The sequence below is a fragment of the Ruegeria sp. BB9 genome (assembly GCF_056539345.1).
In genome coordinates, this window is the sequence record NZ_JBQFUU010000002.1 from 228880 (window position 1) to 284480 (window position 55601).

59 protein-coding genes and 1 riboswitch (1 of these 60 running past the window's edge) are annotated in these 55601 nt (G+C 61.4%); of the genes, 34 read left to right on the forward strand and 25 right to left on the reverse strand.

The features are described 5' to 3' along the window. Positions 1 to 1897, forward strand: the 3' portion of a protein-coding gene (locus ACR0FC_RS08495) for a cyclic nucleotide-binding domain-containing protein (protein WP_170340530.1). 1100 nt of this gene lie to the left of the window's left edge; only the last 1897 of its 2997 coding nucleotides appear in the window; its start codon lies off the left edge, out of view; its stop codon occupies positions 1895 to 1897. 5 nt (positions 1898 to 1902) lie between these two features. Here the strand turns inward: ACR0FC_RS08495 and ACR0FC_RS08500 are convergent, their stop codons facing one another. From ACR0FC_RS08500 to ACR0FC_RS08540, 9 genes are all read right to left on the reverse strand, one after another. After that, complete coding sequence (locus ACR0FC_RS08500) at positions 1903 to 2190, reverse strand: ArsR/SmtB family transcription factor (protein WP_170340532.1); 288 nt, start codon at positions 2188 to 2190, stop codon at positions 1903 to 1905. Positions 2191 to 2305: 115 nt separating this feature from the next. Next, positions 2306 to 3538 carry a mandelate racemase/muconate lactonizing enzyme family protein gene (locus tag ACR0FC_RS08505; protein ID WP_170339844.1) on the reverse strand — a complete coding sequence of 411 codons (1233 nt, stop codon included), beginning with the start codon at positions 3536 to 3538 and terminating at the stop codon, positions 2306 to 2308. Positions 3539 to 3569: 31 nt separating this feature from the next. Beyond that, the gene (locus tag ACR0FC_RS08510) at positions 3570 to 4664 is read right to left on the reverse strand and encodes a Zn-dependent alcohol dehydrogenase (protein WP_170339845.1); all 1095 of its coding nucleotides are present in this window, start codon (positions 4662 to 4664) and stop codon (positions 3570 to 3572) included. An 80-nt stretch (positions 4665 to 4744) separates the two neighbouring features. After that, entirely contained in the window at positions 4745 to 5944 is a 1200-nt protein-coding gene (locus ACR0FC_RS08515) for a TCR/Tet family MFS transporter (protein WP_170339847.1), read from the reverse strand. Positions 5945 to 6068: 124 nt separating this feature from the next. After that, positions 6069 to 6782, reverse strand: coding sequence for an alpha/beta fold hydrolase (locus ACR0FC_RS08520; protein WP_170339849.1), 714 nt, complete (start codon positions 6780 to 6782; stop codon positions 6069 to 6071). An 11-nt stretch (positions 6783 to 6793) separates the two neighbouring features. Further along, entirely contained in the window at positions 6794 to 7582 is a 789-nt protein-coding gene (pcaD, locus tag ACR0FC_RS08525; RefSeq protein ID WP_170339850.1) for a 3-oxoadipate enol-lactonase, read from the reverse strand. A gap of 73 nt (positions 7583 to 7655) precedes the next feature. Beyond that, positions 7656 to 8630 carry a threonine ammonia-lyase gene (locus ACR0FC_RS08530; RefSeq protein WP_170339852.1) on the reverse strand — a complete coding sequence of 325 codons (975 nt, stop codon included), beginning with the start codon at positions 8628 to 8630 and terminating at the stop codon, positions 7656 to 7658. Beyond that, positions 8627 to 9454 (reverse strand): alpha/beta fold hydrolase, encoded by an 828-nt coding sequence (locus ACR0FC_RS08535; RefSeq protein WP_170339854.1) that lies wholly within the window; start codon positions 9452 to 9454, stop codon positions 8627 to 8629. The genes ACR0FC_RS08530 and ACR0FC_RS08535 overlap by 4 nt, the downstream gene beginning before the upstream one ends. After that, positions 9454 to 10140 carry a haloacid dehalogenase type II gene (locus tag ACR0FC_RS08540; protein ID WP_170339856.1) on the reverse strand — a complete coding sequence of 229 codons (687 nt, stop codon included), beginning with the start codon at positions 10138 to 10140 and terminating at the stop codon, positions 9454 to 9456. The genes ACR0FC_RS08535 and ACR0FC_RS08540 overlap by 1 nt, the downstream gene beginning before the upstream one ends. A gap of 127 nt (positions 10141 to 10267) precedes the next feature. On the opposite strand from ACR0FC_RS08540, the gene ACR0FC_RS08545 reads away from it, so the two are divergent. Continuing rightward, a complete protein-coding gene (locus tag ACR0FC_RS08545) occupies positions 10268 to 10696 on the forward strand; it encodes an FKBP-type peptidyl-prolyl cis-trans isomerase (protein WP_170339858.1) in 429 nt (142 codons plus the stop codon). Positions 10697 to 10707: 11 nt separating this feature from the next. Here ACR0FC_RS08545 and ACR0FC_RS08550 read toward each other — a convergent pair whose 3' ends face one another. Genes ACR0FC_RS08550 through fabA form a run of 4 tightly spaced genes read right to left on the reverse strand, consistent with a single transcriptional unit; the run spans position 10708 to position 13533 of the window. After that, entirely contained in the window at positions 10708 to 10890 is a 183-nt protein-coding gene (locus ACR0FC_RS08550; protein ID WP_170339860.1) for a hypothetical protein, read from the reverse strand. 58 nt (positions 10891 to 10948) lie between these two features. Beyond that, on the reverse strand, positions 10949 to 11740 hold the full coding sequence (locus tag ACR0FC_RS08555) for an enoyl-ACP reductase FabI (RefSeq protein ID WP_093965010.1): 792 nt from the start codon (positions 11738 to 11740) through the stop codon (positions 10949 to 10951). Positions 11741 to 11745: 5 nt separating this feature from the next. Beyond that, a complete protein-coding gene (gene fabB, locus ACR0FC_RS08560; protein WP_170339862.1) occupies positions 11746 to 12975 on the reverse strand; it encodes a beta-ketoacyl-ACP synthase I in 1230 nt (409 codons plus the stop codon). A 48-nt stretch (positions 12976 to 13023) separates the two neighbouring features. Next, entirely contained in the window at positions 13024 to 13533 is a 510-nt protein-coding gene (fabA, locus tag ACR0FC_RS08565) for a bifunctional 3-hydroxydecanoyl-ACP dehydratase/trans-2-decenoyl-ACP isomerase (protein ID WP_170339863.1), read from the reverse strand. A gap of 188 nt (positions 13534 to 13721) precedes the next feature. Here fabA and irrA point away from each other — a divergent pair, with 188 nt between their 5' ends. Continuing rightward, the gene (gene irrA, locus ACR0FC_RS08570; protein WP_093964586.1) at positions 13722 to 14141 is read left to right on the forward strand and encodes an iron response transcriptional regulator IrrA; all 420 of its coding nucleotides are present in this window, start codon (positions 13722 to 13724) and stop codon (positions 14139 to 14141) included. Here the strand turns inward: irrA and ACR0FC_RS08575 are convergent, their stop codons facing one another. After that, positions 14142 to 15038, reverse strand: a complete 897-nt coding sequence (locus ACR0FC_RS08575) for a LysR family transcriptional regulator (protein ID WP_170339866.1) — start codon at positions 15036 to 15038, stop codon at positions 14142 to 14144. Between the two features lie 86 nt (positions 15039 to 15124). On the opposite strand from ACR0FC_RS08575, the gene ACR0FC_RS08580 reads away from it, so the two are divergent. After that, complete coding sequence (locus ACR0FC_RS08580) at positions 15125 to 15922, forward strand: phytanoyl-CoA dioxygenase family protein (RefSeq protein WP_170339868.1); 798 nt, start codon at positions 15125 to 15127, stop codon at positions 15920 to 15922. A gap of 15 nt (positions 15923 to 15937) precedes the next feature. Here the strand turns inward: ACR0FC_RS08580 and ACR0FC_RS08585 are convergent, their stop codons facing one another. Next, a complete protein-coding gene (locus ACR0FC_RS08585) occupies positions 15938 to 16801 on the reverse strand; it encodes a glycosyltransferase family 2 protein (protein WP_170339870.1) in 864 nt (287 codons plus the stop codon). 122 nt (positions 16802 to 16923) lie between these two features. On the opposite strand from ACR0FC_RS08585, the gene miaB reads away from it, so the two are divergent. From miaB to ACR0FC_RS08635, 10 genes are all read left to right on the forward strand, one after another. Beyond that, positions 16924 to 18243 carry a tRNA (N6-isopentenyl adenosine(37)-C2)-methylthiotransferase MiaB gene (miaB, locus tag ACR0FC_RS08590; protein ID WP_170339872.1) on the forward strand — a complete coding sequence of 440 codons (1320 nt, stop codon included), beginning with the start codon at positions 16924 to 16926 and terminating at the stop codon, positions 18241 to 18243. A 183-nt stretch (positions 18244 to 18426) separates the two neighbouring features. Then, positions 18427 to 19191 carry an outer membrane protein gene (locus tag ACR0FC_RS08595; protein WP_170339874.1) on the forward strand — a complete coding sequence of 255 codons (765 nt, stop codon included), beginning with the start codon at positions 18427 to 18429 and terminating at the stop codon, positions 19189 to 19191. Between the two features lie 164 nt (positions 19192 to 19355). Then, positions 19356 to 20378 (forward strand): PhoH family protein, encoded by a 1023-nt coding sequence (locus ACR0FC_RS08600; protein WP_093964591.1) that lies wholly within the window; start codon positions 19356 to 19358, stop codon positions 20376 to 20378. A 40-nt stretch (positions 20379 to 20418) separates the two neighbouring features. Next, positions 20419 to 20913 (forward strand): rRNA maturation RNase YbeY, encoded by a 495-nt coding sequence (gene ybeY, locus ACR0FC_RS08605; protein ID WP_170339884.1) that lies wholly within the window; start codon positions 20419 to 20421, stop codon positions 20911 to 20913. A gap of 36 nt (positions 20914 to 20949) precedes the next feature. Next, the gene (locus ACR0FC_RS08610; RefSeq protein ID WP_093964592.1) at positions 20950 to 21834 is read left to right on the forward strand and encodes a hemolysin family protein; all 885 of its coding nucleotides are present in this window, start codon (positions 20950 to 20952) and stop codon (positions 21832 to 21834) included. After that, complete coding sequence (lnt, locus tag ACR0FC_RS08615) at positions 21831 to 23336, forward strand: apolipoprotein N-acyltransferase (RefSeq protein ID WP_170339885.1); 1506 nt, start codon at positions 21831 to 21833, stop codon at positions 23334 to 23336. The genes ACR0FC_RS08610 and lnt overlap by 4 nt, the downstream gene beginning before the upstream one ends. A 42-nt stretch (positions 23337 to 23378) precedes the next feature. After that, positions 23379 to 23427: riboswitch (SAM-SAH riboswitch) on the forward strand. Between the two features lie 5 nt (positions 23428 to 23432). After that, a complete protein-coding gene (gene metK, locus ACR0FC_RS08620; protein ID WP_093964594.1) occupies positions 23433 to 24614 on the forward strand; it encodes a methionine adenosyltransferase in 1182 nt (393 codons plus the stop codon). A 126-nt stretch (positions 24615 to 24740) separates the two neighbouring features. Next, positions 24741 to 25451: a tRNA (guanosine(46)-N7)-methyltransferase TrmB gene (trmB, locus tag ACR0FC_RS08625; RefSeq protein WP_170339887.1), complete on the forward strand. Its 711-nt coding sequence runs from the start codon at positions 24741 to 24743 to the stop codon at positions 25449 to 25451. 68 nt (positions 25452 to 25519) lie between these two features. Further along, positions 25520 to 26866: a 3-phosphoshikimate 1-carboxyvinyltransferase gene (aroA, locus tag ACR0FC_RS08630; protein ID WP_170339889.1), complete on the forward strand. Its 1347-nt coding sequence runs from the start codon at positions 25520 to 25522 to the stop codon at positions 26864 to 26866. Continuing rightward, a complete protein-coding gene (locus ACR0FC_RS08635) occupies positions 26863 to 27480 on the forward strand; it encodes a (d)CMP kinase (RefSeq protein ID WP_170339891.1) in 618 nt (205 codons plus the stop codon). Before aroA ends, ACR0FC_RS08635 begins: the two co-directional genes overlap by 4 nt. Before the next feature lie 30 nt (positions 27481 to 27510). Here the strand turns inward: ACR0FC_RS08635 and ACR0FC_RS08640 are convergent, their stop codons facing one another. After that, the gene (locus ACR0FC_RS08640; RefSeq protein WP_170339893.1) at positions 27511 to 27990 is read right to left on the reverse strand and encodes a YHS domain-containing (seleno)protein; all 480 of its coding nucleotides are present in this window, start codon (positions 27988 to 27990) and stop codon (positions 27511 to 27513) included. A gap of 216 nt (positions 27991 to 28206) precedes the next feature. Between ACR0FC_RS08640 and ACR0FC_RS08645 the strand changes: the two genes are divergently transcribed. From ACR0FC_RS08645 to trpB, 9 genes are all read left to right on the forward strand, one after another. After that, entirely contained in the window at positions 28207 to 28722 is a 516-nt protein-coding gene (locus ACR0FC_RS08645) for a hypothetical protein (RefSeq protein WP_170339895.1), read from the forward strand. A gap of 239 nt (positions 28723 to 28961) precedes the next feature. Further along, positions 28962 to 30647: a tryptophan halogenase family protein gene (locus ACR0FC_RS08650; RefSeq protein ID WP_170339897.1), complete on the forward strand. Its 1686-nt coding sequence runs from the start codon at positions 28962 to 28964 to the stop codon at positions 30645 to 30647. Positions 30648 to 30851: 204 nt separating this feature from the next. Next, positions 30852 to 31109 carry a DUF6525 family protein gene (locus ACR0FC_RS08655; RefSeq protein WP_244952315.1) on the forward strand — a complete coding sequence of 86 codons (258 nt, stop codon included), beginning with the start codon at positions 30852 to 30854 and terminating at the stop codon, positions 31107 to 31109. Positions 31110 to 31380: 271 nt separating this feature from the next. Beyond that, positions 31381 to 33057, forward strand: a complete 1677-nt coding sequence (gene rpsA, locus ACR0FC_RS08660) for a 30S ribosomal protein S1 (RefSeq protein ID WP_093964601.1) — start codon at positions 31381 to 31383, stop codon at positions 33055 to 33057. Positions 33058 to 33329: 272 nt separating this feature from the next. Then, positions 33330 to 33614 (forward strand): integration host factor subunit beta, encoded by a 285-nt coding sequence (ihfB, locus tag ACR0FC_RS08665; protein WP_050603110.1) that lies wholly within the window; start codon positions 33330 to 33332, stop codon positions 33612 to 33614. Between the two features lie 7 nt (positions 33615 to 33621). After that, entirely contained in the window at positions 33622 to 33972 is a 351-nt protein-coding gene (locus ACR0FC_RS08670) for a lipopolysaccharide assembly protein LapA domain-containing protein (protein WP_170340535.1), read from the forward strand. A 6-nt stretch (positions 33973 to 33978) separates the two neighbouring features. After that, complete coding sequence (locus ACR0FC_RS08675) at positions 33979 to 34623, forward strand: phosphoribosylanthranilate isomerase (RefSeq protein WP_170339898.1); 645 nt, start codon at positions 33979 to 33981, stop codon at positions 34621 to 34623. Between the two features lie 48 nt (positions 34624 to 34671). Continuing rightward, complete coding sequence (locus tag ACR0FC_RS08680; protein ID WP_170339900.1) at positions 34672 to 35007, forward strand: hypothetical protein; 336 nt, start codon at positions 34672 to 34674, stop codon at positions 35005 to 35007. Positions 35008 to 35074: 67 nt separating this feature from the next. Beyond that, positions 35075 to 36322: a tryptophan synthase subunit beta gene (gene trpB, locus ACR0FC_RS08685; RefSeq protein WP_170339902.1), complete on the forward strand. Its 1248-nt coding sequence runs from the start codon at positions 35075 to 35077 to the stop codon at positions 36320 to 36322. A 60-nt stretch (positions 36323 to 36382) separates the two neighbouring features. On the opposite strand, the gene ACR0FC_RS08690 is transcribed toward trpB, so the two are convergent. The 7 genes from ACR0FC_RS08690 to ACR0FC_RS08720 all read right to left on the reverse strand — a co-directional run bounded on the left by ACR0FC_RS08690 (position 36383) and on the right by ACR0FC_RS08720 (position 42280). Then, positions 36383 to 36763, reverse strand: a complete 381-nt coding sequence (locus ACR0FC_RS08690; protein WP_093964605.1) for a DUF2237 family protein — start codon at positions 36761 to 36763, stop codon at positions 36383 to 36385. Between the two features lie 9 nt (positions 36764 to 36772). Next, on the reverse strand, positions 36773 to 37936 hold the full coding sequence (locus tag ACR0FC_RS08695; RefSeq protein WP_170339904.1) for a serine hydrolase domain-containing protein: 1164 nt from the start codon (positions 37934 to 37936) through the stop codon (positions 36773 to 36775). Between the two features lie 78 nt (positions 37937 to 38014). Beyond that, entirely contained in the window at positions 38015 to 38701 is a 687-nt protein-coding gene (gene pth / locus ACR0FC_RS08700; RefSeq protein WP_170339906.1) for an aminoacyl-tRNA hydrolase, read from the reverse strand. Positions 38702 to 38833: 132 nt separating this feature from the next. Continuing rightward, positions 38834 to 39490 carry a 50S ribosomal protein L25/general stress protein Ctc gene (locus ACR0FC_RS08705; protein ID WP_093964607.1) on the reverse strand — a complete coding sequence of 219 codons (657 nt, stop codon included), beginning with the start codon at positions 39488 to 39490 and terminating at the stop codon, positions 38834 to 38836. 110 nt (positions 39491 to 39600) lie between these two features. Beyond that, positions 39601 to 40767 (reverse strand): alpha-hydroxy acid oxidase, encoded by a 1167-nt coding sequence (locus tag ACR0FC_RS08710; protein WP_170339907.1) that lies wholly within the window; start codon positions 40765 to 40767, stop codon positions 39601 to 39603. A gap of 157 nt (positions 40768 to 40924) precedes the next feature. Beyond that, positions 40925 to 41716, reverse strand: coding sequence for a tryptophan synthase subunit alpha (gene trpA, locus ACR0FC_RS08715; RefSeq protein WP_170339909.1), 792 nt, complete (start codon positions 41714 to 41716; stop codon positions 40925 to 40927). A gap of 78 nt (positions 41717 to 41794) precedes the next feature. Beyond that, complete coding sequence (locus ACR0FC_RS08720) at positions 41795 to 42280, reverse strand: acyloxyacyl hydrolase (RefSeq protein ID WP_170339911.1); 486 nt, start codon at positions 42278 to 42280, stop codon at positions 41795 to 41797. Positions 42281 to 42476: 196 nt separating this feature from the next. Here ACR0FC_RS08720 and ychF point away from each other — a divergent pair, with 196 nt between their 5' ends. From ychF to ACR0FC_RS08760, 8 genes are all read left to right on the forward strand, one after another. Next, the gene (gene ychF, locus ACR0FC_RS08725; protein ID WP_170339913.1) at positions 42477 to 43574 is read left to right on the forward strand and encodes a redox-regulated ATPase YchF; all 1098 of its coding nucleotides are present in this window, start codon (positions 42477 to 42479) and stop codon (positions 43572 to 43574) included. Between the two features lie 73 nt (positions 43575 to 43647). Continuing rightward, positions 43648 to 44529, forward strand: coding sequence for a LysR family transcriptional regulator (locus ACR0FC_RS08730; protein WP_093964611.1), 882 nt, complete (start codon positions 43648 to 43650; stop codon positions 44527 to 44529). Positions 44530 to 44613: 84 nt separating this feature from the next. Further along, positions 44614 to 46317: an NAD(P)H-dependent oxidoreductase subunit E gene (locus ACR0FC_RS08735; protein ID WP_170339915.1), complete on the forward strand. Its 1704-nt coding sequence runs from the start codon at positions 44614 to 44616 to the stop codon at positions 46315 to 46317. Between the two features lie 11 nt (positions 46318 to 46328). Then, a complete protein-coding gene (gene fdhF, locus ACR0FC_RS08740; RefSeq protein WP_170339916.1) occupies positions 46329 to 49112 on the forward strand; it encodes a formate dehydrogenase subunit alpha in 2784 nt (927 codons plus the stop codon). Between the two features lie 117 nt (positions 49113 to 49229). Further along, positions 49230 to 50018 carry a cyclase family protein gene (locus ACR0FC_RS08745; protein ID WP_170339918.1) on the forward strand — a complete coding sequence of 263 codons (789 nt, stop codon included), beginning with the start codon at positions 49230 to 49232 and terminating at the stop codon, positions 50016 to 50018. Beyond that, positions 50015 to 50536 carry a thioesterase family protein gene (locus ACR0FC_RS08750; RefSeq protein WP_170339919.1) on the forward strand — a complete coding sequence of 174 codons (522 nt, stop codon included), beginning with the start codon at positions 50015 to 50017 and terminating at the stop codon, positions 50534 to 50536. Before ACR0FC_RS08745 ends, ACR0FC_RS08750 begins: the two co-directional genes overlap by 4 nt. Positions 50537 to 50621: 85 nt before the next feature. Beyond that, positions 50622 to 50837 carry a YMGG-like glycine zipper-containing protein gene (locus ACR0FC_RS08755; RefSeq protein ID WP_170339494.1) on the forward strand — a complete coding sequence of 72 codons (216 nt, stop codon included), beginning with the start codon at positions 50622 to 50624 and terminating at the stop codon, positions 50835 to 50837. An 11-nt stretch (positions 50838 to 50848) separates the two neighbouring features. Beyond that, on the forward strand, positions 50849 to 51244 hold the full coding sequence (locus ACR0FC_RS08760) for a hypothetical protein (protein WP_254437790.1): 396 nt from the start codon (positions 50849 to 50851) through the stop codon (positions 51242 to 51244). 9 nt (positions 51245 to 51253) lie between these two features. Here the strand turns inward: ACR0FC_RS08760 and ACR0FC_RS08765 are convergent, their stop codons facing one another. Further along, positions 51254 to 51448 (reverse strand): SlyX family protein, encoded by a 195-nt coding sequence (locus ACR0FC_RS08765; protein WP_093964614.1) that lies wholly within the window; start codon positions 51446 to 51448, stop codon positions 51254 to 51256. A 128-nt stretch (positions 51449 to 51576) separates the two neighbouring features. Here ACR0FC_RS08765 and hisS point away from each other — a divergent pair, with 128 nt between their 5' ends. From hisS to hisG, 3 genes are read left to right on the forward strand one after another with little or no spacing between them, the layout of a single operon-like run. Further along, positions 51577 to 53064 (forward strand): histidine--tRNA ligase, encoded by a 1488-nt coding sequence (gene hisS / locus ACR0FC_RS08770; RefSeq protein WP_170339921.1) that lies wholly within the window; start codon positions 51577 to 51579, stop codon positions 53062 to 53064. A 3-nt stretch (positions 53065 to 53067) separates the two neighbouring features. Then, a complete protein-coding gene (locus ACR0FC_RS08775; protein WP_170339923.1) occupies positions 53068 to 54156 on the forward strand; it encodes an ATP phosphoribosyltransferase regulatory subunit in 1089 nt (362 codons plus the stop codon). After that, positions 54153 to 54842 (forward strand): ATP phosphoribosyltransferase, encoded by a 690-nt coding sequence (gene hisG / locus ACR0FC_RS08780; RefSeq protein WP_093964617.1) that lies wholly within the window; start codon positions 54153 to 54155, stop codon positions 54840 to 54842. Before ACR0FC_RS08775 ends, hisG begins: the two co-directional genes overlap by 4 nt. Positions 54843 to 54844: 2 nt before the next feature. On the opposite strand, the gene ACR0FC_RS08785 is transcribed toward hisG, so the two are convergent. After that, the gene (locus ACR0FC_RS08785) at positions 54845 to 55276 is read right to left on the reverse strand and encodes a DUF1489 family protein (protein WP_170339924.1); all 432 of its coding nucleotides are present in this window, start codon (positions 55274 to 55276) and stop codon (positions 54845 to 54847) included. Positions 55277 to 55601 lie beyond the last annotated feature (325 nt).

Here is a 55601-nt window from a genome sequence, read left to right on the forward strand (position 1 = left end):
CTTCCCCGCCGGTAAGACCATAGGGATCGCCGCCCCCAGCGAAGAGGACCGCCGGGCCTTGGCGGATCTATTGACCCGGGAGATCCTGCCAAGTTCGGGCCGGGTCGAAATTAGGGGTGTTAACCTGTCCTCGCTGCACCAGGCCGTCGTGGCGGCCCGGATCGGTCATGCCACATCGCGACCGGTGATGTTCCAGGGAACCGTTGGCGGCAACGTGATGATGCCGATGCAGCTCAGGCCTCTGACCGCTCCACCGGAGGACGCGGACCACCTTGAAACGCTGCGTGCGGGAAACAGCCCCGATCCCTTCCGGGCCACATGGCTGGACCCTTCACTGGCCGGGTTCGAAACGGCCGAGCAGCTGCGCGATTGGTGGTTGAAGCTGATCGACGGACTGGGCTCCGGGCCCATCTTGTTCCAACGCGGGGCCGAGTTGGGTTTCGATCCTGAAAAGCACCCCGACCTTGCTGCCAAGCTGATCGAGCTGCGGCCCTTGGTGCAGGACGCCGTCAAAAAGGCCGGTCTGGAGTCGCAAGCCCTGATTTTCGACCGCATGACGTACAACGCTGCACTGCCCGTTGCCGAAAACCTGCTGTTTGCTGTGCCACGCGTGCAGGTGACGCAAGAGTTGCTGGCCCGGCAGACCGTTTTCCTCGGGCAGTTGCGCGAGTTGGGTCTGGATGAAACACTGGTCGGCCTGACACGTGACGTGATCGAAATGCTGCGTCAGATCTTTGGTCTGGACGGGACGGATCACCCGTTGTTCCGCAAGCTGGGACTCGAGGCCGCCACCTATGAGGCCGCTGTCGACCTAGTGGAAAAGACCCGGGAAACCGGCGCGTCAGGGTTGGACGATGACCAGTTGGCCAGCCTGCTGGCCGTGCCTTTCGTGATCTCGGCCGAACAGATTGGGCCGGCCTTTTCCGAAGAGCTCAAGAACCGCATCCTCGAACTGCGGCACAGCCATTCCAACAAGTTGATGGAGCGCCTGAACGACGTGTTCGAGCCGCTGGACCCGGCCACCTTTGCGCCCGGATTGACGGTTATGGAGAATGCGCTGTTCGGCAAGGTCAGCCAGATCGGGGGCGCGCGGTCGGACGAGGTTCGGAAAGTGATCGCAGACGTGCTGACCGAAAACGGAGCCCGTCCGCTGGTGGTTGAGCTGATCTACGATGTACCGGTCGCGCTGGGCGGGCAAAACCTGCCGGCCGCGCTGGCCGAGCCTTTGGCCTTTACCCGCGCGACGATCAAGAAGCCGGATATCCTGATACTGGAAAACGCGCTGGCGAGTTATGGCATGGACACGCAGGTGGCTGTGTTCAGAAACCTGCGAGAGCTGCTTCCGGACGCCACGATCATCTACCTGAACGAACAGTTCAAGAACCCCGGCGCTTTCGACATGTTTGTCGAGATCCGACAGGGGCGCGTAGTGTCCGATCAGGTTCCGTCGGATGTTGAAGGTGACAGTGCAGCCTCGGCGGACCTCACGCGAAAGCTGCGTGCTTTGGAACAGACACCGCTGTTTTCGGGGCTGGATCGTCGTCAGCTTCGACTGCTGGCCTTTGGTGCGCGCTGGTACGAGGCAAAGGCCGGCGAAGTCGTGTTCCTCAAGGATGACCAGCCGACCGATGGTGCCTACATGATCATCGACGGTGAAGCTGGCCTGTACCTGCCGCAGCCGCCCGAGGAGGATCGGCTGGTGACCCGCGTCGGCAGCGGTACCTTGGTAGGCGAACTGGGCCTGATCCGCAAAGAGCCCCGTGCGCTCAGCATGGTGGCCGAAACCGATCTGACCTGTCTGCGTATCGGCGAGGAAGAGTTCCTGGCCGTGGTAGAAAACGATGCTGCGACCGCGTTCAAGCTGTTGCAGGTGATCGCTGGCTATGTATCACGCTGACAGGTTCAGGCCTGCGGGCTACAGAACAGGGAATGCATCAACTCGATCACCTGCTTGGCTTTGCCGTCGCGCAGCGAATAGTAGATGGTCTTGCCCTCTCGGCGTGTTGAAACCAGGCCTTCGGTTCGCAGACGCGCCAGCATCTGGCTGACAGCGGCCTGGCGCAACTTGAGCAAGGCTTCAAGCTCGCCCACCGAGCGTTCTCCAGCCGCGAGATGGCACAGGATCATCAAGCGGCCCTGATGCGCCAGCGTCTTGAGGAAAGCCGCAGCTTGCGCGGCGCTTTCCTCCATTTCCGTGGGCAATTCGGATTGTGGGGTCGTCAATTCGGTGTCAGTGAAAGTCACGTGGTACCTTGGGGATGAAAATAAGGGGTGGACGCAGTATGCACCAACTTGTCTGAAATTGTCATCCCTCGGTTGCCGGGGCCCCGCCCTGGAAGGCATTGCCGTTGACATAATCGCAGGGGTCTTCCTGCATCTGCAGGTGCAGACCGTCGCCGGAATAGGGGTGGGCACGGGCCAGTTCCTCGTCGACCTCGATGCCCAGGCCGGGGGCGGAAGGCGGCTCGACAAAGCCGTTCTCGACCCGGATCGAGCCCTTTATCAGCTGGTCATGAAACGGCGTTTCGATGGTCTCGAGCAGCAAAAGGTTCGGGATCGAGGCCGCGAGATGGATGTTCGCGGCCCATTCCACCGGCCCGGCATAGAGATGCGGCGCCATCTGCGCATTGAAGACCTCGGCCATGGCGGCGACCTTTTTCATCTCCCAGATTCCGCCGGCCCGCCCCAATGCGGGCTGCAGGATCTCGGCCGCGCCGGCGCGCAGAACCGCGCCGAATTCGGCCTTGGTGGTCATCCGCTCGCCCGTGGCCACGGGGATGCGGACGTTGCGGGCGACGCGCGCCATGTCCTCGATCATGTCCGGGGGGGTGGGCTCTTCGAACCACAGCGGCGAATAAGGCTCGATTGCCTGCCCAAGACGGATGGCGCCCGCGGTGTTGAACTGGCCATGGGTGCCGAACAGCAGGTCGGCCTTGTCGCCCACGGCGTCACGGATCGCCTTGCAGAAGGCCACCGACATCGAGATGTCGGACATGGCCGGCATATGCCCTCCACGCATCGTGTAGGGGCCGGCGGGGTCGAACTTGACCGCGGTGAAGCCGCGCCGGACCATTTCGGCGGCGCTTTCCCCGGCCTGTTCGGGCGAGGTCCAGAAATCGGTCAAGTTGTGTTGGGGCAGCGGGTAGAGATAGGTGTAGGCGCGGATGCGGTCGTTCATCCGGCCGCCGATCAGAGCGTATACCGGGCGGTCCCGGTCCTTGCCCAGAATATCCCAACACGCGATTTCCAGCCCCGAGAAGGCGCCCATCACAGTCAAGTCGGGGCGCTGGGTGAAGCCGCTGGAATAGGCGCGGCGGAACATCAGCTCGATATTCTCGGGGTTTTCGCCAGCCATGTGGCGGTCGAAAACGTCACGGATGACGTGTTTCATCGCCTCGGGACCCACCGAGGAGGCATAACACTCGCCCCAGCCCGTGATGCCGGTATCGGTGGTGACTTTCACCAGAATCCAATAGCGCCCGCCCCAGCCCGGCGCGGGCGGAGCGGTCACGATGATGTCGAGATCCTGCAGTTTCATCCGGTCTCCTCCCGCCGGTGGTCCGGGGCCGTCAGCCCCGGTCGAATACGATCACGTTGCGCTTGGCCGAACCGGTCTTGGTGTCCTCGATGGCCTCGTTGATCTGTTCCAGCGTCCAGCGACCCGAGATCAGCTCGTCCAGCTTCAGACGTCCCTGTTCATACAGATCGATCATCCACGGAATATCGCGCTGGATCACCACGTCGCCCATCTTCGACCCGACCATGCCCTGACCCAGGGCCGCCAGAATGACCGGCTCATAGCTGGATTGCGCGCCGGAATGCGGCATGCCGATCATCACCGCCTTGCCACCGCGACCCAGATAGCGGGGCGCCTGATCATAGGCGGGGATCGCACCGACGGTGATCAGAACCGCATCGGCCCCGCGACCGCCAAGGGCCTTGTAGGCTGCTCTCCACGGTTCTTTCAGCGTGGCCAGAACCCCATGCGTGGCGCCGAATTCCTTGGCGATTTCCAGCTTTTCCTCGGTCATGTCGACGGCCACGATCCTCCGGGCCCCGGCCAGCCGCGCGCCCTGGATGGCGTTCAGGCCCACCCCGCCGGCGCCGATGACCACGACATCCTGACCCGGGCGCAACTGCGCGGCGTTGACCGCCGCCCCCACGCCGGTGATCACCCCGCAGGACAGCAGGCTGGCCACGTCCTTGGGCATCGCGTCGGGTATCTTGACCATCTGGCGGTGGCTGACCACGACCTTTTCGGCAAAGGCACCACAGGCCATCGCTTGTTCCAGCGGCCCACCGTCCGCCGTGCGCAGCGGACCCTTGACGGTGTCATAGGGCGTTTCGCAGATCACCGGCTTGCCGCTGGCGCAGGACGGGCACGATCCGCAAGCGCGGATCAGGGTCACCACGACCGCATCGCCAACCTTGAACCCTCCGCTGGCTTCTCCGACGGCCGAGACCACACCGGCAGCCTCGTGCCCGTAGACGGCGGGCAGAAACCCGCCCCAAGCGCCGCTGGCATAGGTGATGTCGGAATGGCAGATCGCCACCGCATCCAACGTGACCTCGACCTCGCCCATGCCGGGCGGCGCGATCTGGATGTCTTCGATGACAAGCGGTTCGTTGAAGGCGCGGCATACGGCGGCTTTGATGGTCTGCATGGATCCCTCGTTTGGTTTGGGCCACGGTGACGCGGGAACCTGCGGTCCGCAAGGCTGAAACCGTCATTCCCGTGTCGTTGTTACGTTTCGCTGCGATGTGCGCGCAGAAACAGGACGAATCCGGCCAGCATCAGCAGCAATGCCAACAGGAACGGGGCCCCTGGAAGGTAGAACGCTGCATCAACCCGCGCGAATTGGGCGAAAACGGTGGTCATAACCAACGGGGAGATCACCATCGACAGCGCGTGGAGAGCGGCCAGAACCCCCTGAAGCTCTCCCTGCTGCGAATCCGGCGTTGCGCGTGACATCTGTGCCTGAAGGGCTGGCGTCACGACGGCGCCCAGTGCGGTGATCGGAATCAGCATCAAGGCAATCGTGCCGTTTGTGAGAAAACCCAGAGCCAGAAAGCTGACGATCTCGAAGATCATGCCCCAAACGATCGTGGTCCGCTCTCCCAAGTGGCGGGTGGCGGGGCGGATCAAGCCGCCCTGAACCGCAGCCATTCCCAATCCGTAGACCGCAAGTGACAACCCGATCATCTGCGGCGACCAACCGAAACGCTCGGTCGTGAAGTATGACCAGATGGCGGGATAGACGTAGATCGATACCGAGTACAAAAAGTATACCCACAGCAACGGTCGGATGCCGGGCAGGGCGGCGATGGCACGCAATGCGCTGTCAGGACGCGCGCGGTGCCAGCGGAATCCGCGGCGGTTTTTGTCCGTGACCGTCTCAGGCATGACCGCGAGGCCCAGCAGGAAATTTGCAAATGACAATCCGGCGGCCGCCCAGAACGGGGCGCGGGTTCCGTATTCGCTCAGCAATCCTCCCATCAAAGGGCCGAGGACAAAACCTACACCAAAAGCCGCTCCGATGAGACCGAAATTGGCGGCTTTTTCATGAGGTTTCGAAACGTCCGCCATAAAGGCCGCTGCGGTAGAGTGGGTCGCCGCGGTGATGCCACCCACGATGCGGCCGATCAGCAGCAGCCAGATGCTGCCGGCCATGGCCATGACCACGTAGTCCAAGCTCATGACAAACAGAGAAGCCAGCAAGACCGCGCGGCGTCCGTAAGCATCCGACAGGTTGCCCAGCACCGGACCGAACAGGAATTGCATCGCGGCAAAGGCCGTGCTGAGGATCCCTCCCCAAATGGCTGCCGATGCCAGAGAGCCGCCCTGAACCTCGACGATCAGCTGAGGCATGATCGGCATGACCAGTCCGATGCCCATGGCATCGATCATGACAGTGCCCAGTACGAAAAGAAAAGGAAGACGCATGAAACCGAACGAATGACTTATTTTGCAGGACCTTAGTCGCCCGCCTGTCGTGTTGTAACCCGGTCATTTGTGATCGAGGCGAAATTCTCGACCGACGGTACGTCAGCCTTGACCCGGCCGGATCTCAGACGCGGGTGGCGATTGCGTCCAATTGACGGGCCAGATCCGCGGGATGCGAGAAGAATGGAGAATGGGAGCTGTCGATCGTCAGGCGCAATTCGGGCGGCGCGCAATGGCTCATCTCTTCCTGGTATTCAGTTGGAATCGTCCGGTCATCCATGGTGCGGATATAGGCCTTGGGAATTCCGTCAAAACGCTCGCTCAGATCCAACGGCGTGTCCTGCGGGCGGATCGCCTGCGGGCACAGGCGGGCTAGGGCATAGGTGACAACGTCGGCCGGACAGTCGTGGTAGAAGAGGGATTGCACCCGGTCCGGCAACACGCTGTAGGACAGTCCGTCTGCCGATTTCTCGACCGCATCGCCAATCAGCTGTCTTGGTGCACGCCGGCGCATTTCGATCATCGACAGCCCGGAGACCGGCACGTAGGCGCAGACATAGATCAGGGCCCGCATCCGGTCTGGGGCGAATTCAGCGGCCGCACTGATCGGGTAGCCGCCCCAGGAATGGCCGACAAGGATCGTTTGCGGGGTCGTGGCATTCAAAACCGCATCTCGGCACATCTCGAGCGTGACCTCGGACACTGGGGTCGGGTCAGAACCATGGCTGGGCAGATCGATCGCACGGACCGAATGCCCCAGATTCTCAAGTACCGGTATCAGATCGCGCCAGCACCATGCGCCGTGGCAAGACCCGTGAACAAGAAGAAATTCCGCCACCGTGACCTCCTTCAAATATGTCCGGTTTCTCGCAGAAAAGCGTTCAGCAACTCTGCGTAGACCTCGGGCCGCTCGACGCAGGGCAGGTGCCCGGCCTTGCGGATCAGCTCGAACCGGGAGCCGGGGATCAGGTCGATGGTTTCGCGCACCAGATCGGGAGGGGTCGAGCCATCTTCCGAGCCCGCAATTCCCAACGTCGGCAGTCTGAGCCCGCTGGTTGGCGTATAGAAATCCGTGCCCGAGATGGCGGAGCAGCAGCCCAGATACCCCTGGACCGGTTGGCGTACCATCATATTGCGCCATAGCTCAACATCGGGGGTTTCCCGAAATGCTTTCGAAAACCAGCGCTCCATGGTTGCTTCGGCCAGCGCCTCGATCCCACCTGTACGAACGGCTGCCATCCGATCGGCCCACATAGAGGGCGTCCCTATTTTGGCGGCCGTGTTGGACAGGACCATCGCCCGGATCTGATCCATCCGCTTGACGGCCAGCCCCTGCGCGATCATTCCGCCAATCGACAGGCCGACGAAGATGCAATCCCGTACCTCGAGAAAGTCCAGAAGCCGCTCGGCATCGCGCACCAGACTTCCCATCGAATAGGGGCCATCCGGTTGCGAGGACAGGCCGTGCCCGCGCTTGTCATAACGGATGATGCGCAGACCTTTGGGAAGCAGAGGTAGCACGGGGTCCCACAAGCGCATGTCGGTGCCCAACGAATTGGCAAAGACCAAAGGTGGGCCATCCGGGTCACCGTCCAAGCGATAGTGAATCTGAACATCTCCGAAATCAGCGATGTGCATCTGGTCAGCCTTTTTTGCTGGTATCATTCCGACAGTTTACGCCGCGATTTATTGCATCTGTCCTAACCCGTTGTCAGGTAAGGAATTCCAACGCGCGGGCAAAGACCTGTGGATCGACATTCCCGCCCGATGCCACGACGATAACGGCGTCGCCCTGGATATCGTCCTTGCGGAACAACGCCGACGCCAACGAGACTGCCCCGCCCGGTTCCAGAACGACCTTGAGGCGCAGGAACGCCAAGGCCATGGCGCGGAGAGCCTCGTCTTCGGATACCGCCAATCCCGGTCCGCAGAGGCGACGGAGGATCGGGAAGGTGATATCACCGGGCCGCGGTGTCAGGATCGCGTCGCAGATATTACCTGCGGCTGCGTTGTTGGTCTGAACGGACCCCGAGGCCAGGGATCTTTTGACATCGTCGAATCCTTCGGGTTCGCAGGGGCGCGCCCTGAGACCTGGCGCATGTTTTTCCAGGGCAAGTGCCACGCCTGAGGTCAGTCCACCGCCACCACAGCATACCAGAACATCGGCGTCGGTCACACCGAGATCGCGCGCCTGCCGCGCCACCTCGAGGCCGACGGTGCCCTGACCGGCGATCACCTGCGGTTCGTCATACGGCCGGATCAACGTAAGACCGCGCTCCCGGGACAACGCCTCGCCGATCTCTTCGCGGCTTTCATTGGCGCGATCATAAAGGATGACCTCGGCGCCCAAAGCTCGAGTGTTTTTGATCTTCAGGGCCGGTGCGTCGGACGGCATGATGATGACGGACTGAACACTATGAAGTGTAGCCGCATGCGCCACGCCCTGCGCATGGTTGCCTGATGAATACGCGATGACCCCGCGTTTGCGAGCCTCGGCATCCAGTGCGGAAATCGCAGACCACGCTCCGCGAAACTTGAAGCTTCCGGTATGTTGAAGGCACTCGGGCTTGACCAGAACGCGCCGCCCGGCAAGGTCGTCCAAAAACGGCGATGTGAGGATCGGGGTTTCGCGCGCGTGCCCGTGTAGGCGCACGGCAGCGGCTTCGATCAGGTCAATTGTGCTCATATCAAATCCAGTACTTTGCGAATGACGGTAATGGACTGCGGTTCGTCCAGAAATGGAACATGGCCCCGGTCGGGCACTTCGGCCGAAATCAACCCCGCATGACGCTGCTGCATCGCTGCAAGGGTCTCGGCGCTCAGCAAGTCCGAGTTCGCCCCACGGATCACTCCGGTGGGAAGCGGGTTCAGGGCTTCGAACAATGGCCACAAATCAGCGGGCGGGCCCGCAGCAATCTGTTCTTTCAACGCGGTTCTCAATGCGGGGTCATAGCGCAACCGTAGGCCGGTGCCGGTTTCTTCGTATTGGAATGCGGCCTGCTTTCTCCAGGTTTCAATCGATACGCCCGGAAACTGCGGGTCCATTGCCTGTTTCAGCGCAAAAGCGGCCTGTTCCAGCGTTGTTGCGGCAGGAGCCTTGCCGACATAATCCATAATGCGCCCGATGGCCGACGGTTCGATTTCGGGGCCCACATCATTCAGAATGACGGCACTCAGACGTTCGGGGCGAATTGCGGCGAGGGTCATGGCAATCAACCCGCCACGCGAGGTGCCAAGGATGCTGACCCGATCTAGCTTGAGGTGATCCAGCAACTCGATCACGTCCTGTGCCTCGCGCGGAACGGAATAGTTGCGATAATCCGGATCAAAATCCGAGTCGCCGCGCCCCCGATAGTCCATCGTAATGACACGCAGTCCGTTGGCGTGCGGCGCGAAGAAGGAAAAATCCCGGCTGTTTCTGGTCAGGCCGGCAAGGCACAGCAGTGGCTTGCCGCTGCCTGTTTCTTCGTAGGCCAGGCGCAGACCGTCAGACGTCGTGAATTGCGGCATCAAACGCCCGCCAGTTCCGGAATCGAGGTCAGGTCGGACAAGACATGCGCCGGGGTCCACGGCAATCGGTCCATTGGTTCGCCGGCGCGGTTGACCCAGGCTGTAACGAACCCGTACCCGCTGGCTCCGGCGGCGTCCCAACCATTCGAGCTGACGAACAGAACGTTCGATCGTTCGCACCCGAAACGGTCGCACACAAGATCATAGACCCGTGCATGCGGTTTGAAGACGCCGACGCTTTCGACTGACAGAATGTCGTCCAATACGCCGCCGATACCCGCAGACCTGACCGCGCCTTCCAGCATGGGCGGCGATCCGTTTGACAGGATCGCGGTCTGCATCCCGCCATCCTTGAGCGCCTTCAGCATGGCGGGAACCTCGGGATAGGCCTGCAGTTCCCAATACAGGTCCAGCAGTCTCTGCCGCAGCGCAGGATCCCCCTGCAGGCCCGTCGCCTCGAGCGCCCAGTCCAGGCCATCCTGCGTCACGTCCCAGAAATCGGCATGTGCGTCGGCTACTGCACGCAGCCACGTGTATTGCAGCTGTTTTAACCGCCAGTGGTTGGCCAGTTCAGGCCACTTGTCACGCAGCGCATCCTGGCCCGGTTCGGCGGCCGCCTGACGCGCGGCTGCGGCCACGTCGAAAAGGGTTCCGTACGCATCGAAAACGCAGGTTGTGATCGCCATCTGCCTCTCCCCATCTTCCGGGGCAGGTTGGCACAGGCCATGCGCGGGTTAAAGCGTAAAAGGGTTTACATTGCCGGGTCAGTCACTAGGTTGGACCGCTCATTCCAAACTCAGGTCGGAGACAGTCATGACCGCAATCAAACAAGGCGACACGGTTCGCATTCACTACACTGGAACTTTGCGGGACGGCAACGTTTTCGACAGCTCGGAAGGACGCGATCCGCTTGAGTTCGCCGTGGGGTCCGGCCAGATCATTCCCGGTCTGGACGCCGCACTGCCGGGCATGGAAATTGGCGAGAAGAAACGTGTCGAAGTGGATTGCCAGGACGCTTATGGGCCGATCAACCCCGCGATGCGCCAGGACGTCCCGCGCGAAGGCATCCCGGACGACATCCCGCTGGACCCCGGCACCCAGCTGCAGATGCAAACCCCCGATGGTCAGGCGCTGCCTGTGACGGTGGTGGACGCCAACGAAGAAACCGTGACCCTGGACGCAAACCACCCGCTGGCGGGCCAGGATCTGATCTTCGACATCGAGGTCGTTTCGATCAACTGATCATCGCGCGTTCAGCTGCCCAACAATGACCCAACCGCCTCACGAAGCTGCGGTTGGGTATAGAAGATCCACAATACCAACAATGTCGTCAGGGTCAGCAACAGCGTACGCGCGCGGCTGCTGAGCACTCCGGTCTTGCGACGAGAGTGAGATGCACGCGAATTGGTCGCGATTATCCGGTCTAGTTTGCTCATGTGATATCCCTGCCGCGGAAGTTTGGTAAAATCTTGGCAACGACAGGGAAAGATCGCGTCACATGAAGTCGGGCTGAGGCATTCCGAGGATGTGGAAACCGCCGTCTACGCGAATGATTTCACCGGTGGTGCAGGCCCCCGCGTCCGACGCAAGGTAAACGGCCGTGCCGCCAACCGCTTCGAGCGTAGCATTCGATCGCAGCGGGGCGTTCTGGTCGCAAAACTTGTAGGTCTTGCGAGCCCCCCCGATGGCCGCGCCGGCCAGGGTTTTCATAGGTCCGGGCGAGATGGCGTTGACCCGGATCCCGTCGGGGCCCAGATCATTCGCAAGATAGCGCGTCGCCGATTCCAGAGCAGCTTTTGCAACACCCATGACATTGTAGTTCGGCACGACCTTGTTCGAACCCTGATAGGTCAGCGTGAGCAGCGTCCCGCCGTTTTCCTTCATCATCGGATAGGCGCGACGGGCCACTTCGATGAATGAATAGGCTGAGACATCCAGCGAGTGCTTGAAATTCGCCCGCGTGGTGTTCAGAAACCGCCCGGTCAGCTCGGTCTTGTCCGAGTAGGCGATGGCGTGGACGAGGAAATCAATCGTTGGCCAACGGGCGGCCAGTTCGTCGAAGGCCCGGTCCAGCGATGCGTCATCGGTCACGTCCGCATCGACCATGAAGTCGCTGCCCAGGCTCTGTGCAAGCGGTTCCAGCCGTTTTCCGAAAGCCTCGCCCTGGTAGGTGAATGCCAGTTCAGCGCCTGCCTCGTGCATGGCCTTGGCAATGCCCCAGGCGATCGACCGATCATTCGCGACGCCCATGATCAGACCGCGCTTACCTTTCATAGAATCCGACATCATAATCACCCGTTATACTTGGACAGAATCATGGAACCGTTGGTGCCACCAAAGCCGAAGCTGTTGGTCATGACACTGTCCAAACCTGCGTTTTCAACAACCTCAGTTGCAATTTCGCCGGGCTGGATGCCTTCGGCCAGCGTGTCGACATTGATCGACGGCGCAATGAAATCATGCTGCAGCATCAAGAGGCAGAAAATCGCCTCGAGCGCGCCGGCAGCACCCTGAGCGTGGCCGGTCATCGACTTGGTCGAGGAGATCGGCGGCACATTGCCCTCGCCGAAAATCCGGCGGACGGCTTCGACTTCGCCCACATCCCCGACCGGTGTCGAGGTCCCGTGGGCGTTGATGTAGCCGACCTTGCGGCCTTCGGGCAGGGTGGACAAGGCCAGGCGCATTGCGCGCTCTCCGCCTTCTCCCGAGGGCGCGACCATGTCGTGCCCGTCCGAGGTTGCGGCATAGCCCGTCACCTCGGCATAGATCTTCGCGCCCCGGGCCAGAGCATGTTCCAGCTCTTCCAGAACAACGATGCCGCCGCCGCCCGAGATCACGAACCCGTCGCGGTTCTGATCAAACGCGCGCGAGGCTTTTTCGGGGGTGTCGTTGTATTTCGAGGACATCGCGCCCATCGCATCGAACAGGCAGGACAGGGTCCAGTCCAGTTCTTCGCCGCCACCGGCGAACATCACGTCCTGTTTGCCCAGCATGATCTGCTCGGCCGCGTTTCCGATGCAATGCAGCGACGTCGAACAGGCCGAAGTGATCGAGTAGTTGATGCCCTTGATCTTGAACGCGGTCGCAAGGTTGGCCGAGATCGTCGAGCACATGCATTTCGGAACGGCAAACGGTCCGATGCGCTTGGTTGCGCCGGTTTTCAGAACGGTCTGGTGCGCCGTCAGCATGGCGCTGGTGGAAGGGCCACCGGACCCGGCAACAAGACCCGTACGCGGATTGACGACCTGATCTTCGCTCAGCCCCGCGTCAGCGATTGCCTGGCTCATCGCGATATGGGCATACGCGGCGCCTGGCCCCATGAACCGCAAAGTGCGCTTGTCGACCTGTTCCGACACATCGATCTTGAGCGTCCCTGCAACCTGGCTGCGGAAGCCGTGCTCGACCATCTGCTCGCTGGCCTCGATGCCGGACTTACCCGCCTTGAGCGAGGCCAGAACCTCTTCGGCATTGTTCCCGATGGAAGAGACAACCCCCAAACCGGTGACGACGACGCGACGCATTTGCGTTCTCCTGTGTTCCATTCCCTGTTGACTGTCAGTCAGCTGGGGTCAGCTTTCCGACAATGCAACCTTCATGTCCTTGACCTGATAGATGACTTCGCCATCCGCTTCGACCCGGCCATCCGCCACACCCATAGTCAGGCGGCGGGTCTGGACTGCCTTGGTGAAGTCCACGTAATAGGTCAGCATCTTGCGGTCAGGGCGCACCATGCCTGTCAGTTTCACTTCGCCCACACCCAGCGCATAGCCGCGACCCTGCCAGCCGCGCCAGCCGAGGTTGAAACCGGTCAGCTGCCACAGTCCGTCAAGACCCAGACAACCCGGCATGATCGGGTTTCCGGGAAAGTGGCAATCGAAGAACCAAAGGTCCGATGTGATGTCGAATTCGGCCACGACATGCCCCTTGCCGTGCGCGCCGCCGTCGCCTGAAATGTCGGTGATGCGGTCCATCATCAGCATCGGGGGAGCCGGAAGTTGAGCATTTCCGGGGCCGAAGAGTTCGCCGCGCGCGCATTTCAGCAGGTCGTCCTTGTCAAAGCTGCTTGGGAATTGGGCCATTCTGCCGCGTCTCCTGCCAGGGGTCTGTTTATTCAATCTGGCCTCGTCTATCACCCGTTTGCAAGGTCCTGCAAGACCACCCGAACACATCCGGCCCGCCGGAGCCGTTGGTTGCGAATGAATTTCATTTGAAATTGGTGGTGGTCGGCACTTATATATTGGGGCAGGGGAAATTGGGTAATGGTTTCATGACAGCTCAAAGTCGGGACATCGCTACGAACTGGTTGGTTGACGCTGGGCTGCGCCCGACGCGCCAGCGTGTTGCCTTGGCCGAATTGCTGGTGGGCGATGGCCGCCACCGACATGTCACCGCCGAAAGCCTGTTCGAGTCGGCCAAGACCAAGGGCGACGCCGTTTCCCTTGCAACGGTCTACAACACCCTGCGTGCCTTCTGCGATGCCGGCGTTCTGCAGGAAATCACCGTGGACGGCTCGAAAAGCTATTTCGACACCAACACCCATGACCACCCGCATTTCTTCTGGGAGGACGAGGGCCGCCTGAGCGATGCGCCGTCCGACCAACTGGTTATCCAGCGTCTGCCCGAAGCACCGGCCGGGGTTGAGATCGCGTCGGTGGACGTCGTAATCCGGCTGCGCAAAAAGCGCTGATCACAGTTTCCCAAGCGACCTAACCAGAGCCTGTTCAGCAGCGGAGACTGTCGTGTCCGCAGGACCGGTGCCGTGACGAGCCAGAATCACGGCCTCGGTTGCATCGGGGTCGGTGATCGGCAGGCTCAGCAGCGGCATCCGATCATAGCTGAAGCCGTTTTGCGGGCTGGCATAGCTGATGCCCACCCCTTCACAATGGGCCGCAAGACTGCGTTGGATCTCGAGCGATTCCGCGCGGTAGGACACGCTGGGGTGCAGCCCATGACGCCGGAACAGGCCCAAGACATGCTGCGCTGACAGACCTTCTTTGGACAGGATGAGCGGGTATTGCTCAAGCTCGGCAAGTGAAACGCTGCCTTGCCCGGCCAAAGGGTGCGCGGGACTGACCAGCGCGTTTGGCGTACTGTCCAGCAGCTTGTGGCGTGAGAAACCGGCATCGAGGCCTAGGTCGTAGGTGAGCGCCAGATCGAAACGGGCGTCGGTCAATCCGCCGATCAAGCCTTCGAATGTGTCAACGCCGTGGGTCAGAACGATATCGGGAAGGGTGTCCCTGATCGTCTGCATTGCCCGCGCCAGCAAGAACGGCGCAAGATCCACAAAACAACCCAACTTCAAACGGCTTGTTCCGGCAACCGGGGCTTTCGCCTTTTCGATCCGGGCAGCGCCCATCAGCAAGGCTTCGGCCTTGTCGATGAACTTGCGTCCTTGAGGCGTCAGCGACATTGCCGCGCCGCGTCGGCGCGAGAACAGCGGATGGCCCAGGTGTTCTTCGACCCGGGTCAGCGCGTTTGAAAGGGCAGGTTGCGATACGTTCAGGTGCTGTGCCGCGGCGGACAGGCTTCCGTGTCGCCCAATGGCGCAAACATATTCGTACTGGCGCAAGGTGATATATAACATGGAGTTAATGCTTATTTTGAAAGATATGATTTGAACAGGGGTGCCGGACATGTGCAAATCGGTCTCAGCAAATGACGGAGACCAACATGCCACACCCTCTTGTTTCCCCGGAGATGATCGAAACCTATCGCAATGACGGGGTTGTTCTGGTCAAGGGCCTGTTCGCCGATCACGTTGATGCCTTGCGGGAAGGGGTGGCACGCAACATGGCTGATCCCGGGCCATATGCGTCGGAAAACAAGAAAGAAGGCGAAACCGGCCGTTTCTTTGACGACTACTGTAACTGGTCTCGTATCCCCGAGTTTCGGCAGGTCATTCAAGCCTCTCCGGTTGCCGAGGTCGCTGCCGACCTGATGGAGTCCCGTTCGGTCCAGATGTTCCACGACCACGTTCTGGTCAAGGAGCCCGGCACCTCGATGGCCACGCCCTGGCATCAGGATGGGCCCTATTACTTTGTGGAAGGGCGTCAGACGATAAGCTTCTGGTCGCCGCTCGACCCGGTGACGCAGGCGACTCTGCGTTGCGTGGCGGGGTCTCACCTGTGGGAAAAGGAAGTGTTGCCGACGCGCTGGGTTTCGGAGGAGGGTTTCTTTCCTGACGAGGGCCAGTACATCGCGGTACCAGACCCCGTGGCCGAAGGGATGCGGATCGTTGAGTTCGACATGGAACCCGGCGATGCGGTCGCCTTCAACTTTCGAACCCTGCATGGTGCCCGAGGAAACCAGTCGAACAGCCGGCGCCGCGCCTTCTCGCTGCGGCTGGTCGGGGATGACGCCCGGTATGTCGAGCGTCCGGGCCGGACGTCGCCGCCGTTTCCGGGGCATGACATGCGGGCTGGACAACGATTGCGCGAGGACTGGTTCCCGGTTCTGCTCAATCGCTGAGCCGTTCCGGCCCGCTCAGAACCACTGGCCAGGTTCCATCAGGCCAAGGTCCAGCAACTGGTGCGAGTTCCATTGGAAAGGAACCGAGGACGGGCAGCGGAAACTGGGAATGTCAAAGGTCGATCCCGCGTTGCTTTTCAGCGCTTTGGCGGCGCGGAACGAACAGATTGCGGCCGTCAGGTTGTGATGCCAGGGACAGGCATAGGTGTTGTACTCGGGCTCGTTAAAGGTGTGATCGGGTTGGAGGGTCAGACCCTTGCAGCTTTTGAACAGCGCGATCCGGTCGATCCGGCGCCGTTCATACGGGATGTGATCCTCGAACCGCCAACGCAGGCCACCCGACATATCCAATTGACGCTCCAGCGGTTGTCCCGATCGGTCGTGCCGGGAATGAGCATAATATCCAGTGCTGTCCAGCATCGCATGATCCGGGGCCACGCCGTTGGGATAGGCGGACAGGTCGTCGGCGTAGATGTCGATCACGTGGCAGAGCATCGCGTCGCGCCGCTCCTCGGCGTGAAAGGCCAGCATCTCTGCGACCGTGCGCGTTTCACAGAACGGAAAGAACAGGTATTCCGAGTTGTAGCAGTAGTACAGCCAGATGTTTGGCGCCGCCTGAATGACGCGATTTATGGTGTCGAACACCACGTTTCTGGGCGAGCAGCGCATCGTGACCCGGTGCACCCGGTCCAAGATTTCAGGCAGGATCGAAAACTGGGCCGGTGCAAATACGATCACGGATTTGAACCCCAAGTCCAAGTGATGGCGCAAGGTCCCATCAAGCTCGACATCGTCTTCGGCAAAAACCAATGCGACCGGCCCCTTGGTCAACGCTGCCCGGCCCGATTTCAGAAAGTGGTCGAGGGATTCGTATTTCATTGCCCGCTTGTAGCCTGCCTTGCTGGAAATACCCGTCAAATTCGGGTAATTGCGCCAGCATTGCAAGCGGCGTTCGATGCGTATAGACGACGCCGATCCAGCGAACGCAAAAGGCCCAGCCCATGTCCGAACCGAAAAAGCTGTATATCAAGACCTATGGCTGTCAGATGAACGTCTATGACAGCGAACGCATGTCTGAGGCGTTGGGCGGGCAGGGCTATGTGGAAACGCAGTCGCCCGAAGATGCGGACATGATCCTGCTGAACACCTGCCACATCCGCGAAAAGGCGGCCGAGAAGGTGTATTCCGAACTGGGCCGGTTCAAGGGGTTGAAGGCCGAAAAGCCCGATCTGAAGATCGGCGTGGCCGGTTGTGTGGCGCAGGCCGAGGGCGAAGAGATCATGCGTCGGCAGCCGCTGGTCGATCTGGTCGTCGGCCCGCAAAGCTACCACCGCCTGCCCGAGTTGGAGGCCAAGGCGCGTGCGGGCGAAAAGGCGTTGGATACCGATTTCCCCGAAGAGGACAAGTTCGAGAAACTCAAGAACCGTCCCAAGGCCAAACGCGGCCCGACGGCGTTTCTGACCGTGCAGGAAGGCTGTGACAAGTTTTGCGCCTTCTGCGTCGTACCCTATACTCGTGGGGCCGAGGTCAGCCGCCCCGCCGATCGCATCCTGCGCGAGGCGCAGGACCTGGTTGAGCGCGGCGTGCGCGAGATCACGCTGCTGGGCCAGAACGTCAACGCCTATCACGGGGCCGGCCCCGATGGCGACATGACCTTGGCCGGGTTGATCTGGGAATTGAACAAGATCGACGGGCTGGAACGCATCCGGTTCACCACCTCGCATCCCAACGACATGACCGACGACCTGATCGAGGCGCACGGCACCTGCGAAAAGCTGATGCCCTATCTGCACCTGCCGGTACAGTCCGGCTCGGACAAGATCCTCAAGCGGATGAACCGCAGCCACACCGCCGAAAGCTATCTGCGTCTGATCGAGCGGATCCGCGAGGCGCGCCCCGATATCCTGATGTCGGGCGATTTCATCGTGGGCTTCCCTGAAGAGACCGAAGAGGATTTCCAGGCCACTTTGGATCTGGTCGAGCAGGTCCGCTATGGCTATGCGTATTCGTTCAAGTATTCGACCCGGCCGGGCACGCCTGCGGCCGAGCGTCCGCAGGTCGATCCGCAGGAAGCTGACGACCGTCTGCAACGCTTGCAGGCTCTGATCACCCGGCACCAGCGCGAGATCCAGGATGCGATGGTTGGTCGGACAGTCCGGGTTCTGTTTGAGAAACCCGGGCGTCTGGCCGGACAGATGGTTGGCAAGTCCGAGTATCTGCATGCTGTCCACGTTTCCGGCGCCGATCTTTCGGCGGGAGATCTTCGCAACGTCCGGATCACGGCCTCGGGCGCCAATTCACTGGCCGGCGAGGTGCTGTGACAGGGCCGCGTTTCACCGCTCAAGCAACACTCGTGGCGTTTGTTTCCAAAATTTACCCTTGATTTATCGCTTGGAACTATGGTCGGAGAATAGCCAGATTTCTCGGGGCCGTGTTTCAAGTGGCCTTCGGGCTTTACATCGGCGGGGCTTCGGGTCGCCCGGGCACCGCAATGGAGGGTACGAGTGACACGTCAGGCAGGTATTCGACAAACAGGGGTAGGCTGTGTTCTGGTCGGCCTATTGCTGGCCGCAGGCGCAGGTATTCCCACTCATGCGGGGGATTTGGACGGCGCCGTTTCCGATCCGGTCGTGTTGGGGCCGGAGCGTTACTCCAAAGACGTCAGCGCCTTCTATCTGGGGTTCAGCGCCGGGTATGGATCAGGCGGAACAGACCAGTTCGGGCTGGCCACCAATGCGGGCACCTTTCCCATCGGCAAACTTGACCTGAGCGGTGCTTATGGCGGGATACGGGGCGGTTGGCGCGGTGTGCTGCCTGCGCGTGGCGGGCGCGATTACGTCTACGGGTTTGAGATCGCGTACGATTTCGCTTCGCTGGATGACAGTGCCACGACGCAGATAGGCACCACAACCGTTCAGGGCGGTTCCGAGATATCGGATGTGCTGTCGCTGCGGTTCAAGAACGGACTGACCAACCCCAGCGGTTCGGTTCTGTATTTCGTTACCGTCGGGTTCGTTCAGGGTGAAATCGAAACGACCAACAGCCTGTCCAGCGGCGGCACCACTCAGTCTTTCGCAAGCGATGACCGACGCAACGGATTCGTTGCCAGCATCGGGGCCGAGCATCAGTTGAACGACAATTGGTCCGTCACCGGCGAATTCGAATATGTGCAGTTCCAGTCGAAGGTCGTCGATTTTGGCTCGGGCTTCTCGACCAAGTCCACGCCCAGCTACCAGGGGATTCGCGTCGGGTTGAACTACAAGTTCTGATCCCGCCGGCGGATTCCGGCCTGAGATTTCACCACGCCAGGCCATGAATTCCCTTCCGCCTGACCGATTTGCGATCAGTTGCTCAGATTTTTGATTCTGTGGCTTGCGCCGACCGACTCTTGTTGTCTACGCTTGGGGTGACAACGCCAAGACAGGAGAACGGATTGGCCATCGGTGCCCTTACCCCACCGCAAGATGAAATGCCCGCGAACGAGGCGTTTGTTGAATTCCCCGACAACCGATTGTTGATTGATCTTTGCGGCGAATACGACCGCAACCTGGCCGAGATCGAGCGGAAACTGTCCGTTCAGATCGTGCGCCGCGGCAACCAACTGGTCGTCATGGGCGAAGACGAGCTTCAGAAGCAGGCGATCGAGGTTTTGCAGGCCCTTTACACCCGTCTGGAAGGCGGGCGCGACGTCGAAGCCGCCGACGTTGATCGCGAATTGCGGATGGGCAATTCCGAAGCCGGAACCGGCTCGCGTGATGGCGACCAGCTTGAAATGTTCAAGGGTGGAACTGTCGAAATCAAGACCCGAAAAAAGCTGGTTGAACCCCGCACTGACGCGCAAAAGGCTTATGTGCAGTCGCTGTTCAACAACGAACTCGCCTTTGGCATCGGCCCGGCGGGAACGGGCAAGACCTACCTTGCCGTGGCTGTGGGTGTGTCGATGTTCATCGGCGGGCATGTGGATCGAATCATCCTCAGCCGCCCAGCCGTCGAAGCCGGCGAAAAGCTGGGTTACCTGCCCGGTGATATGAAGGACAAGGTCGATCCGTATATGCAGCCGCTATACGACGCGTTGAATGACTTTCTGCCTGGCAAGCAACTGGCCAAGCTGATTGAGGAAAAGCGGATCGAAATCGCCCCGCTGGCGTTCATGCGCGGGCGGACTCTGGCCAATGCCTTCGTTGTATTGGACGAGGCCCAGAACGCCACGACGATGCAGATGAAGATGTTCCTGACGCGCTTGGGCGAGGGTAGCCGGATGGTGATCACCGGCGACCGGTCGCAGGTGGATCTGCCGCGTGGCGTGGCTTCAGGGCTTGCGGATGCCGAGCGGTTGCTGAAGACGATCCCGAATATCAGCTTCAACTACTTCACATCCAAGGACGTGGTGCGCCATCCGCTTGTCGCAGCGATCATCGAGGCGTATGAGGCCGACTCGGGCCGGGAAACGGGTTGAACCGTCGGACCTGGGCAAATCGGCCTCGGAGCGTCACGAGATGAACTTGGAGATCACGATCGAAGACCCGCGTTGGCAGGGTCTTGAGCCATTGGCGCGCAAGGCCGTGGCCGCGACGCTGGCGCATTGCGGTGTGGATGCCGATTTGTGCGAAGTCAGCGTGCTGGGCTGCGACGACAACCGGATTGCCGAGTTGAATGCTGAATTTCGTGAAAAGCCTTCGCCGACGAATGTGCTGAGCTGGCCAGCTGAGGACCTTGCTGCGGATCAGCCCGGCGGCACACCGCTTGTGCCCCAGCCGGATTTCACGGGTGACATCGCGCTTGGTGACATCGCGATTTCGTATGACACTTGTTGGCGCGAGGCTCAGGAGGCCGGGAAATCCATGGATGACCACGTGACCCATTTGCTGGTTCACGGAGTGTTGCATTTGCTGGGGTATGATCACATTCGTGACCTTGACGCCACTTTGATGGAACGTGCCGAGGTCGAGATACTTGGCAAAATGGGTATTGATGACCCATATAATGGGTAATGTGGGCCTTGGTGCCCGATCTATTGGAACAGGAAAATGGGCGATATTGACGGCAGTTCTGGAGCGGCGCAGAGCGCGCACTCGCAGAGCAGCGATGAAACCAAAGAGAAAAGCGGGCTTTTCTCTCGTATTCTTGATGCTTTTTCTTCCGCCGAGGATGACGCCGAAGTCGTCGTGAACGGGAATGAGGTTGTGACCCCTCAGCCACGCGGCATGATCAATCTGCGGCGCATGCGGGTCGAGGATGTGGCAATCCCTTCCGCTGATATCGTGTCTGTGCCTTCGACCATCACCAAAGAGGAACTGGCCCAGGTCTTCCGGGATAGCGGTCTGTCGCGAGTACCGGTCTATGAGGGTACGCTGGACACGCCGCTGGGCTTTGTCCACCTCAAGGATTTTGCGCTGACGCATGGGTTCAACGGTGGGTCGGCGGAATTTGATCTGATCTCGATGCTCCGCCCGCTGCTGTTCGTCCCACCCTCAATGCCGATCGGTGTTTTGCTGACCAAGATGCAGACCGAGCGCCGCCACATGGCGTTGGTGATCGATGAATATGGCGGCGTCGACGGGCTTGTCACGATCGAAGATCTGATCGAACAGGTCGTCGGAGAAATCGCCGATGAGCATGACGCCGACGAAAATCAGCTGTGGGTGCAAGAAAAGCCCGGGTGCTATATCGTTCAGGCCAAGGCCCCACTTGAAGAATTCGAGGCCGAAATCGGCCGGTCGCTGACCAGTCACGAGGACGTGGACGAGGAAGAGATCGAGACCTTGGGCGGGCTGGTCTTCATGCTGTCGGGGCGGGTTCCAGCTCGCGGTGAGGTGGTTTTGCACCCCGAAGGCCCCGAATTTGAGATTATCGACGCGGATCCGCGGCGCATCAAGCGCCTGCGGGTGATGCTGCCGGATATGGCTGCATGAATCCTGCCTTGCGGTGGCCGCATTGGCTGCACGTGGTACTGGCCGCGATGTTCGGAGCGTTGGCGGCCTTTGGCTTGTCGCCGTTTGGCTATTGGACAATCACCTGCATTGCGCTTGCATCCGTCGCGCCGTTGTTTCTGGCCAGTTCCACGCGCGCTCGCGCGGCGTGGGTGGGCTGGGCTTTCGCAACCGGTTACTTCGCCAATGCCCTGAGCTGGATCATCGAGCCCTTTCAGATCGACGCTGAGCGTTATGCTTGGATGGCCCCTTTTGCGCTGGTGTTCATGGCTGCTGGCTTGGCCCTGTTCTGGGCGTTTGCTTTCTGGTTCGCGCGCGGAACCCGAGAGGTGGGGCCGCGGCAGGCCATCGTTCTGGCCCTGATCCTGTCGCTGGTTGAAATGGCGCGCGGCTATGTTCTGACCGGATTTCCATGGGCGGGAATGGCGCAGATTTGGGTGGACGCCCCGGCCGGGCAACTCCTTGCTTGGGTTGGTCCTTATGGGCTGGGGGCCGCGACCTTTTTGCTGGCCCTGCCCTTGGGCGCTGCTGTCGCCGATCCTCGCAATGGTTCGGCGTTACTTTGGCCCGTCGTGGCAGTTGTCATCTTTGCCGGTTTGGCGCTGGTTCAAGCCAGCAACCGCCCAGAGGTTGCAGAGACCGGTCACATCGTTCGTCTGGTCCAACCCAACGCGCCGCAAGAGCAGAAATGGGACCCGTCTTTTGCCCCGCTGTTTTTTGCTCGACAGATTGAATTCACTGCCGCCGATCCGCGTCCGGACTTGATCGTATGGCCCGAGACGTCGGTTCCGGCTTGGCTGGGCAGTGCGGGTCCCTATCTGGAAGCGATTGCCGAGGCCGCTCGGGGAACGCCCGTCATCCTCGGTATCCAACGCGGAGACGGGCCGCGCATCTACAACTCGATGATCTACCTCGACGAGCAGGGGCGCCAGACCGGCCTGTACGACAAGCATCATTTGGTGCCCTTTGGCGAGTATGTCCCCTTTGGCGATCTGATGGGCAAGTTCGGAATACACGGTATGGCCGCGACCACCGGAAGTGGCTTCAGCGCCGGTCCCGGAGCGGCGATGCTGAACGCCGGCAAGCTGGGTCTGGCGCTGCCGCTGATCTGCTACGAGGCGATCTTTCCGCAGGATGTCTCGGCCGCACCGCAGCGTCCGGATTTCCTTCTGCAGATAACCAATGATGCCTGGTTCGGGACACGTACAGGACCATTCCAGCATCTGGCGCAGGCAAGGATGCGGGCCATCGAACAAGGTCTGCCGCTGGCGCGGTCGGCAAATACCGGTGTTTCGGCGATGGTCGATCCTTATGGCAACGTAGTCGCGTCCCTGCCTTTGGGACAGGCGGGTTTCGTGGATGCTCATCTTCCGGCGCCATTGCCGCCAACACTGTATGCGCGAACCGGCGACGGGCTGACGCTTGGGCTATTGTTGATGCTTCTGCTGCTGTTTCGGCGCAACGTTCGGTTTGGCAGGGCATAATTACCGATTGACCCTCTGTTTCTTCGGGCGTATCCCGTCGAATGCCTGTCACAACGGCTTCCTGGCGTGACGGGGAAATCTTAATGGAGCGCTTTCATGTCCCGACAGAACTACATTTTCACTTCGGAATCCGTTTCCGAAGGGCATCCCGACAAGGTGTGCGACCGAATTTCAGATGCGGTCCTGGATGCCTTTCTGAATGAAGAGCCCGAAGCGCGCGTCGCGTGCGAAACCTTTGCCACCACTGATCGGGTGGTCATCGGCGGCGAGGTCGGTCTGTCGGATCAGGAAAAGCTGCACGACTACATGGGCAAGATCGAAGAGATCGCCCGCGCTTGCATCAAGGACATCGGTTACGAGCAGGACAAGTTCCACCACGAAACGGTCGAGGTGACGAACCTGCTGCACGAGCAGTCGGCGCACATCGCCCAAGGGGTCGATGCGTCTGCTGACAAGGATGAAGGCGCCGGTGACCAGGGCATCATGTTTGGATATGCCACCACCGAAACCCCGGCCCTGATGCCGGCTCCGATCCAATACGCGCACGCCATCCTGCGCCGTCTGGCGGAAGTGCGCAAGAACGGGTCTGAACCCGCTCTGGGTCCCGATGCCAAATCGCAGTTGTCGGTGATCTACCGTGACGGGCGGCCAGTCGGTGTCAGTTCGGTCGTGCTGTCCACCCAGCATCTGGATGAGGCGCTGACCTCGGACGATATTCGCCAGATCGTCGAGCCCTACATCCGCGAGTCTCTGCCCGACGGCTGGCTGAGCGACCAGACGGAATGGCATGTGAACCCAACCGGCAAGTTCGTCATCGGCGGACCTGACGGGGATGCTGGCCTGACCGGGCGCAAGATCATCGTCGATACATATGGCGGCGCGGCTCCGCACGGCGGCGGGGCGTTCTCGGGCAAGGACCCGACCAAGGTCGACCGGTCGGCGGCCTATGCCGCGCGGTATCTGGCCAAGAACGTCGTGGCCGCCGGCATGGCCGAGCGTTGCACGATCCAGCTGAGCTATGCGATTGGCGTTTCCAAGCCGTTGTCGATCTACGCCGACACCCATGGCACAGGACAGGTTGCCGACGCCGAGATCGAGAAGGCGGTCGGACAGGTGATGGACCTGACCCCGCGCGGCATCCGCGAACACCTGCAACTGAACAAGCCGATCTACCAGCGCACCGCGGCCTATGGGCATTTCGGTCGCGAACCGGGTGCGGACGGCGGCTTCAGTTGGGAGCGGACCGATCTGGTTGAGGCCTTGAAAAAGGCTGTCTGAGCCGGCATCGGGAACCAAACACGGCAAGGCGCGTCCGATTTGGCGGGCCTTTTCCGTTTCGAAGGTCGCCTCTCCGACACAGCCCGACCCTTGCAACGCCAACGCCGCCGCAGTAAGGGCACCGGCATGAGCACCCAGTCACCCGAACGCCCCCGCAGAAACTTCTATGGCCGCTTCAAGGGCAAGACCCTGAAGCCCAGCCAAAAGACCTATCTGTCCGAGGACCTGGCCGCCCTGTCGCCCGGCGCGGTGGATTGGGACAGCAACCCCGACCGCACCCCGATCGACCTGAACGCGCTGTTCGACGGCAAGCCGGTATGGCTCGAGGTCGGGTTCGGCGGCGGCGAGCATCTGGTGCATCAGGCGCAGCAGAACCCCGATATCGGTATCATCGGCGCCGAGCCGTTCATCAACGGCGTGGCCATGCTATTGGGCAAGATCCGCCGGGCCGAAGTGACCAACCTGGCGGTGCATCCCGGCGATGTGCGCGACCTGTTCGACGTGCTGCCCGATGCCAGCATCTCGCGCGCGTTTCTGCTCTATCCCGATCCGTGGCCCAAAAAGCGGCACCACCGCCGCCGCTTCGTGACGCCCGAGCACCTGGAACCCTTGGCACGTGTGTTGAAACCCGGCGCGATTTTCCGCGTGGCGACCGACATCCCGGACTACGTCCGCCAGACGCTCGAGGAGGTACCCGGCGCCGGTTTCGAATGGCTGGCCGAGGGGCCCGAAGATTGGCGCAAGCCGTGGGATGACTGGATTTCCACCCGCTACGAGCAGAAGGCCCTGCGTGAAGGCCGCACGCCGCACTACCTGACCTTCCGCCGCAACGGGTGATTGCGGCTGGACGCTGCGGCGCCAATTCGCTAATCGGCAGGGGCACTGATAGCGCAAAAGGAGCCCTCATGTCCGGACACGGCACGCCCATCCCGATGACCTCGCATCCCTGCGGCCCGCTGACCGGCACGGCCGAAGTGCCGGGTGACAAGTCGATTTCGCACCGCTCTCTGATCCTTGGGGCGATGGCCGTGGGCGAGACCCGGATCTCGGGCCTGCTGGAAGGCGAAGACGTTCTGGACACCGCCAAGGCGATGCGCGCCTTCGGGGCCGAGGTGATCTCGCACGGGAATGGCGAATGGACGGTGCATGGCGTCGGCGTGGGCGGTTTTGCCGAGCCGGATCATGTGATCGACTGCGGCAACTCGGGCACGGGCGTGCGCCTGATCATGGGCGCGATGGCGACCAGCCCGATCAGCGCGACCTTCACCGGCGACGCCAGCCTGAACAAACGCCCGATGGCGCGGGTGACCGATCCGTTGGCCCTGTTCGGGGCACAGGCCGTGGGCCGTTCGGGCGGGCGTCTGCCCATGACCATCGTCGGCGCGGCCGATCCGGTGCCGGTCTGGTACGAAGTGCCTGTGCCTTCGGCCCAGGTGAAATCTGCCGTTCTGCTGGCCGGCCTGAACGCGCCCGGCAAGACCGTGGTGATCGAGAAGGAAGCCACCCGTGACCATTCCGAACGAATGCTGGCCGGGTTCGGCGCCGAAATCACCGTCGAGGACACCGACGAAGGCCGGGTCATCACATTGACCGGCCGGCCTGAGTTGAAACCGCAGGTGATCGCCGTGCCGCGCGATCCCTCCAGCGCGGCCTTCCCGGTCTGCGCGGCGCTGATCACGCCGGGATCGGACGTTTTGGTGCCGGGCATCGGCCTGAACCCCACGCGCGCCGGCCTGTTCACCACGCTGCGTGAGATGGGTGCCGATCTGACCTATGAGAACATGCGCGAGGAAGGCGGCGAGCCGGTCGCCGACCTGCGCGCGCGTTACTCGCCCGACATGAAGGGCATCGACGTCCCGCCCGAACGCGCGGCTTCGATGATCGACGAATATCCGGTGCTGTCGGTGGTTGCGGCCAACGCCACCGGTAAGACGATGATGGGCGGCGTCAAGGAACTGCGCGTCAAGGAAAGCGACCGCATCGACGCCATGGCGCGTGGCTTGCGGGCCAACGGCGTCACGGTTGACGAGGGCGATGACTGGTGGTCGGTCGACGGGCTGGGCATCGGCGGCGTTCCCGGCGGCGGCACCTGCGAAAGCTTTCTGGACCATCGCATCGCCATGTCGTTCATGGTGATGGGCATGGGCGCGCAACAGGCGGTCTCGGTCGATGACGGCAGCCCCATCGCGACCTCGTTCCCGATCTTCGAGCCGTTGATGAAGGGCCTGGGTGCCAAGGTCGAGCGCACATGAGCTTTACCGTCGCCATCGACGGCCCGGCCGCTGCGGGCAAGGGCACGATCTCCAAGGCCGTGGCTGCGCATTTCGGTCTGGCGCATCTGGATACGGGGCTTCTCTATCGCGCGGTCGGCCGACGCACGTTGGACGGCACCGACCCGGTCGAGGCGGCGCGGTCCCTCACGGCCGAGGAGTTGGAGCAGGGCGACCTGCGCACCGCCGAAATCGCGCAGGCGGCGTCGAAAGTGGCGGTGATCCCCGAGGTGCGCGCAGCTCTGGTCGATTTCCAGCGCAGCTTTGCCCGGCGGGCCGGCGGCGCGGTGCTGGACGGGCGGGACATCGGCACGGTGATCTGCCCCGAGGCCGAGGTGAAGCTGTTCGTCACCGCCAGCCCCGAAGTGCGCGCCGAGCGACGCTATCTGGAACTGGCAGACAAAAGCGCGGATGTAACCCGCGCGCAGGTTCTGGCCGATGTCCGCGAGCGCGACGCGCGGGACGCCGAGCGCAACACGGCCCCGATGAAACCGGCCTACGATGCCGTAATTCTGGACACTTCGGACCTGAGCATCGAGGCCGCGCTGGAAAAGGCGGTCGCGGTTATTCAAGGAAAGCTGCCCGCGGCAAGGTGAGACCGCGGACAGCGCTTGGCGACAGTCCGATTACAGTTCGCCGACCGCAATCGACTTGATATTCGCCCACTGGTCATCCGCAGTCTTGGCGGTGCCGGACACGTCTTCGAGGAACTTGGCGCGAGTTGCCGCGTTCAGAAACAGGAACAGCTTGCCATCGGCCAGCAGGTACTGATCCGGATCGCCATCGAACTTCTTGCCCACGGAAACACCATACGAGCAGAAGCCGCCGTGCTGCGGCAGGTATGCTTCGGGGTTGGCCTCGAAAGCTTCGCGGTTCTCGGCCGAGGTGAAGTAGTATGACGCGCCGTCATAGGTGGCCGAATGCGTGGCGAACCCTTCGACCGGGTTGCCGTCGGTGACCAGCGCAACCAGATCGACCCCGTGAGCAGCCAGCGGCGCACCGCCGGCCGAGATCCCGTTCGAAACATTGATCTCATCCGCCGCAAAAGCCGGTGCGGCGATCATCGGCAGGACGGCGACAAGGGCGCTGAGTACAACAGATTTCATTGTGTGTTCCTTTCGTGTTCAGTTGTGGCCGGCACGCGCGCCGACCCGTGTTGAACAGATAAATGCGGGCGTGCGGACGCGTAATCGCAGGGCGAACGGAAAACCTTGCAGATCGTTCGCACTTGCCGGGAGTCTGCCAAACCGGCTCACCAAGCTGTGTTTGGCCAGTTGATCAGTCCCCGCTTAGGCTGAACGCGTCTATGGTTGAGAGAACGGATGATCCGATTTGCCCTGATTTGGATTTTGTTGGCCGGCCATGCGTTGGCACAGGAAGCCGAGCCACCGATGACCTACGAGAGACTGGGCAAGATCATCTTTGCCCTCGACCCCGATGCCGAGCCGCAGGGTCCGGGCATTACCATGACGATTTCGGATGTTCCGGTGCTGGTTGTTAGTGATGTGCATGCCGACCGGATGCGGGCAATGGTTGCGATCAGCGGCACCTCAGAGCTTTCGGCCGAAGACTTGCAGCGCATGATGCAGGCCAATTTCGACAGTACGCTGGACGCGCGCTATGCGATCGCCAATGGTACCTTGTGGGCCGTGTTCATCCACCCGCTGTCACGGCTGAACAAGGATCAACTGATCTCGGGCCTGGCGCAGACCGTCAATATCGCCCTGACCTATGGCACTCTCTATTCCGGGGGTGCGGCCGAGTTCGGCGGTGGCGACAGCCATGACCTGCAACGCGAACTGATCGACGATCTTCTGAAGAAAGGCGAGGACATCTGAGGCTGCCTCGGAAGGTTCAACCGTCATCGCTGTCCGTTCAGTGCAAGGGAAGCAGGTCGTGACCATACGTTGCTTTGGCAAAGGCGCCCGTTTGGGCCTACTTGATGCCGCCATTGGCCCTAGCTGGATGCCTGAAAGCTGCTATAGTTTCCCTCAGCGATAAGGGGAGGTCGCCACCGAGGCCCGGAAAAACGGGCAGGCGGCCGCATAATCCTCACAGCCAACAGGGACAGAACAACATGAATAATCGTTTGCAAAAAATCACCATCGTGGGTGGCGGTACGGCCGGCTGGATGACGGCGCTGCTTCTCGAGATGGTGTTTTCGCGCACTTCAGCACCCAAGGATCGTCCGCGGATCTGCCTGATCGAAAGCCCGAACATCGCCACGGTCGGCGTTGGTGAAGCGACCGTGCCACGTATGCCGGTCACGCTCCGTCAGGCTGGAATTTCAGAGCGAGATTTTTTCCGCGAAACCAATGCGTCGTTCAAGCTGGGCGTCAAATTCTGCAACTGGAACAAAGACGCAAAGGGAAAGCGCATCGACTATGTGAACCCATTTGCCCATGGCCAGATGCTGGAAGGACTCGAGGCCGCCGAATACTTCCTTCGGTTTGGCAACGGGGACCGGGATTTCACTCAGTCCATCTCGCCGCATGATGATCTGGCCCGGCTGTGCAAAGGCGCGCGGCTTCTGGGGCAACCCGAATTCGAGCAGCGGTTCGGTTATGCCTATCACTTGGACGCAGTAAAATTCGCAGGCATGTTGACCAGGGTCTGTACACAGCGTGGCGTCGAACATATCCGCGACGAGGTTCAGTCGGTCGAGTTGAATGAACAGGGCAATGTCAGCCACCTGATGCTTGAGCGCGCAGGCCGCCACGATATTGAAATGGTCGTGGACTGCACCGGTTTCCGCGGCCTGATCATCAATCAGGCGCTGGGCGAGCCGTTCATGGATTATTCGGATTATCTGCCGAACGACCGTGCCATGGCGTTGCAGATCGAGCACCCCAATCCCCGGAAGATCGAAAGCGTCACACGATCCACTGCACTTGGCGCTGGTTGGACTTGGCGCGTGCCTCTCTACAACCGAGTGGGCACGGGATACGTGTATTCATCCGCGCACCGGACCGATGATCAGGCGGCGGACGAATATCTGGAGTGGCTGGGTGACAGCGGCAAAGGCGCGACGCCGCGGGTGATCCCTATGCGGATCGGGCGCGTCCGTAACGCGTGGGTCAAGAACTGCGTTGCAATCGGGCTGGCCGGTGGGTTCATCGAGCCGCTGGAAAGCACTGCGATCCATATGGTCGACCATGCCGTACGCTGGTTCGCCGAGCATCTGCCGACCCGCGATATCGAACCCTCGCTTAGGGATAGATACAATCGTCAGATGAACAAGCTCTATGACGAGGTGCTGGATTTCATTTGCCTGCATTACAAGCTGAACAATCGTACCGATGATCAATACTGGATCGACGCGCGGACCGAGATGAAGGTGCCGGACAGGCTGGCTGAAAACCTCGAGCTTTGGAAGAACCGCCTTCCGATGCAGCACGATGTCGAGTTTGCAACGCTGTTTGACCATCGCGTCTATCAGACGGTTCTGCTGGGCAAGCAGGTCTATGATACGGGGTATGGCACTGGAATTCGTGATCGCATTCGACCATTGCGGAAGGACATCTGGTTCCAATGGTGGAAGGGCGCGAAAGTGGACCTTGCGCAGATCCTGAAAGCGATGCCGGATCACAAAACCCTTCTGCGCGACATTCGCGGAGAGCTCAAGCAACCCACCTTTGCGATGGCCAAGGCGGCACAGCCGACCGTTCCGATGCCGGGTGCCGCGCCCGAACCGGTGGTCATCCAGAACATGCCGAACCTGGCCGAGATTCAAAGCGGCAAGAAAGACCTGCAACTGTTCTAGGTCTCTCGGCTTCGGCTGATATTGAGAGCTTCGAAATGGTTGAGGGCAGGGTTGCAGAACCCTGCCTTTTTTGACCTCAATCCGGGGTTGCGCAACAAAAGTATGTTACGTAATAACATACCATATCAGTTGGGACGTTTCCCCAACCCATTCCATCCGGTCCAGTTCCCGCTCTGAAAACTCGCATTGGTACAGTCGATGCCCATGACCAATCAAAGACGCAATCTGCGCAGCCGCCTGAACCGCCGGAGACGGCAACGCCCCGCGATGCAGGCCTATGACACCCTTCCGCCTCAGTTGCGTCAGTGGCTTGCGAATGCCTGTTTGCCGTGGAGTCCGAACTCGGCCCTCAAGATTTGGAAGGCAGCCGGTGGGGCAAAGGCCCCGGCCGACGCTCTGGCACGTTTGAATGCGATCGAGCAGGCCATGCTGCTGAGGGATGCCCGGATTTGGGAGGAGTAGCTGGCCCGGAAAACGCAAGCGGAATCCCGCGTCGGCTTGCAACAAGGGCCTTTATGCTTGCGCTGCGCCCAGAATCCGCCTATACGCGCGCTGTCTGAACAAGGGCGGTCAACGCCCGGACGACGTATCTGAGCAGGGCCGGGTTTCCTCGGCCCTTTGTGTTTGTTTAGCCAGATGCGCACCGGGTCACGCCAGAGGACATCATGAAACAAGACCGGCGGAGACAACCGCTCGGCCAGCAAAAACGTTATGTAAAGGAAAACAACGCCACATGGCTAACGCATCCATGGAGGAATTCGAAGCCCTCCTGAACGAAAGCTTCGAAATGGACACCCCCGAAGAGGGTTCGGTTGTCAAAGGCAAGGTCATCGCGATCGAAGCGGGCCAGGCCATCATCGACGTAGGCTACAAGATGGAAGGCCGTGTCGATCTGAAAGAATTCGCAAATCCCGGCGAAGCTCCTGAAATCGCTGTTGGCGACGAGGTCGAAGTCTACCTGCGCGCCGCAGAAAACGCCCGTGGCGAAGCCGTCATCTCGCGCGAGATGGCCCGCCGTGAAGAGGCATGGGACCGTCTGGAAAAAGCATATGCCGACGACCAACGCGTCGAAGGTGCAATCTTTGGTCGCGTCAAAGGTGGCTTCACCGTGGACCTGGGTGGCGCAGTTGCGTTCCTGCCCGGCAGCCAGGTTGACGTTCGCCCCGTGCGCGACGCTGGCCCGCTGATGGGTCTGAAGCAGCCGTTCCAGATCCTGAAAATGGACCGCCGCCGTGGCAACATCGTTGTCTCGCGTCGTGCAATTCTGGAAGAATCGCGTGCCGAACAGCGTGCCGAGGTCATCGGCAACCTGTCCGAAGGTCAGACCGTCGAGGGTGTCGTCAAGAACATCACCGAATACGGTGCATTCGTTGACCTGGGCGGCGTTGACGGCCTGCTGCACGTCACGGACATGGCATGGCGCCGCGTGAACCACCCGTCCGAGATCCTGACGATCGGCGAAACCATCAAGGTTCAGGTTATCAAGATCAACAAGGAAACCCACCGCATCAGCCTGGGCATGAAGCAGCTGCAGGAAGATCCGTGGGATCTGGTTGGCGCCAAGTACCCGCTGGGTTCGGTGCACAAGGGTCGCGTCACCAACATCACCGACTACGGCGCGTTCGTCGAGCTGGAGCCCGGTGTCGAAGGTCTGGTGCACGTGTCCGAGATGTCTTGGACCAAGAAAAACGTCCACCCCGGCAAGATCGTTTCGACCAGCCAGGAAGTCGACGTCATGGTTCTGGAAATCGACGGCGCCAAGCGTCGCGTGTCTCTGGGCCTCAAGCAGACCCAGCGCAACCCGTGGGAAGTGTTTGCAGAAACGCACCCCGAGGGCACGCAGGTCGAAGGCGAAGTCAAGAACATCACCGAATTCGGTCTGTTCATCGGCCTGGAAGGTGACATCGACGGCATGGTTCACCTGTCCGACCTGTCGTGGGACGAGCGTGGCGAAGATGCCATCCAGAACTACCGCAAGGGCGACGTCGTTCAGGCGGTTGTCTCGGAAGTTGATGTTGAAAAAGAGCGGATCTCGCTGTCGATCAAAGCCCTGGGCGGTGACAAGTTCGCCGAAGCCGTGGGCGGCGTGAAGCGTGGCTCGGTCATCACCGTCGAAGTGACCGCGATCGAAGATGGCGGCATCGAGGTGGAGTACGAAGGCATGAAGTCCTTCATCCGCCGTTCGGACCTGAGCCGCGACCGTGCCGAACAGCGCCCCGAGCGTTTCTCGGTCGGTGACAAGGTCGATGTCCGCGTGACCAACGTCGACAGCAAGACTCGCCGTCTGGGCCTGTCGATCAAGGCGCGCGAAATCGCCGAAGAGAAAGAGGCCGTTCAACAGTACGGTTCGTCGGACTCGGGCGCATCGCTGGGCGACATTCTTGGCGCAGCGCTGAAGTCCGGCGACTAAGCCAGACTTGCAGTTTTGAACACTCAGACGGCCCCGTTCATCCCGAGCGGGGCCGTTTCTTTTGCGAATCAATGTGTTCCGGTTTTGCGAGTTATTCGGCGATAGGTGCAGGCATGAACTGCCGGATTCGCGTTTGTACACGCGAATTTCCGGTGCTTTCTTGGAAAATGCACCCCGGACACACAGAGTTTACATTCCACCCGGCACCGTTTTTTCCTATACTGGCCAAACCAGTAGACGAGATGACACGGTGACCTGGGAGGGTAGCACGCATGATCCGTTCAGAACTGATTCAGAAAATCGCCGACGAAAATCCACATCTGTACCAACGTGATGTCGAGCGGATCGTGAATACCGTATTCGAGGAAGTCACAGACGCGATGGCGCGCGGTGACCGTGTCGAACTGCGGGGCTTCGGAGCGTTTTCGGTCAAGAAACGGGATGCGCGCGTCGGCCGGAACCCTCGCACTGGCGAGACGGTTCAGGTCGAAGAAAAGTGCGTGCCGTTTTTCAAGACCGGCAAGTTGCTAAGGGATCGTTTGAACGGTAAAGCGTGATCTCATGATGCGCTACATTCGATACGGTTTTCTTGCGGTCCTGGGGATCGTCCTTGTCTCGGTCTCGCTGGCCAATCGCCAGATGGTGCAGTTGCAGTTGATGCCGGACGCCTTGTCTGACCTGCTTGGCTTCAATCTGGCCACCTCGCTGCCGCTGTTTCTTGTGGTTCTTGGCGGGATCGTGGCTGGCCTTGTCATCGGCTTTCTGTGGGAGTGGCTGCGCGAGCACAAGCACCGCAAGGACGCCACCGTCAAAAAGACCGAGGTCAAGAAGCTCGAGCGCGAGGTCAAGAAGCTCAAGAAGAAGCAGAACGAAGGTCAGGACGATGTGCTTGCCCTGCTGGACGAGGCCAGCTGAGAGCCGATGTCTGCCGAGATCAACGTTAAAATCTGCGGCCTGACCGCGCCCGAGCATGTGCGCGCAGCTGTTGAAGCAGGTGCGCGTTACATTGGGTTCAATTTCTTTCCCAAGTCTCCACGCTATGCACCGATTGCCCAGGCAGCGGCGCTGGCCAGTGACGTGCCGGTCGGCGTGGCCAAAGTGGCCCTGGCGGTAAACTTCACCGACGCGCAGTTGGATGAGATCGTGGCGGGGGTTCCACTGGATATGCTGCAGCTGCATGGTGCCGAAAGCCCCGAGCGCGTGGCCGAGGTCAAATCACGCTACGGCTTGCCGGTGATCAAGGCGATTGGAGTGGCTGAAGCCGAGGATTTGGCCGCAATAGACCTCTACTCGGACGTGGCCGATCAGTTGTTGGTTGACGCCAAGCCGCCGAAGAACTCTGAGCTGCCCGGCGGCAACGGATTGCCTTTTGACTGGCGTCTGCTCGCCGGTCGTAAATACTGGCGGACGCCGTGGATGCTGTCGGGGGGACTCAACCCGGGCAACGTAGCCGAGGCGATCCGTATGACCGGTGCAAGGCAGGTCGATGTGGCATCGGGCGTGGAAAGCGCCCCGGGAGTCAAGGATCCGTGCCTGATCCGCTCATTTATTGAAGCGGCACGGTGATCTGACCAGAACGCGCTTGCGTATCCTTCTCAAAGGGGAGGATGCGGGATGCTGGCTGCAATTGGCGCGGTTTCACTGAAGCGATGGTACCATGGGCCCGAGTTTTTCTGGCGTGCGGGCAAGGCCTTGCGCCAAGCCAAGGGCGATCCCTTGTGCCTCCATGCCGAGGTGTTTTTGCATGAGGGCGCGTATTTCTCGCTGAGCGTTTGGCACGACGTCGAAGCAATGCTGACCTTTGCCCAGTCGAACCCGCACCGAGGGGTGATGCAAGCCGCCCCCCGTTTGGCCAATACCTACCACTTCCGTCACTTTGCCTGCATCGCCATTCCGACCCGGGATCAGGCGCTGACTATCTGGATGAACGGCAGTACCGCGGCGGAATAGTGCGATTTGCGATGGCAAATCCCGCCGGCACCTCCTAATAACAACAGGCACGACGATGGAGACCACCATGGCCAATGATCTGTTCAATTCCTTCATGTCCGGCCCGGATGAAAACGGCCGCTTCGGTATTTTCGGCGGGCGGTTCGTCAGCGAGACTCTGATGCCGTTGATCCTGTCGCTGGAGGAGGAATACGAGAAGGCCAAGACCGACCCGAGCTTCTGGGCCGAGATGGATGATCTGTGGGCCAACTATGTGGGCCGTCCGTCGCCACTGTATCACGCCGAGCGCCTGACCGAGCATCTGGGCGGCGCCAAGATCTATATGAAGCGCGACGAGTTGAACCACACCGGCGCGCACAAGATCAACAACGTGCTGGGCCAGATCATCCTGGCGCGCCGCATGGGAAAGACCCGGATCATCGCCGAAACCGGGGCCGGGCAGCACGGCGTCGCTACAGCGACCGTCTGCGCCAAGTTCGGTCTGAAATGCGTGGTCTACATGGGCGCGCATGACGTCCAGCGGCAGGCGCCCAACGTGTTCCGCATGCGCTTGCTGGGGGCAGAGGTGATTCCGGTGACCTCGGGCCGCGGCACCCTGAAGGACGCGATGAACGACGCGCTGCGCGACTGGGTAACAAATGTGCGCGACACGTTCTACTGCATCGGTACGGTGGCCGGCCCGCACCCGTATCCGGCGATGGTGCGCGACTTCCAGTCGATCATCGGCAAGGAAGCCAAGGAACAGATGATGAAGGCCGAGGGTCGCCTGCCGGACACGATCATCGCGGCGATCGGTGGCGGCTCGAACGCCATGGGGCTGTTCTATCCGTTTCTTGACGACAAATCGGTTAACATCATCGGCGTCGAAGCGGGCGGCAAGGGCGTTAACGAAAAGATGGAGCATTGCGCCTCTCTCACCGGCGGCCGGCCGGGTGTTCTGCACGGCAACCGTACCTATCTGCTGCAGGACGACGACGGCCAGATCCTCGAGGGGTACTCGATTTCGGCCGGGCTGGACTATCCGGGCATCGGCCCTGAACATTCCTGGCTGCACGATATCGGGCGCGCGCAATATGTCTCGGTCACCGACAAAGAGGCGCTTGAGGCGTTCCAGCTGTGCTGCGCGACCGAGGGGATCATCCCTGCGCTCGAACCCAGCCACGCGCTGGCGCATGTCATGAAGATCGCGCCGGAGCTGCCAAAGGATCACATCATCTGCATGAACATGTGCGGACGCGGCGACAAGGATGTGCAAACAGTCGCCAAGTATCTGAACTTCGACATGTCTGATACCGAGGGTCGCGACGCAACCTGAGGGCTGCCCAAAGAACAAGACCCGGCACGCTTCAACCGTGCCGGGTTTTTCATTCCCGGTTCACTGTCCTGAGTCTGCGCGGTGGCTGGTCAGAACGTGCAGCGGCACGATTTCCAATGCGCGCTGATGAGTCGCCTCAAGATGAACCTTTGGCGCACAGCCCTCGTCATGGGCCTGCATGAACCGTGCGGCACACAGGCACCAGCTGTCGCCGGGCTTGAGGCCCGGGAAATCGAACTCGGGCCGGGGCGTGCTCAGGTCGTTGCCGACATATTTTGAATAGGCCAGAAACTCGGCCGTCATCACAGCGCAGACCGTGTGGCTGCCGCGATCCTCAGGGCAGGTGTTGCAGGCCCCGTCGCGGAAAAAACCGGTCAGGGGCTTTCGTGAACACGGAGCCAGCACGCCGCCCAGAACATTTATGCTGTCCTGCTTTTGCATGCAGCCACCTTACAGGCTTTGCGCGATCTTGCGGAACATTTCGATGTTCTGCTCATTAACACCGGGCTCGCGGAACTTCCGATCAGCGCCCGTGGCTACGATCAGCACGCCGCGCGACTGGTCGAAATACATGTACTGGCCATAAACACCGCGTGCCAGAAACTCACCGTCATGGGCGCCAACGGGGATCCACCACTGATATCCGTAGCCGATCTTTCCGGGTTCGGTCGGCGCGCTTGGCAAGGTGGATTCCTTGATCCAGTCGGCCGGAACGATCTGGCGCCCATCGCGCACGCCGTTCTGCAGGATCATTTGGCCAAAGCGGGCGTAATCCCGCGTCGTGAAATTCAAGCCACCCAGAACAAAGGCGACGCCGGCGCCGTCGGTGATATAGTATCCGTCCCGCTCAAGACCGAGGTGCTGCAGGATCTTTTCGTCCAGCAACGCGGCGACGCTTTGACCCGTCGCCCCTCGGATCACCATTCCAATGACATGGGTATCGATGGAAACATACTGCCAGGTCTCGCCCGGTGCCGCGAAACTGTCCTTCAACGAGGCCGCAAAGTCATCCAACTCGCCCCCCAGGGCGACGACCCGACCCATCCGGTTGATGTCGGATTTCGGGTCCAGATAATCTTCGTCAAAGGTCACACCGCTGGCCATGTTCAGCACGTTGCGGATCGTGGCTGTTTCATAGGCGCTGCCCTGCAGCTTGGGGGCATATTTGATGACCGGATCATCCAGCGAGGCTATGGCGCCCTCCTCAAGAAGGATGCCGAACAGAGCGGACAAATAGCTTTTGGCCATCGACCACGAGATCCGGCGGTCCTCTGGCGATGTGCCCAGGAAATACTCCTCGAACCGGATCTGCCCATCCTGCATCACCAGCAGCGATGTGACGGCGCGCTCTTCGATCCAGTCCTGCGTCTCGGCGGGCAGGTCGAATTCAGCTCCATAGGGCAGGTCCCAAGTGGGACCATTCCCGCGAGGGAGGTCGACAGTCAGAAACGCCGCGTCCATGTGGGAGAAATTCTGAACGATCTTTTCTCCGGTAAACAGAGAGTTCACCGCCAGAAGGCGCTGGATTTCCTCGCGCTTCCAGAAACCGACAACTGCAGCGGCCAAGACCAGCGTCAGGACAATTCGCAGCAGCCACTTCAGACCTGTTTTCATGATATTCCTCCCGTTTGGCGGCATTGGATCGTGATGACTGCAATTCTGCAATTGCAACGTTGCGGAAGGTCTTTGCCGCTATCGGAACTTGTCCAACAGCTTCTGCATCGCCGTGCGGTCATCGGGCGTTGGCGTCTCGGCCTTCGGGGTAGGAGAGGTCTTGGTTTCGGATTTGGGCGCCGTGGTGGAACTGCGCGGCGGCGCTGTTCGCAACGCCACGGCGTTCATGAACTTGGCCGCATCGCCCGCAGCCAGATGAACCGCCCCGTCTGCAACGCCTTGCAGAACATCGTCCAGCCAGTCGGCGTCGGCCTTGGCGAAATCGCCCAGAACATAGGGCGAAACCAGCTCTTTGCGTCCGGGATGGCCGATCCCCAGCCGGACACGGTCATACGCGGCACCGATATGGTCGTGGATCGACCGCAGGCCGTTATGCCCGGCATGGCCGCCACCGGCCTTGGCGCGAACCTTCCCTGGTGCAAGGTCCAATTCGTCATGGAAAACGGTCACATCGGTTGAGCCGAGCTTGAAGAACCGCATGGCCTCGCCGACCGATTGGCCCGAACGGTTCATGAAGGTCATGGGCTTCAGCAGCAGGACCTTCTCTCGGCCGAGCATTCCTTCGGATATTTCACCCTGAAATTTCGAACGCCATGGCCCAAAGCCATGATCCCTGGCGATGGCATCCACCGCCATGAAACCGATATTGTGCCGGTTGCGGGCATACTTTGCGCCCGGATTGCCCAATCCGACAAACAGCTTCATCGCGAATTCCTTGTGCGTTTCGGTCCGGCGCAGAATTGCACGAGATGCCTTTCCTGTGCCAGCCGGTCGTTCAAAGAAAAACGGGGCCTTGGACGAGGCCCCGCTTCAAATTCCAATCCGAAGGTTCCGGATTTATTCTTCGTCTTTGCCTACGACTTCAACTTCGTCGGCTGCGACTTCCTCTTCACCTTCGCCTTCTTCGTCGTCGCTGGACGCCAGGCCGGTCGGTGCCGAGATGTTCGCAATCACGAAATCACGGTCGATGGTCGGTTTGGTGCCGTTGGGCAGGTCAACCGACGAGATGGTGACAACGTCGTTGATTTCCAGACCGGTCAGATCGACGGTGATCTTTTCGGGGATGTCGCCGGCGGTGCAGACCAGCTCGACCTCGGGACGGACAACGGTCAGAACGCCGCCCTTCTTGATGCCGGGGGCTTCTTCCTCGTTGATGAACTCGACGGGGATGTACAGGGCGATCTTGGTCGTGCGACGCAGACGCATCAGGTCCAGGTGGGTCGGCAGGTCCTTGACGACATCACGCTGAACGTCGCGGCAGATGACGCGGACGTCTTCGTGGCCTTCGACCTTCAGGTTCCACAGGGTCGACTTGAAGCGGCCTGCCTTCAGGCGCTTGAACAGTTCGTTGAACGGAATCTGGATCGGCAGCGGGTCTTTCTCGCCACCAAATACGATGCCCGGAACCATGCCGTCGCGGCGTGCCTGACGAGCGGCGCCCTTGCCCGTCCCCGTCCGTTCCAGAGCTACGAGATCAGGAATCTCACCAGCCATGATAAATCTCCAATGTTGGGGCGGGGTGCCTCCAAGGCTGTCACCCCGCGTGAAGCGGCGTCATTAGACCGAATCCGGCCATTTGGAAAGGGGTAAAAACGATTTCCGAGTCATTCCTGCCAGCGGCCGCAGAAATCATGCGGAACAAGCAGATTGTGCGGCCCCAGATCGGCCACGTTGCGCTCGCCGCATAGGGCCATGGTGGTGTCCAGTTCCTTTTGGATCACTTCCAGCGCGGTGGTCACGCCCTTTTGGCCCATCGCGCCTAGCCCGTAGACGAAAGCGCGCCCGATATAGGTGCCCTTGGCCCCCAGCGCCAGCGCCTTGAGCACGTCCTGCCCCGAACGGATACCGCTGTCGAGATGCACCTCGACCTCGCCGCCTACCGCATCCATGATCCGCGGCAGCATCCGGATCGAGCTGAGCGCGCCGTCCAGTTGCCGCCCGCCATGGTTCGAGACCACGATGGCGTCGGCGCCCAGCTTGGCCGCCATCTTCGCGTCTTCGGGGTCAAGGATGCCCTTCAGGATCACCTTGCCGCCCCATTGCTCCATCAGTTTCTCGATCTTCTTCCAGTCGAGGCTGGGATCGAATTGTTCCGCGGTCCACGCGCCCAGGGACGAGGCGTCCGAGATGCCCTCGACATGGCCCACGATATTGCCGAACTCGCGTCGTTTCGCGCCCAGCATCTCGATGCCCCAGGCCCATTTCGTCATCAGGTTGGCGATGGTTTTGGCGGTCAGTTTCGGCGGGGCGGATAGGCCGTTCTTCAGGTCCTTGTGCCGTTGGCCTAGGATTTGCAGATCAAGGGTGATGACCAGGGCCGAGCATTTGGCATCTTTGGCGCGCTGGATCAGGCGGCGGACATAGTCCTCGTCCTTCATGGTGTACAGCTGGAACCAGAACGGCGCGCCGGTATGTTCGGCCACATCCTCAATCGAGTTGATCGACATGGTCGACAGCGTGAAGGGCACGCCGAAATCCAGCGCGGCCTTGGCGGCCTTCATTTCACCATCCGCATGCTGCATCCCGGTCAGACCCACGGGCGCGAGGGCCACCGGCATGGCCACGTCCTGTCCAATCATCTGCGACGCGGTCGAGCGGCCGGACATGTCCACCGCAACCTTTTGGCGCAGACGGATGTCGTGGAAGTCCGAGCTGTTGTTGCGGAAGGTCTGCTCGGTCCAGCTGCCGCTTTCGGCATAGTCATAAAACATCCGGGGCACCCGGCGTTCATAGATGCGTTTGAGGTCGTCGATATTGGTAATGACAGGCATGGCCGCGCCTTTCTTCAGATTGGTTAGGTTTCTTTACCAATTCTTCCACCGCGGCGCAACGGCCAGTTGCGCAAGTGGTCAGGTGGGACGAAGGCGCAAAGAAAAACCGCCGCAGGCGTGCGGCCTGCAGCGGTTGAGACCGTTTGGGGTTTTGGCTTCAGGCGCTGTGGGCGCCGTCTGACAGCGATTTCACGAAATCCAGAACCTCGGCCACGGGTTTGCCGGCGGCGATTTGGCTGACGATGGCTGAGCCGACCACCGCCCCGTCGGCAACGCTGGCGATGGCGCGTGATTTCTCGGGCGTGTTGATGCCGAAGCCCACGATCACCGGAAGATCGGTCGCCGCCTTGATGCGCGCGACCTCGGGGCCGACATCGGTGGCCTCGGCTTCGGCCGCACCGGTGATGCCGGTGATCGAGACATAATAGACAAAGCCCGAGGTGTTCTGCAGCACTCTCGGCAGGCGCTTGTCATCTGTGGTGGGCGTTGCCAGCCGGATGAAGTTCAGCCCGGCCGCCTGCGCGGGCAAGCACAGCTCGTCATCTTCCTCGGGCGGCAGGTCTACGACGATCAGGCCGTCGATGCCGGCCTCTTTGGCGTCGGCCAGGAACTTGTCCACACCGCGGCTGTAGATCGGGTTGTAATAGCCCATCAGTACGATCGGGGTGGTGTCATCGGTTGCCCGAAATGCCTTGGCCAGATCCAGCGTGCGCTGCAGCGTCATGCCACCGTCCAGCGCCCTTTGACCAGCCGCCTGAATGGTGGGGCCGTCCGCCATCGGGTCGGTGAAGGGCAGGCCCAGTTCGATCACGTCCACGCCGGCACCCGGCAGGCCGCGAACGATCTCAAGCGAGGTGTCATAGTCGGGATCCCCGGCCATGATATAGGCGACAAAGGCCTTCTTCCCTTCGGCTTTGAGGGCGGCGAACTTGGCGTCGATACGGGTCATGGACGATCCTTGCATACAGATTTGGACCTGATGTGCAGAAACTTTGGCCGAAAATCAATCCCGTCCTGAGCGGTGGGGTCAGAAGTTCAGATGATACCGCAGCAACAGCGCGTTCACGCCGGGGTTTTCCTCTTGCGTGCTGGCGTTCGATTTGTGGGTCACGGCCAGCGATATGTCATTGCCGTTGTTCAACGTATAGCCCAGCCCGAAAAGGCTTCGGATTTCGAAGCTCCCGCCCAGGTCGTTCAACTCGTTGGCTTCGCTGTAGAAACCCGGCATCACGCTGCCTTCCACGAACCATCTGTCGGCAAAGGAATAGATCCCGATCACCCCGGCGCCGATATGTGTGTTTCCATCCTCGTCCACCGACAGCGCGGCCCCGAGCGCAGCGCTGAAGCGGGTGGCGTCGTGAAATGGCCGGTGCTGGTATTCGAGGGAAAAGATCGCCTGGTCAATCGAGCTGCTGTCCGAATAGTCGGCGTAGCCGGCGCCGAAAATCACCGACTGCGCCTGCGCGGCTGTTGAAAAAGCCAGAAAAGCGGCGCTTGAAAGGAGGTTTTTCATAGGGATGTTCGCTGTTGATATTCGTTACAAAGTTAAAGTTTGACACTATTCTCTCGTGTTCAATGTCAACAAGCACACGTTTTCCCTACATTTTCGTGATGTTGCAGATTGGACTCAGGGCCAGCTGCCACGGGTGCCTTGCGCATCGCACCGGACCCGCATAGAAGCAGCCCGCGAATGGCATCAGGAGGCCGTCATGGGCTTTAAAATGGGTATCGTGGGTCTGCCGAATGTCGGCAAGTCGACCCTGTTCAACGCGTTGACCAAGACCGCGGCCGCGCAGGCGGCGAATTTCCCGTTCTGCACGATCGAGCCCAATGTGGGTGACGTGGCCGTTCCCGATGCGCGTCTGGACAAGTTGGCTGCGATCGCCAAATCGAAGCAGATCATCCCGACGCGTATGACGTTCGTGGATATTGCAGGCCTGGTCAAAGGCGCTTCGAAAGGTGAGGGGCTGGGGAACCAGTTTCTGGCCAACATTCGCGAAACCGATGCCATCGCTCATGTATTGCGCTGTTTCGAAGATGGTGACGTGACCCATGTCGAAGGCAAGGTCGATCCGGTGGCCGATGCCGAGACCATCGAGACCGAACTGATGCTGGCCGATCTGGAAAGCATCGAAAAGCGTCGCGCCAACCTCGTACGCAAGCTCAAGGGCAACGACAAGGAGGCGCAGCAGCAAGACCGGTTGCTGGCCACCGCGCAAGAGATGCTGGAAAGCGGCAAGCCCGCCCGTTTGGTCGAGGTGTCCGACGAGGATGCAAAAGCCTGGAAGATTCTGCAGTTGCTGACTACCAAGCCGGTCTTGTATGTCTGCAATGTCTCGGAAGAAGACGCGGCCGAAGGCAATGAATATTCCGCGCGTGTGGCCGAGATGGCCGCGGCGCAGGGCAATGCCCATGTCATCATCAGCGCCAAGATCGAAGAAGAGATCAGTCTGCTGGAGCCTGAAGAGGCGCAGATGTTCCTCGAAGAGATGGGGCTCGAAGAACCGGGCCTCGATCGACTGATTCGTGCGGGGTACGACCTGCTCAAGCTGGAAACCTATTTCACGGTTGGCCCGAAAGAGGCGCGCGCCTGGACCATTCGCAGGGGCACTGCGGCACCTCAGGCGGCCGGTGTCATCCACGGCGACTTTGAAAAGGGCTTCATCCGCGCCGAGACAATTGCCTATGATGATTTCGTGGCGTGCAATGGCGAACAGGGCGCCAAAGAGGCCGGGAAGATGCGTGCAGAAGGCAAAAGCTATGTCGTCAAGGATGGCGACGTGATGCACTTCCTCTTCAACACTTGATCTCGAAACAGCTTTTCTGGGCCGGCATTGGCGGTATCTTGAGGTATCGCTCCTGTCCGCCCGAGGCCCGCACGTGTTCGAAATCCGCGATCTGCAGTTGCTCAGCGCCTTGGCGCGTCACCGCCATTTTGCCAAGGCGGCCGAGGAGTGCGGTATTTCGCAGCCCGCGTTCTCGATGCGTATCCGCAACCTCGAGGATCGGCTTGGCGTGTCCATCGTCCGCCGTGCGAACCGCTTTCAGGGCCTGACCGAAGAGGGCGAGATGATCGTCCGCCGCGCTCGCCGCATACTGGATGACGCCAAAGCGCTCGAGCAGGAGGTGCAGGCGATCAAGGGCGAGATCACCGGTACACTGATCCTGGGCGTGATCCCGACCGCCATCGCGTTTACTGGCCGCTTGGTTAAGCGGCTGCAGCAGGCGCATCCGCGTATCCTGTCGCGGATCGAGACGATGTCGGCCACGGCAATCCAGCACCGCCTGGACGAAGGCAGCCTGGATGCCGGCATCACCTATGGCGACAGCATCGGCACTGACCTGCGCTATGTGCAGCCTTTGTACGAGGAAACCTATGTTTTGCTCATCCCCGAGCATATGACGCAGGGCAAGGGCCCGATCCCGTGGGCGCAGGTCGCCGAGTTTCCGCTCAGTTTGCTGGAGCCTCAGATGCAGAACAGGCGCATCCTCGACAGGATATTTGCCGAACAGGGGTTGCATCCGCGTGTGGTGGCCGAAACCAGCGGGTTTACTGCCTCGATGGTCATGGCGCGTGAGGGGCTGGCGGCGACGGTCGTACCACGGGTTCTGGTACGGGCGCTCGGCGATTTGAAAGGCACGCGTGTCCTGCCTCTGGTTGATCCTGTGGTCAGCAAGCCGATCTGTCTGGCGACGCTGGCGCGGGATCCAGAATTGCCCACCGTTGGGGCATTGCGGCAGGTCGTGACGTCTTTGCGGTGATAAACTGTCGTTATCGTGCGATTGGTTTTTGCGATTTGACGATATGCTACTCTGATGAGAGACGAGGCTCGATCGGAGGGCATCATGGCACCATTGGATACCAAGCCATCAGGCGCGCCAAAGGGCGTCTGGAAGTCAGGTAAAGGCAAGGGGCGGCACACGCCCAAGGGCCGTCAGTTCACGGACGAGGCGCAGGCCGAGATTCAGCGCCTGCTGGGCGACCGCCCGCGCCGCCGCGACCTGCTGATCGAGTTTCTGCATCTGATCCAGGACACGCACGGCCATATCAGTTCCGACCACATCGCCGCGTTGGCCGTCGAGATGCGGATCGGTCAGGCCGAGATCTACGAGACCGCGACTTTCTATGCCCATTTCGACGTGGTGAAAGAGGGTGAAACTCCTCCCCCGGCTCTGACGATCCGCGTCTGCGACTCACTGTCCTGTGAAATGGCTGGCGCACAACAGCTGAAGAAGGCGCTGGAGGATGGGCTGGACCCGTCCGAGGTGCGCGTTCTGCGCGCGCCCTGCATGGGGCGCTGCGACACCGCGCCGGTGCTGGAAATCGGGCATAACCATATCGACCACGCGACCCCCGAAAAGGTGCAGGCCGCCGTCGCGGCGGGCGACACCCACGCTCATCTGCCCGACTATGAGACCTTTGCGACCTATGTCGAAAGCGGCGGTTACGCCAAACTGAAAGAACTGCGCGAAGGTGGCGACTGGGAAGAGGTTCAGGAACAGGTTCTGGCCTCGGGCCTGCGGGGCCTCGGCGGTGCCGGTTTCCCGTCGGGCAAGAAATGGGGTTTTGTCCGCATGAATGACGGCCCGCGCTATCTGGCCGTGAACGGGGATGAGGGCGAGCCCGGCACCTTCAAGGACCGCTATTACCTGGAGTGCACGCCGCATGTTTTCCTCGAAGGCATGCTGATCGCCGCCTGGGCGGTCGAGGCACAGACCTGCTTCATCTACATGCGCGACGAATACCCGGCGGTACTCGAGATCCTGCGGCGCGAGATCGCGGCGCTGGAACAGGACGGGATCGTCGAGAAAGGCTATATCGACCTGCGCCGCGGTGCGGGTGCCTATATCTGCGGTGAAGAATCCGCGATGATCGAGTCGATCGAGGGCAAGAAGGGCCTGCCCCGCCACCGCCCGCCTTTCGTGGCGCAGGTCGGCGTTTTCGGCCGCCCGACGCTGGTGCACAATGTCGAGACGCTCTACTGGGTCTCGAAGATCTGCCGGGAAGGCCAGGAAATCCTCAGCTCAGTCGAAAAGAATGGCCGCAAGGGCCTGCGCAGCTATTCGGTTTCGGGCCGGGTGGCCAAGCCGGGCGTCTACCTGCTGCCGGCAGGCTCGACCATTTTGGACGTGATTGATGCCGCCGGGGGCATGGCCGAGGGCCACGTCTTCAAGGCGTATCAACCGGGCGGGCCGTCTTCGGGCCTGCTGCCCGCGTCGATGGACGACATCCCGTTGGACTTCGACACTCTGCAACCGCACGGCACCTTCATCGGGTCCGCCGCAGTGGTTGTCCTGTCCGATCAGGACACGGCCCGCGATGCGGCGCTGAACATGCTGCGCTTCTTCGAAGACGAAAGCTGTGGCCAGTGTACGCCCTGCCGGGCGGGCTGCGAGAAGGCAGTCAAGCTGATGCAGGCCGACAAGTGGGACACCGACCTGCTGGAGGACCTGTGCCAGGTGATGGGCGATGCCTCGATCTGCGGTCTGGGGCAGGCGGCCCCGAACCCGATCCGCCTGGTCATGAAACATTTCGCAGACGAGATTTGAGGGAGACAGCCATGCTTGACGCAAGCGAAACCAAGACCGTCACCTTCAACCTGAACGGCGAAGACGTGACCGTGCCCGAAGGCACCACGATCTGGGAAGCGGCCAACGGGAAGGGTCTGGTCATCCCGCATCTGTGCCACAAGCCCGCGCCGGGCTATCGCCCCGACGGCAACTGCCGCGCCTGCATGGTCGAGGTCGAGGGCGAGCGCACGCTGGTTGCCTCGTGCATCCGCCCGGCGGCCGAGGGGATGGTGGTGAAAACCGACACCGACCGCGCCGAGAAATCGCGCGCGCTGGTGATGGAACTGCTGGTGGCCGATCAGCCCGAACAGCCGCATGATGCCTCGAGCCATTTTTGGGACATGGCCAAGCTGAACGATGTCAGCGACAGCCGCTTTCCGGCGAAAGAGCCCGATAAGATCCCTCTTCTGGATGACAGCCATGTGGCGATGCGGGTCAATCTGGATGCCTGCATCAACTGCAACCTCTGCGTCCGTGCCTGCCGCGACGTGCAGGTGAATGACGTGATCGGCATGGCCGGCCGAGGGCATACCGCCCAGGTGGTGTTCGACCAGAACGACCCGATGGGTGACTCAACCTGCGTGGCTTGCGGCGAATGCGTTCAGGCTTGCCCCACCGGCGCGCTGATGCCCGCCACCGTGCTGGACGACCAGCAGCGCGGCGACAGCAAGGATTACGATTCCGAGACCGAAAGCGTCTGCCCCTTCTGCGGGGTGGGCTGCAAGGTCAGCCTCAAGGTCAAGGACGGCAAGGTCAAATATGTCGAGGGCATCAACGGCCCAGCCAATGAAGGCCGCCTGTGCGTCAAGGGCCGGTTCGGGTTCGACTACATCCACCACCCGCACCGCCTGACCAAGCCGCTGATCCGGCGCGAGAATGCGCCACCCAAGGGGTTGAACGTCGATCCCGCCGACTGGAGCACCCATTTCCGCGAGGCAACCTGGGACGAGGCGCTGGACCTGGCCGCCAAGGGGCTGATGAAGCTGCGGGATGAGGATCCGCGCAGCGTGGCGGGCTTTGGCTCGGCCAAATGCACCAACGAAGAGGCCTATCTGTTCCAGAAGTTCATCCGGCAGGGTTTTGGCCACAACAACGTGGACCACTGCACGCGGCTGTGCCACGCCTCGTCGGTGGCCGCGCTGATCGAGAACGTGGGCTCGGGCGCGGTGACCGCGACCTTCAACGAGATCGAGAATGCCGATGTGGCGATCATCATCGGCGCCAACCCGATTGAGAACCACCCCGTCGCGGCGACCTATTTCAAGCAGTTCGCCAAGCGCGGCGGCAAGCTGATCGTGATGGACCCGCGCGGCGTGGGCATGCGCAAATTCGCGACCGAGATGCTGCAGTTCCGGCCCGGTGCCGATGTCTCGATGCTGAACGCGATCATGAACGTGATCGTCGAGGAAGAGCTGTATGACAGCCAGTACATCCACCGCTGGACCGAGAACTGGGAGGCCGAGAAGGAACACCTGCGCCAGTTCACCCCCGAGAAGATGGCCCCGATCTGCGGTATCGAACCGGATCAGCTGCGCCGCGTGGCCCGGATCTTTGCCAATGCGAATGCGGGCCTGATCTTCTGGGGCATGGGCGTCAGCCAGCATATCCACGGCACCGACAATTCGCGCTGCCTGATCTCGCTGGCGCTGATGACGGGCAATGTCGGCAAGCCGGGCGCCGGTCTGCACCCGCTGCGCGGGCAGAACAACGTACAGGGGGCCTCGGATGCCGGCCTGATCCCGATGTTCCTGCCTGACTACCAGTCGGTCACCGACGACGCCGTGCGGGCCAAGTTCAGTCAAGTCTGGAACTCGGGCGATTTCTCGAACGAGAAGGGCTTGACCGTGACCGAAATCATCGACCACGCCTATGCCGGCAAGATCAAGGGCATGTATATCATGGGCGAAAACCCGGCCATGTCCGACCCCGACGTGCACCACGCCCGCGAGGCGCTGGCCAAGCTGGACCTGATGATCGTGCAGGACATCTTCCTGACCGAAACGGCGAACTATGCCGACATCATCCTGCCGGCCTCGGCGCTGTATGAAAAGAACGGCACAGTGTCGAACACCAACCGTCAGGTGCAGCGCGTGCGCCCTGCGGTGCCGCCGCCGGGCGAAGCGCGCGAGGATTGGGCGATCACCGTCGATCTGGCAAAGCGCATCGGGCTGAACTGGGATTACACGGATGTCTCGCAGGTGTTCAACGAGATGAAGCTGACCATGGCTTCGCTGGACAACATCACTTGGGAGCGGCTCGAGACCGAGAGCATCACCTATCCGTCGCTGTCCGAGACCGATCCGGGCCAGTCCATCGTGTTCGGCGACGGCTTCCCGCGCCCGGATGGCCGTGCGAAATTCACCCCGGCCAGCATCATCCCCCCGGATGAGGCCCCGGACGAGGAATTCCCCATGATTGCCACCACAGGGCGGCAACTGGAACACTGGCACACCGGGTCCATGACCCGTCGTGCCAAGGTTCTGGACGCGGTCGAGCCCGAGGCGAACTGTTCGATGAACCCGCGCACGCTCAAGCTGATGGGGATCGAACCCGGCGAGATGGTGCGTCTGACCACCCGGCGCGGCTCGATCGAGATCATGGTGCGCGCCGACCGGGCGATCGCCGAGGATATGGTGTTCATCCCCTTCGCCTATGTCGAGGCGGCGGCGAACATCCTGACGAACCCGGCCATCGATCCCTATGGCAAGATCCCCGAGTTCAAGTTCTCGGCTATCCGTATCGAAAAGATCGAGGACGCCATCGCGGCCGAGTAACGACTGCCACCACTCACCAAAACCCTGAAAAGGCGGGCCTGCGTGCCCGCCTTTTTCTTGGCTTGACAGATGCTTGCAGCCAGCCAACCCTTGAGCCGCGCAATCCCGGAGGAGTTCATGGCCCGCCGTTTCGTCGATCTGTCCGTCCCGCTGGAAACCGGCATCGTGTCGGACCCGCCGATCATGCTGCCGCAGATCGAATACATGAGCCACGACCAGACGACCGAGCAGGTGATGGCCTTTTTCCCCGGTCTGAAGAAAGAGGACCTGCCCGACGGCGAGGGTTGGGCCATCGAACGGCTGCAGATAGCCACCCATAACGGCACCCATCTGGACGCGCCGTACCACCACCACTCGACCATGAACCGGGGCGAGCGGGCGATCACCATCGACGAGGTGCCGCTGGAGTGGTGCATGAACCCGGGCGTGAAGCTGGATTTCCGGCATTTCGAGGATGGCTACGTCGTCACCGCCGCCGATGTCGCGGCCGAGCTGAAGCGGATCGGGCATGACCTGCGACCGCTGGATATCGTCGTGGTCAATACCTCCGCCGGCACCTGTTATGGCCAGCCGGATTACCTGATGAAAGGCTGCGGAATGGGGCGCGAAGCCACGCTGTACCTGACCGAGCGCGGCGTGCGCGTGACCGGCACCGACGCCTGGAGCTGGGACGCGCCCTTCCCGCTGACCGCACAGGAATACGCGGAAACCCATGACCCCTCGATCATCTGGGAGGGGCACCGCGCGTCGATGGAGATCGGCTATTGCCACATGGAGAAGCTGACCAATCTGGAAAGCCTGCCGCCCACGGGGTTCGAGATCTCGTGCTTTCCGTTTAAGATTAAGGGCGCCTCGGCCGGGTTCATCCGCGCGGTGGCGATCTTCGAGGAGGACGACGGCGAATGACTCCGCAATCAGAACCCTTGGGCGGCCATGACGGACCGTACCCCGCGCCGGTCGAAATCACCGGTTTCACGGTTCGGCCAGACTGGATCGATTACAACAGCCACATGAATGTGGGGTATTACGGCGTGGTGTTCGATCTGGCCTTTGAACGGCTGCTGGTCGATCATCTCGGCCTGGGCGAACCACAGGTCGCGGCGCTGAGGCAGGGGCCGTACATCCTGCAATCGCATCTGCATTTCCTGCGCGAGGTTCGCGAGGGTGAGGCGCTGGTGTTCCGGTTTCGGATGCTGGACGCCGATCACAAGCGTGGTCACTATTTTGCGCAGATGGTGTCGGCCGAGGATGGCGTGGTCTGTGCCACCCAAGAGGCCCTGTTCATGAATGTCAGCCACACAACAGGCCGGTCGGAACCCTATCCGGACTGGGCCGCGGCGCGGCTGGCGCGAATGGTGTCCGACCATGCCACATTGCCCCCCGAGCCGCAGATCGGCAGACCAATCGGCATTCGGCGCAAATAGCCCGGGGATGGCCTTTGTTGCCAGAATTCCTGGAGCGGGCTACGCTGACCACCCGGTTCGGGCTTGGTCACGGGAGGGCAACCAAATGCGGATCTTAAGGAAATGCGCGCAGGCGCCAGCCTGCATATTGGCGACATCGCTGATCGTCTTGCCTGCGTCAGCCGCTTTGGCGGAGAAGAAGGAAGAAGACGCGCTGAAGGGTGCCCTGATCGGCGCCGGCGTCGGAGCGTTGATCGGAGATGGCAAAGGCGCGGCCGCAGGTGCGGTTGTCGGAGCAATCATTGGGGCAAACCGCAAGTGACGGGGGTGTCCATGACTGACCGCCTTCAGAAAGGAGCCCTGATGCGACTGCTTGATTTCAAACCTGTTCTGGCTGGCTTGATCCTTCTCCCGTCCATCGGCACGGCGGACGAGGCCGCCGACCAGATGGCGCAAGACGCGCTTCCGCTGATGTACCACACCTGCGCTTCGGTCATCGAAGAGGCTGATGGGAATGATGAATACGTTTTCGACGTCGTCAGAAAGATGACCGCTCTTTCGCTCTACAACCGTCAGGTTGATATCGAAGAGTTTGCATCCTCGGACGAAGAAAAGGCCAAGCTACGTGAGGCTTTTCTTTCAGCGTTGACCGAAGGCTGCGCAGGCGATGAGGATGCCCTGTTGGGCGGTGTCGTCGACGATGCCGTTAGATCAACGCTTGGGCTGTAGGGGGCGGGCTCAATAGTGCGGTGGGCGCTCGTCGCCCAGAATGACCCCGCCGGATCCTTCCTGCGCACGTTCGGCTTCGCGCTGCATCAGCATAGCGACGTGGCGGGTCAGGCGATCGATCTCGTCCTGCTGCTTGGCGACGACCATGCTCAGGTCATCCACGGTGCGGGTCAGGTGGGCGATTTTCTCTTCCAGATGCTGCATCGATGGGGCTCCTGTGATCTGGTGCGGTCATACCGCTGTGGCGCGCGCAATGCCAGCGCTGGCTTGCCCCGACCCAGACCATGGGATAGACCGCGCGCGCAAGTGATGAAATCCCAAGGACGCCCCACATGGCCAAGCCCAAGAAACAGCCCCGCCCCAAGGCCGTCACGCCGAAAGGGTTCCGCGACTATTTCGGCCAGGAAGTCACGCAGCGCACCGAGATGCTGCGGACGATTGCGGACGTCTATCATCGCTATGGGTTTGATGCGCTGGAAAGCAGCGCCGTGGAAACGGTCGAGGCGCTGGGCAAGTTTCTGCCCGATGTCGATCGCCCGAACGAAGGCGTGTTCGCCTGGCAAGAGTTTGACGAAGGCGGCAACGGCGACTGGATGGCGCTGCGTTATGACCTGACCGCGCCGCTGGCCCGGGTCTATGCCCAACACCGAAACGACCTGCCCACACCCTATCGCCGCTATGCGATGGGTCCGGTCTGGCGCAACGAAAAGCCGGGGCCGGGGCGGTATCGCCAGTTCTATCAGTGTGATGCGGATACTGTGGGCACGGCCAGCATGGCTGCCGATGCCGAGATCTGCGCCATGCTGTCGGATACGCTGGAAACCGTGGGCATCCCGCGCGGCGACTATCTGGTGCGGGTCAACAACCGCAAGGTCCTCAACGGCGTGCTCGAGGCCATGGGCCTGGGCGCGGACGCGGCGGCGCGCGATGACGTTCTGCGCACCATCGACAAGTTCGACAAAGTGGGCGAGCAGGGCGTGCGCGAGTTGCTGACCAAGGGCCGGCTGGATGCCTCGGGCGCGTTCATCGAGGGTGTTGGCCTGTCCGACGATCAGGCCGAGCCGGTGATCGCCTTCCTGACATCCAAGGCTGATGACGCCGCCGGAACGCTGGCCAACCTGCGCGCGGCCGTGGGCGACAGCAAGATCGGCGCCGAAGGCATCTCGGAATTGGAACAGATCGGCGAGCTGCTGGCCGCGGGCGGCTATGGTGCCGATCGCATCCAGATCGACCCCTCGGTCGTGCGTGGGCTGGGATACTACACCGGTCCGGTTTACGAGGCCGAGCTGACCTTCGAGATCTTTGACGAAAAGGGCCGCAAACGGCAGTTCGGGTCGGTCTCGGGTGGCGGGCGCTATGATGATCTGGTCAAGCGCTTCACCGGGCAGGAAGTGCCCGCGACGGGCATCTCGATCGGGGTCGACCGGTTGCTGGCCGCGCTGCGCGAGAAAGGTCGGATCAAGTCACATGACACCGGGCCGGTCGTCGTGACCGTGATGGACCGGGACCGCATGGCCGACTATCAGGCGATGGTGGCCGAGTTGCGCAATGCCGGCATCCGCGCCGAGGTTTATTTGGGTAACCCCAAGAATTTCGGCAATCAGCTGAAATACGCAGACAAGCGCAACTCGCCCGTCGCGGTGATCGAGGGCGGGGACGAGAAGGACCGCAGCGTGGTTCAGATCAAGGACCTGATTCTGGGCGCCAAGATCGCCGAAAGCGCCACGCTTGAGGAATGGAAGGAACGCCCCAGCCAGTTTGAGGTGCCGCGCGGCGATCTGGTCGCCAAGGTGCGCGAGATTCTGGACAGTCAGGACTGAGCCATGCCCAACCGATCCCAGATTCAGGCCCGGGCCGCGATGATGCGCGTGCGATTCGAGGCCGCCGGGGCGCAGGTCGTCGACCCGCCGCTGCTGCAATCGGCCGAGACGCTGCTGGACCTCTACGGCGAGGATATCCGCGCGCGCGCCTATGTCACCTCGGACGCGCTGCGCGGCGAACAGATGCTGCGCCCGGATTTCACTCTGCCGGTGGTGCAGATGCACATGCGCGACGGGGCCGAACCGGCGCGTTATACCTATTCGGGCGAGGTTTTCCGGCGTCAGGAACATGACTCCGACCGCGCCAATGAATACATCCAGGTGGGCTACGAGGTCTTTGAACGCGACGATCCGGCAGGGGCCGATGCCGAGGTATTCTCGCTATTTGCCCTGCAATTGCGGGGTCTGCCGTTGCGCGCGGCGACCGGGGACATCGGCATTCTGACCGCAGCCGTTCAGGGCCTGCGCACCTCCGACCAACGCAAGGCCGCGCTGATGCGCCACCTGTGGCGTCCGCGCCGGTTCCGGGCTCTGCTGGACCGGTTCGCGGGTCGCAAGCCCGAGCCGGACCACCGCGCCGCGTTGCTCGCGGCGGCCGACCCGATGGCCTGCGACGCGCCGGTGATCGGTAAGCGCCGACCGGCCGAGATTGCCGCCCGTATCGACGCCCTGCGCGCCGACCGCGACACGCCGCCGATTTCCGACACGGAAATGGCCGGGCTGGACTCGCTGCTGGGCGTGCGCGAGACCATGCCCTATGCGCTGGAGCACCTGCGCGATATCGCCGTCGATCTACCTCAGATCATCCCCGCGCTGGACCGGCTCGAGGCGCGGATCGCCGCCCTGCAGGCGCGTGGCGTTGATGTCGGCAGGCTGGATTTCGAAGCCTCGTATGGGCGCACCTCGATGGAATATTACGACGGGTTCGTTTTCGGATTCTACGCCGAGCGCCGCCCCGACCTGCCGCCCATCGCCACCGGCGGGCGCTATGATGCGCTGACGCGGCGGCTGGGCAACGGGGCCGAGATCCCGGCGGTGGGTGGCGTGCTGCGCCCCGACCTGATGCTGGAAATCGAGGAGGCGGGCCAATGACCCTGAAGCTGGGCGTGCCGTCCAAGGGGCGGCTGATGGAGAAAACCTTTGCCTGGTTCGCCCGCCACGGGATCGAGCTGTCGCGCGCCGGGTCCGACCGGGAATACGCAGGCAAGGTGGACGGGATCGAGGATGTCTCGCTGATCCTGCTGTCGGCCGGAGAGATCCCGCGCGAACTGGCTGCCGGCCGTATTCACCTGGGCGTGACCGGCACCGATCTGGTGCACGAGAAATTGCCACGCTGGGAACAGCAGGTTGAAGAAATCGCGCCGCTGGGCTTTGGTCAGGCCGATCTGGTGATCGCGGTTCCGGTCTGCTGGGTCGATGTCGAGACGCTGGATGACCTGGATGCCGCCGCCGCCGCTTTTCGGGCCACGCATGGACACCGCCTGCGGATCGCCACCAAGTACCACCGTATGGTGCGTGAGTTCCTGACCGATTCCGGGGTCGCCGATTATACGCTGGTCGACAGCCAGGGGGCGACCGAGGGCACGGTGATGAATGAAACCGCCGAGGCGATAGCTGACATCACCTCGACCGGTGAGACCCTGCGCGCCAACCACCTCAAGATCCTCTCGGACGGGTTGATCCTGCAATCGCAGGCCACTCTGTGGCGCAGCCGGGTTGCGGAGTACGGGGCCACCGAAAAGGCTGCTCTTACAGAAGTGATGCGCCGTCTGGGCTGAGGTCAGAGGACGCCGATCTCGGCCAGCGCGCGGTTCAGATCCTCGGGCAGAGCGTCGTCCTGCGCGCGGCTTTCGGGCAGGTCTGCGGGGCTATCCTCGGGTTTCAGATAGCGCCAGCCTTGAAAGGGCCGTTTCTGCGCGCCCTGGGTGCGGTGGACCTGCGGGTCCAGCACGATGGCGCAGCGGCGGATGCCATCCTCACCCATCACCTCGTCCAGCCGCAGGATGCGCTGGCGACACTGGATAACACCCTTGATGACCCAGAAGATTGACCCGCCGTTCAGAATCTCGGCCTCGCGCTTGGGCCACATGCGGGTGATGTGGCGGGGCAGGCCATCCGGAAACCGCCGGCGATAGCTGTCCTGCCAGGCGATCAGGCTGTCCACGCTCTCGGACCCGACCGAGAGTTTCACCAGGTTGATGTAATTATCCACAGCTTTCCCACAGAGTCGTCCCACGGATTATCTTTATATTGTAGCTTACCGTTGCGCGCTATCAAGCTGTTGTGGTTTGCGGGGGGCAGCGTCTATTCTGGGTGCCTCTTTCAATACACGGAATCAGTGTCAATGCGGCAATCAAGTGAAGAGGGGGAACCACAAACAGACCAATAGGCTGAAGATGCTGGCACCCCGAATAAACGGGGCGCCAATCAGTCGGGGATGGCATGGTGCGGGGTGAGGTCTTCCCAGCCGACGCCCCGAGGGTTCGAGTCCCTCCATCTCCACCACCTATCCTGTCCCCGAAAGGCACAGGATAGAA

Coding starts and splice junctions, on each gene's coding strand:
- ACR0FC_RS08500 (WP_170340532.1), bottom strand. CDS start 2,190: ATGGAGGAAAGCGCCGCGCAAGCTGCGGCTTTCCTCAAGACGCTGGCG.
- ACR0FC_RS08505 (WP_170339844.1), bottom strand. CDS start 3,538: ATGAAACTGCAGGATCTCGACATCATCGTGACCGCTCCGCCCGCGCCG.
- ACR0FC_RS08510 (WP_170339845.1), bottom strand. CDS start 4,664: ATGCAGACCATCAAAGCCGCCGTATGCCGCGCCTTCAACGAACCGCTT.
- ACR0FC_RS08515 (WP_170339847.1), bottom strand. CDS start 5,944: ATGCGTCTTCCTTTTCTTTTCGTACTGGGCACTGTCATGATCGATGCC.
- pcaD (WP_170339850.1), bottom strand. CDS start 7,582: ATGCACATCGCTGATTTCGGAGATGTTCAGATTCACTATCGCTTGGAC.
- ACR0FC_RS08530 (WP_170339852.1), bottom strand. CDS start 8,630: ATGAGCACAATTGACCTGATCGAAGCCGCTGCCGTGCGCCTACACGGG.
- ACR0FC_RS08535 (WP_170339854.1), bottom strand. CDS start 9,454: ATGCCGCAATTCACGACGTCTGACGGTCTGCGCCTGGCCTACGAAGAA.
- ACR0FC_RS08540 (WP_170339856.1), bottom strand. CDS start 10,140: ATGGCGATCACAACCTGCGTTTTCGATGCGTACGGAACCCTTTTCGAC.
- ACR0FC_RS08545 (WP_170339858.1), top strand. CDS start 10,268: ATGACCGCAATCAAACAAGGCGACACGGTTCGCATTCACTACACTGGA.
- ACR0FC_RS08550 (WP_170339860.1), bottom strand. CDS start 10,890: ATGAGCAAACTAGACCGGATAATCGCGACCAATTCGCGTGCATCTCAC.
- ACR0FC_RS08555 (WP_093965010.1), bottom strand. CDS start 11,740: ATGTCGGATTCTATGAAAGGTAAGCGCGGTCTGATCATGGGCGTCGCG.
- fabB (WP_170339862.1), bottom strand. CDS start 12,975: ATGCGTCGCGTCGTCGTCACCGGTTTGGGGGTTGTCTCTTCCATCGGG.
- fabA (WP_170339863.1), bottom strand. CDS start 13,533: ATGGCCCAATTCCCAAGCAGCTTTGACAAGGACGACCTGCTGAAATGC.
- irrA (WP_093964586.1), top strand. CDS start 13,722: ATGACAGCTCAAAGTCGGGACATCGCTACGAACTGGTTGGTTGACGCT.
- ACR0FC_RS08575 (WP_170339866.1), bottom strand. CDS start 15,038: ATGTTATATATCACCTTGCGCCAGTACGAATATGTTTGCGCCATTGGG.
- ACR0FC_RS08580 (WP_170339868.1), top strand. CDS start 15,125: ATGCCACACCCTCTTGTTTCCCCGGAGATGATCGAAACCTATCGCAAT.
- ACR0FC_RS08585 (WP_170339870.1), bottom strand. CDS start 16,801: ATGAAATACGAATCCCTCGACCACTTTCTGAAATCGGGCCGGGCAGCG.
- miaB (WP_170339872.1), top strand. CDS start 16,924: ATGTCCGAACCGAAAAAGCTGTATATCAAGACCTATGGCTGTCAGATG.
- ybeY (WP_170339884.1), top strand. CDS start 20,419: ATGAACTTGGAGATCACGATCGAAGACCCGCGTTGGCAGGGTCTTGAG.
- ACR0FC_RS08610 (WP_093964592.1), top strand. CDS start 20,950: ATGGGCGATATTGACGGCAGTTCTGGAGCGGCGCAGAGCGCGCACTCG.
- lnt (WP_170339885.1), top strand. CDS start 21,831: ATGAATCCTGCCTTGCGGTGGCCGCATTGGCTGCACGTGGTACTGGCC.
- metK (WP_093964594.1), top strand. CDS start 23,433: ATGTCCCGACAGAACTACATTTTCACTTCGGAATCCGTTTCCGAAGGG.
- trmB (WP_170339887.1), top strand. CDS start 24,741: ATGAGCACCCAGTCACCCGAACGCCCCCGCAGAAACTTCTATGGCCGC.
- aroA (WP_170339889.1), top strand. CDS start 25,520: ATGTCCGGACACGGCACGCCCATCCCGATGACCTCGCATCCCTGCGGC.
- ACR0FC_RS08635 (WP_170339891.1), top strand. CDS start 26,863: ATGAGCTTTACCGTCGCCATCGACGGCCCGGCCGCTGCGGGCAAGGGC.
- ACR0FC_RS08640 (WP_170339893.1), bottom strand. CDS start 27,990: ATGAAATCTGTTGTACTCAGCGCCCTTGTCGCCGTCCTGCCGATGATC.
- ACR0FC_RS08645 (WP_170339895.1), top strand. CDS start 28,207: ATGATCCGATTTGCCCTGATTTGGATTTTGTTGGCCGGCCATGCGTTG.
- ACR0FC_RS08650 (WP_170339897.1), top strand. CDS start 28,962: ATGAATAATCGTTTGCAAAAAATCACCATCGTGGGTGGCGGTACGGCC.
- ACR0FC_RS08655 (WP_244952315.1), top strand. CDS start 30,852: ATGACCAATCAAAGACGCAATCTGCGCAGCCGCCTGAACCGCCGGAGA.
- rpsA (WP_093964601.1), top strand. CDS start 31,381: ATGGCTAACGCATCCATGGAGGAATTCGAAGCCCTCCTGAACGAAAGC.
- ihfB (WP_050603110.1), top strand. CDS start 33,330: ATGATCCGTTCAGAACTGATTCAGAAAATCGCCGACGAAAATCCACAT.
- ACR0FC_RS08670 (WP_170340535.1), top strand. CDS start 33,622: ATGCGCTACATTCGATACGGTTTTCTTGCGGTCCTGGGGATCGTCCTT.
- ACR0FC_RS08675 (WP_170339898.1), top strand. CDS start 33,979: ATGTCTGCCGAGATCAACGTTAAAATCTGCGGCCTGACCGCGCCCGAG.
- ACR0FC_RS08680 (WP_170339900.1), top strand. CDS start 34,672: ATGCTGGCTGCAATTGGCGCGGTTTCACTGAAGCGATGGTACCATGGG.
- trpB (WP_170339902.1), top strand. CDS start 35,075: ATGGCCAATGATCTGTTCAATTCCTTCATGTCCGGCCCGGATGAAAAC.
- ACR0FC_RS08690 (WP_093964605.1), bottom strand. CDS start 36,763: ATGCAAAAGCAGGACAGCATAAATGTTCTGGGCGGCGTGCTGGCTCCG.
- ACR0FC_RS08695 (WP_170339904.1), bottom strand. CDS start 37,936: ATGAAAACAGGTCTGAAGTGGCTGCTGCGAATTGTCCTGACGCTGGTC.
- pth (WP_170339906.1), bottom strand. CDS start 38,701: ATGAAGCTGTTTGTCGGATTGGGCAATCCGGGCGCAAAGTATGCCCGC.
- ACR0FC_RS08705 (WP_093964607.1), bottom strand. CDS start 39,490: ATGGCTGGTGAGATTCCTGATCTCGTAGCTCTGGAACGGACGGGGACG.
- ACR0FC_RS08710 (WP_170339907.1), bottom strand. CDS start 40,767: ATGCCTGTCATTACCAATATCGACGACCTCAAACGCATCTATGAACGC.
- trpA (WP_170339909.1), bottom strand. CDS start 41,716: ATGACCCGTATCGACGCCAAGTTCGCCGCCCTCAAAGCCGAAGGGAAG.
- ACR0FC_RS08720 (WP_170339911.1), bottom strand. CDS start 42,280: ATGAAAAACCTCCTTTCAAGCGCCGCTTTTCTGGCTTTTTCAACAGCC.
- ychF (WP_170339913.1), top strand. CDS start 42,477: ATGGGCTTTAAAATGGGTATCGTGGGTCTGCCGAATGTCGGCAAGTCG.
- ACR0FC_RS08735 (WP_170339915.1), top strand. CDS start 44,614: ATGGCACCATTGGATACCAAGCCATCAGGCGCGCCAAAGGGCGTCTGG.
- fdhF (WP_170339916.1), top strand. CDS start 46,329: ATGCTTGACGCAAGCGAAACCAAGACCGTCACCTTCAACCTGAACGGC.
- ACR0FC_RS08745 (WP_170339918.1), top strand. CDS start 49,230: ATGGCCCGCCGTTTCGTCGATCTGTCCGTCCCGCTGGAAACCGGCATC.
- ACR0FC_RS08750 (WP_170339919.1), top strand. CDS start 50,015: ATGACTCCGCAATCAGAACCCTTGGGCGGCCATGACGGACCGTACCCC.
- ACR0FC_RS08755 (WP_170339494.1), top strand. CDS start 50,622: ATGCGGATCTTAAGGAAATGCGCGCAGGCGCCAGCCTGCATATTGGCG.
- ACR0FC_RS08760 (WP_254437790.1), top strand. CDS start 50,849: ATGACTGACCGCCTTCAGAAAGGAGCCCTGATGCGACTGCTTGATTTC.
- ACR0FC_RS08765 (WP_093964614.1), bottom strand. CDS start 51,448: ATGCAGCATCTGGAAGAGAAAATCGCCCACCTGACCCGCACCGTGGAT.
- hisS (WP_170339921.1), top strand. CDS start 51,577: ATGGCCAAGCCCAAGAAACAGCCCCGCCCCAAGGCCGTCACGCCGAAA.
- ACR0FC_RS08775 (WP_170339923.1), top strand. CDS start 53,068: ATGCCCAACCGATCCCAGATTCAGGCCCGGGCCGCGATGATGCGCGTG.
- hisG (WP_093964617.1), top strand. CDS start 54,153: ATGACCCTGAAGCTGGGCGTGCCGTCCAAGGGGCGGCTGATGGAGAAA.